This is a genomic window from Myxococcus sp. CA040A (genome assembly GCF_013336725.1).
Classification (GTDB): Bacteria; Myxococcota; Myxococcia; order Myxococcales; family Myxococcaceae; genus Myxococcus; species Myxococcus llanfairpwllgwyngyllgogerychwyrndrobwllllantysiliogogogochensis.
The window spans coordinates 570161-626671 of sequence record NZ_JABUMR010000006.1; the positions used below are offsets into that span (position 1 = coordinate 570161).

50 protein-coding genes (2 of these 50 only partly in view) are annotated in these 56511 nt (G+C 69.4%); 24 read left to right on the plus strand and 26 right to left on the minus strand.

Features of this window, described 5'->3' with window-relative positions; genetic code table 11:
- Positions 1–272: the beginning of a DUF885 domain-containing protein gene (locus tag HUA75_RS28525; protein WP_254627801.1), read on the minus strand. Its footprint begins 1417 nt before the window's first position; 272 of the gene's 1689 nt are visible here — the first part of the coding sequence; the start codon lies at positions 270–272; the stop codon falls past the left edge of the window.
- A gap of 337 nt (positions 273–609) precedes the next feature.
- Here HUA75_RS28525 and HUA75_RS28530 point away from each other — a divergent pair, with 337 nt between their 5' ends.
- The 9 genes from HUA75_RS28530 (at position 610) to HUA75_RS28570 (ending at position 13014) form a co-directional block, all read left to right on the plus strand.
- Positions 610–2214: a hypothetical protein gene (locus tag HUA75_RS28530; RefSeq protein ID WP_174488146.1), complete on the plus strand. Its 1605-nt coding sequence runs from the start codon at positions 610–612 to the stop codon at positions 2212–2214.
- Between the two features lie 348 nt (positions 2215–2562).
- On the plus strand, positions 2563–5283 hold the full coding sequence (locus HUA75_RS28535; protein ID WP_174488147.1) for an AsmA family protein: 2721 nt from the start codon (positions 2563–2565) through the stop codon (positions 5281–5283).
- 164 nt (positions 5284–5447) lie between these two features.
- Positions 5448–6023 carry a hypothetical protein gene (locus HUA75_RS28540; protein WP_174488148.1) on the plus strand — a complete coding sequence of 192 codons (576 nt, stop codon included), beginning with the start codon at positions 5448–5450 and terminating at the stop codon, positions 6021–6023.
- 158 nt (positions 6024–6181) lie between these two features.
- Positions 6182–7453: an FAD/NAD(P)-binding oxidoreductase gene (locus HUA75_RS28545; RefSeq protein WP_174488149.1), complete on the plus strand. Its 1272-nt coding sequence runs from the start codon at positions 6182–6184 to the stop codon at positions 7451–7453.
- A gap of 46 nt (positions 7454–7499) precedes the next feature.
- Positions 7500–8798 carry a sigma-54-dependent Fis family transcriptional regulator gene (locus HUA75_RS28550; protein ID WP_174488150.1) on the plus strand — a complete coding sequence of 433 codons (1299 nt, stop codon included), beginning with the start codon at positions 7500–7502 and terminating at the stop codon, positions 8796–8798.
- 169 nt (positions 8799–8967) lie between these two features.
- Positions 8968–9675: an MBL fold metallo-hydrolase gene (locus HUA75_RS28555; protein WP_174488151.1), complete on the plus strand. Its 708-nt coding sequence runs from the start codon at positions 8968–8970 to the stop codon at positions 9673–9675.
- Between the two features lie 132 nt (positions 9676–9807).
- Positions 9808–10401 carry a rhodanese-like domain-containing protein gene (locus HUA75_RS28560; RefSeq protein WP_141641701.1) on the plus strand — a complete coding sequence of 198 codons (594 nt, stop codon included), beginning with the start codon at positions 9808–9810 and terminating at the stop codon, positions 10399–10401.
- The gene (locus HUA75_RS28565; RefSeq protein WP_174488152.1) at positions 10398–11291 is read left to right on the plus strand and encodes a sulfite exporter TauE/SafE family protein; all 894 of its coding nucleotides are present in this window, start codon (positions 10398–10400) and stop codon (positions 11289–11291) included. The genes HUA75_RS28560 and HUA75_RS28565 overlap by 4 nt, the downstream gene beginning before the upstream one ends.
- 67 nt (positions 11292–11358) lie before the next feature.
- On the plus strand, positions 11359–13014 hold the full coding sequence (locus HUA75_RS28570) for a formate--tetrahydrofolate ligase (protein WP_174455935.1): 1656 nt from the start codon (positions 11359–11361) through the stop codon (positions 13012–13014).
- A gap of 57 nt (positions 13015–13071) precedes the next feature.
- Here the strand turns inward: HUA75_RS28570 and HUA75_RS28575 are convergent, their stop codons facing one another.
- The 5 genes from HUA75_RS28575 to HUA75_RS28595 all read right to left on the minus strand — a co-directional run bounded on the left by HUA75_RS28575 (position 13072) and on the right by HUA75_RS28595 (position 17469).
- On the minus strand, positions 13072–14232 hold the full coding sequence (locus HUA75_RS28575; RefSeq protein WP_246137065.1) for a methyl-accepting chemotaxis protein: 1161 nt from the start codon (positions 14230–14232) through the stop codon (positions 13072–13074).
- Between the two features lie 297 nt (positions 14233–14529).
- Complete coding sequence (locus tag HUA75_RS28580; protein WP_141641704.1) at positions 14530–15606, minus strand: trans-acting enoyl reductase family protein; 1077 nt, start codon at positions 15604–15606, stop codon at positions 14530–14532.
- Positions 15607–15701: 95 nt separating this feature from the next.
- Positions 15702–16196, minus strand: a complete 495-nt coding sequence (locus tag HUA75_RS28585) for a PTS sugar transporter subunit IIA (protein WP_174488153.1) — start codon at positions 16194–16196, stop codon at positions 15702–15704.
- Between the two features lie 339 nt (positions 16197–16535).
- On the minus strand, positions 16536–17030 hold the full coding sequence (locus HUA75_RS28590; protein ID WP_174488154.1) for a PTS sugar transporter subunit IIA: 495 nt from the start codon (positions 17028–17030) through the stop codon (positions 16536–16538).
- Positions 17031–17112: 82 nt separating this feature from the next.
- On the minus strand, positions 17113–17469 hold the full coding sequence (locus tag HUA75_RS28595) for a hypothetical protein (RefSeq protein WP_174488155.1): 357 nt from the start codon (positions 17467–17469) through the stop codon (positions 17113–17115).
- Between the two features lie 238 nt (positions 17470–17707).
- On the opposite strand from HUA75_RS28595, the gene HUA75_RS28600 reads away from it, so the two are divergent.
- Entirely contained in the window at positions 17708–18601 is an 894-nt protein-coding gene (locus tag HUA75_RS28600; protein WP_141641708.1) for a YncE family protein, read from the plus strand.
- A complete protein-coding gene (locus tag HUA75_RS28605) occupies positions 18601–19785 on the plus strand; it encodes a hypothetical protein (protein WP_174488156.1) in 1185 nt (394 codons plus the stop codon). Before HUA75_RS28600 ends, HUA75_RS28605 begins: the two co-directional genes overlap by 1 nt.
- On the opposite strand, the gene HUA75_RS28610 is transcribed toward HUA75_RS28605, so the two are convergent.
- Both HUA75_RS28610 and HUA75_RS28615 read right to left on the minus strand, forming a co-directional pair.
- Entirely contained in the window at positions 19782–20147 is a 366-nt protein-coding gene (locus HUA75_RS28610; RefSeq protein ID WP_174488157.1) for a hypothetical protein, read from the minus strand. The genes HUA75_RS28605 and HUA75_RS28610 overlap by 4 nt on opposite strands.
- A gap of 158 nt (positions 20148–20305) precedes the next feature.
- Entirely contained in the window at positions 20306–20671 is a 366-nt protein-coding gene (locus tag HUA75_RS28615) for a hypothetical protein (protein ID WP_174488158.1), read from the minus strand.
- 242 nt (positions 20672–20913) lie between these two features.
- On the opposite strand from HUA75_RS28615, the gene HUA75_RS28620 reads away from it, so the two are divergent.
- Positions 20914–22266, plus strand: a complete 1353-nt coding sequence (locus HUA75_RS28620; RefSeq protein WP_174488344.1) for a sigma-54 dependent transcriptional regulator — start codon at positions 20914–20916, stop codon at positions 22264–22266.
- Between the two features lie 48 nt (positions 22267–22314).
- On the opposite strand, the gene HUA75_RS28625 is transcribed toward HUA75_RS28620, so the two are convergent.
- The 3 genes from HUA75_RS28625 to HUA75_RS28635 all read right to left on the minus strand — a co-directional run bounded on the left by HUA75_RS28625 (position 22315) and on the right by HUA75_RS28635 (position 28313).
- Entirely contained in the window at positions 22315–23052 is a 738-nt protein-coding gene (locus tag HUA75_RS28625; RefSeq protein WP_254627802.1) for a hypothetical protein, read from the minus strand.
- A 59-nt stretch (positions 23053–23111) separates the two neighbouring features.
- The gene (locus HUA75_RS28630; RefSeq protein WP_174488159.1) at positions 23112–24410 is read right to left on the minus strand and encodes a DUF4150 domain-containing protein; all 1299 of its coding nucleotides are present in this window, start codon (positions 24408–24410) and stop codon (positions 23112–23114) included.
- Positions 24411–24533: 123 nt separating this feature from the next.
- Positions 24534–28313, minus strand: a complete 3780-nt coding sequence (locus HUA75_RS28635; protein WP_174488160.1) for a DUF4157 domain-containing protein — start codon at positions 28311–28313, stop codon at positions 24534–24536.
- Positions 28314–28459: 146 nt separating this feature from the next.
- On the opposite strand from HUA75_RS28635, the gene HUA75_RS28640 reads away from it, so the two are divergent.
- Both HUA75_RS28640 and HUA75_RS28645 read left to right on the plus strand, forming a co-directional pair.
- The gene (locus HUA75_RS28640) at positions 28460–30190 is read left to right on the plus strand and encodes a hypothetical protein (protein ID WP_174488161.1); all 1731 of its coding nucleotides are present in this window, start codon (positions 28460–28462) and stop codon (positions 30188–30190) included.
- 171 nt (positions 30191–30361) lie between these two features.
- On the plus strand, positions 30362–30826 hold the full coding sequence (locus HUA75_RS28645; RefSeq protein ID WP_141641715.1) for a hemerythrin domain-containing protein: 465 nt from the start codon (positions 30362–30364) through the stop codon (positions 30824–30826).
- Between the two features lie 62 nt (positions 30827–30888).
- On the opposite strand, the gene HUA75_RS28650 is transcribed toward HUA75_RS28645, so the two are convergent.
- From HUA75_RS28650 to HUA75_RS28685, 8 genes are all read right to left on the minus strand, one after another.
- Positions 30889–32733, minus strand: a complete 1845-nt coding sequence (locus tag HUA75_RS28650) for an ATP-binding protein (protein ID WP_174488162.1) — start codon at positions 32731–32733, stop codon at positions 30889–30891.
- Positions 32730–33893, minus strand: a complete 1164-nt coding sequence (locus HUA75_RS28655; protein WP_141641717.1) for a sensor protein KdpD — start codon at positions 33891–33893, stop codon at positions 32730–32732. Before HUA75_RS28655 ends, HUA75_RS28650 begins: the two co-directional genes overlap by 4 nt.
- An 82-nt stretch (positions 33894–33975) precedes the next feature.
- Positions 33976–34599, minus strand: a complete 624-nt coding sequence (kdpC, locus tag HUA75_RS28660) for a potassium-transporting ATPase subunit KdpC (RefSeq protein WP_174488163.1) — start codon at positions 34597–34599, stop codon at positions 33976–33978.
- A gap of 20 nt (positions 34600–34619) precedes the next feature.
- Positions 34620–36680, minus strand: a complete 2061-nt coding sequence (gene kdpB / locus HUA75_RS28665) for a potassium-transporting ATPase subunit KdpB (protein ID WP_141641719.1) — start codon at positions 36678–36680, stop codon at positions 34620–34622.
- Between the two features lie 3 nt (positions 36681–36683).
- Positions 36684–38402: a potassium-transporting ATPase subunit KdpA gene (kdpA, locus tag HUA75_RS28670; RefSeq protein WP_174488164.1), complete on the minus strand. Its 1719-nt coding sequence runs from the start codon at positions 38400–38402 to the stop codon at positions 36684–36686.
- A 10-nt stretch (positions 38403–38412) separates the two neighbouring features.
- On the minus strand, positions 38413–38502 hold the full coding sequence (gene kdpF / locus HUA75_RS28675) for a K(+)-transporting ATPase subunit F (protein WP_141641721.1): 90 nt from the start codon (positions 38500–38502) through the stop codon (positions 38413–38415).
- 106 nt (positions 38503–38608) lie between these two features.
- Entirely contained in the window at positions 38609–39745 is a 1137-nt protein-coding gene (locus HUA75_RS28680) for a porin (protein WP_174488165.1), read from the minus strand.
- 395 nt (positions 39746–40140) lie between these two features.
- Positions 40141–41628 carry a hypothetical protein gene (locus tag HUA75_RS28685; RefSeq protein ID WP_174488166.1) on the minus strand — a complete coding sequence of 496 codons (1488 nt, stop codon included), beginning with the start codon at positions 41626–41628 and terminating at the stop codon, positions 40141–40143.
- A gap of 105 nt (positions 41629–41733) precedes the next feature.
- Between HUA75_RS28685 and HUA75_RS28690 the strand changes: the two genes are divergently transcribed.
- Together HUA75_RS28690 and HUA75_RS28695 are read left to right on the plus strand one after the other, a co-directional pair.
- Positions 41734–42093, plus strand: a complete 360-nt coding sequence (locus HUA75_RS28690; RefSeq protein WP_174477204.1) for a helix-turn-helix transcriptional regulator — start codon at positions 41734–41736, stop codon at positions 42091–42093.
- Entirely contained in the window at positions 42090–42995 is a 906-nt protein-coding gene (locus HUA75_RS28695; RefSeq protein WP_174488167.1) for an SRPBCC family protein, read from the plus strand. Before HUA75_RS28690 ends, HUA75_RS28695 begins: the two co-directional genes overlap by 4 nt.
- On the opposite strand, the gene HUA75_RS28700 is transcribed toward HUA75_RS28695, so the two are convergent.
- Positions 42976–43989 (minus strand): serine hydrolase domain-containing protein, encoded by a 1014-nt coding sequence (locus HUA75_RS28700; protein WP_371746213.1) that lies wholly within the window; start codon positions 43987–43989, stop codon positions 42976–42978. The two genes, HUA75_RS28695 and HUA75_RS28700, sit on opposite strands and share 20 nt — an antisense overlap.
- A gap of 186 nt (positions 43990–44175) precedes the next feature.
- Here HUA75_RS28700 and HUA75_RS28705 point away from each other — a divergent pair, with 186 nt between their 5' ends.
- Positions 44176–45021, plus strand: a complete 846-nt coding sequence (locus HUA75_RS28705) for a class I SAM-dependent methyltransferase (protein WP_174488169.1) — start codon at positions 44176–44178, stop codon at positions 45019–45021.
- A gap of 33 nt (positions 45022–45054) precedes the next feature.
- Here the strand turns inward: HUA75_RS28705 and HUA75_RS28710 are convergent, their stop codons facing one another.
- A complete protein-coding gene (locus HUA75_RS28710) occupies positions 45055–47664 on the minus strand; it encodes a right-handed parallel beta-helix repeat-containing protein (RefSeq protein WP_174488170.1) in 2610 nt (869 codons plus the stop codon).
- 221 nt (positions 47665–47885) lie between these two features.
- On the opposite strand from HUA75_RS28710, the gene HUA75_RS28715 reads away from it, so the two are divergent.
- The 4 genes from HUA75_RS28715 to HUA75_RS28730 all read left to right on the plus strand — a co-directional run bounded on the left by HUA75_RS28715 (position 47886) and on the right by HUA75_RS28730 (position 50373).
- A complete protein-coding gene (locus tag HUA75_RS28715; protein ID WP_174488171.1) occupies positions 47886–48545 on the plus strand; it encodes a cytochrome b/b6 domain-containing protein in 660 nt (219 codons plus the stop codon).
- Entirely contained in the window at positions 48538–49257 is a 720-nt protein-coding gene (locus HUA75_RS28720; RefSeq protein ID WP_174488172.1) for a molybdopterin-dependent oxidoreductase, read from the plus strand. The genes HUA75_RS28715 and HUA75_RS28720 overlap by 8 nt, the downstream gene beginning before the upstream one ends.
- A 144-nt stretch (positions 49258–49401) precedes the next feature.
- Entirely contained in the window at positions 49402–49767 is a 366-nt protein-coding gene (locus HUA75_RS28725) for a hypothetical protein (protein WP_174460251.1), read from the plus strand.
- A 24-nt stretch (positions 49768–49791) separates the two neighbouring features.
- Entirely contained in the window at positions 49792–50373 is a 582-nt protein-coding gene (locus tag HUA75_RS28730; RefSeq protein WP_174460252.1) for a GNAT family N-acetyltransferase, read from the plus strand.
- 37 nt (positions 50374–50410) lie between these two features.
- Here the strand turns inward: HUA75_RS28730 and HUA75_RS28735 are convergent, their stop codons facing one another.
- Positions 50411–50851: a hypothetical protein gene (locus HUA75_RS28735; protein WP_174488173.1), complete on the minus strand. Its 441-nt coding sequence runs from the start codon at positions 50849–50851 to the stop codon at positions 50411–50413.
- Positions 50852–50875: 24 nt separating this feature from the next.
- Positions 50876–51661, minus strand: coding sequence for an alpha/beta fold hydrolase (locus HUA75_RS28740; protein WP_141646984.1), 786 nt, complete (start codon positions 51659–51661; stop codon positions 50876–50878).
- Between the two features lie 192 nt (positions 51662–51853).
- On the opposite strand from HUA75_RS28740, the gene HUA75_RS28745 reads away from it, so the two are divergent.
- Positions 51854–52588 carry an SAM-dependent methyltransferase gene (locus HUA75_RS28745; RefSeq protein WP_174455962.1) on the plus strand — a complete coding sequence of 245 codons (735 nt, stop codon included), beginning with the start codon at positions 51854–51856 and terminating at the stop codon, positions 52586–52588.
- Between the two features lie 19 nt (positions 52589–52607).
- Here the strand turns inward: HUA75_RS28745 and HUA75_RS28750 are convergent, their stop codons facing one another.
- From HUA75_RS28750 to HUA75_RS28760, 3 genes are all read right to left on the minus strand, one after another.
- Complete coding sequence (locus HUA75_RS28750; protein WP_174488174.1) at positions 52608–53285, minus strand: hypothetical protein; 678 nt, start codon at positions 53283–53285, stop codon at positions 52608–52610.
- A gap of 74 nt (positions 53286–53359) precedes the next feature.
- Positions 53360–54271 (minus strand): alpha/beta fold hydrolase, encoded by a 912-nt coding sequence (locus HUA75_RS28755; protein ID WP_174488175.1) that lies wholly within the window; start codon positions 54269–54271, stop codon positions 53360–53362.
- Positions 54268–55167 (minus strand): halocarboxylic acid dehydrogenase DehI family protein, encoded by a 900-nt coding sequence (locus HUA75_RS28760; protein ID WP_141646979.1) that lies wholly within the window; start codon positions 55165–55167, stop codon positions 54268–54270. Before HUA75_RS28760 ends, HUA75_RS28755 begins: the two co-directional genes overlap by 4 nt.
- Before the next feature lie 425 nt (positions 55168–55592).
- Here HUA75_RS28760 and HUA75_RS28765 point away from each other — a divergent pair, with 425 nt between their 5' ends.
- The gene (locus HUA75_RS28765; protein ID WP_217439477.1) at positions 55593–55910 is read left to right on the plus strand and encodes a hypothetical protein; all 318 of its coding nucleotides are present in this window, start codon (positions 55593–55595) and stop codon (positions 55908–55910) included.
- Positions 55907–56511, plus strand: partial view of a HAMP domain-containing sensor histidine kinase gene (locus HUA75_RS28770; RefSeq protein ID WP_174488176.1) — the 5' end (the start) only. 751 nt of this gene lie beyond the right edge of the window; 605 of the gene's 1356 nt are visible here — the first part of the coding sequence; its start codon is at positions 55907–55909; its stop codon lies beyond the right edge, outside the window. The genes HUA75_RS28765 and HUA75_RS28770 overlap by 4 nt, the downstream gene beginning before the upstream one ends.

A 56511-nucleotide genomic window follows, 5' to 3' on the forward strand; every position in this document is an offset into this window, starting at 1 on the left:
TCCGCGCGAATGGCGTTCTGCAGCACCACGCCGTCGACGGCGTCGTCACCGGAGAGCGCGGAGCAGTTCACCTGCTCCAGTCGGGTGAGCCAGCCCCGCAGCGCCTCCGCCTTGCGTTGCAGCGCTTCCTTGGAGACGTCCTGCAGGTGCGCGTCGTGCGCGTGGAAACCCAGCCGCGTCGCGCGCACGGGGTTGGCCGCGGAGAACCAGTCCAGATACTCGCGGATGAAGTGCGAGTAGGAAGCGGTGGCGGCGCGAGAGGGCGTTGGCAAGGAGGAGGAGGACTCCGACCCGTCCTTCGAGCGCGACGCGCACGCGGAGAGACTGGCCAGCAAAATGACTGCGACACGAATGCGCATGAGGGCTCTCTTCAAGGATGACGGGCCGAAGTCTCGGCACTCGTGTGGGCAAGGGGTAGGCGGAAACAAGCGCGCTCGCAAGACGCCGTCGTGCGCTCAACCCGTCGGGTCGCCCCGGAGGACACCCTTGACGTGCGCTGACTCACCGTTGCGCGAATGCCCCCGTGGGTCCGTCCTGAGTCGGACGCTCATGACACGCGCACAACGCCTGCTTGCTCACCGATGACGACGTGACGCAGGCTGGGACGACATGACTCCGCGCGCCTGTGTCCTGTGGTCCCTGGTGTGGCTGTCCAGTGCGTGTGCCTCGCGTGGGCACCTCCCGAGCACCCCACCTCCTCCAGCGGAGTACGGAACTCCGCACCCCTTCCTCCTCCAGGCCGCCGCGCCCGATGGCCGGTGGCTGCTCGCGTGTCAGGCGCGCGAGGACACCAACAAGGATGGAACCATCGCGGTCAGGGTGGGCAGCCATGGAGATCTCGGCGGCGACGAGGCTCGGCTGTATCTGTTCCGGGAGCCTGGAGCGGGCCTCGCCGTCGACGACGTGCTCGCCGTGGACTCCCTGGCACGACACATCGTCCTGGTGCGCGAGGGCGCGCTCCGACTCCTCGACACCGTGACGGGCACGGAGCAGGTGCTCGCGCCCTGGACCGCCGACGACGTGGGCACGAACGCGTCCCAGCCGCCCGTGCGCGCCAGCTTCTCGCGCGACGGCCAGCGCCTGCTCTATCTGAAGACCGAGGCTGGGAAGAAGGTCGCGGTGCTGCGGGACGTCGCGCGTGGCGAGGAGCGCGTGCTGGACGCGGGCCCGGGGTTGCTCGGACAGGCGAGGCTGCATGAGAACGGACTCTGGGCCGTCTTCGACGTGGTGGCGCAGGACACCGACGAGGACGGCACGCTGACCTGGCCTCATCAACAGACGTCCCTCGCTCCGGCGCGATGCCGGGGACCGGTCAGCTCCGCCTCCCAGGGCGAGCGGAAGGGCGACAGTCCCGTGCGCCGCTTCCTGCGCGTGGACGGCGGCACGCTCATCGAGGGCAGGGACATCCTCCAGCCGCTGGGTGATGGCCTGCTTCGCACCCTGCCGCATGGCGCCATCGCCTTCGAGGACGCGCGGGGCAACCAGCAGACGTGGGTGCCCGAGAGCTGCCGGGCCCGGCTGTACGCCGTGGACGAGCCCCGTAGACTGCTCGTCGTCGGCTGCAAGACGAGGGACCCGTTGGGGACGACGCTGGAGCTGCACGGCCCCGAGCTGCACCTGTCCCTGGAGCGCGAGGTGTCGCCGTACGCACCGGTGAGGAGGTCCTCCAACGAAGAGCGTCCTCGACTGCTGCCCACCTTCGTCCTCACCAGCAAGGACACCGAGCGCACCTACGCCGTCTTCATCCTGGACATGGAGCGCCACACGCTCGTGCCCCCTCCCATCCCCGCCAGCACCTGGGTTCATGCCCAGGGTTCCCATGCGCTGCTGCGGGAGGACCCCACGGGAGACGGCGGAGAGCGTAGGAGGCCTCGACTGTGGCTGTGGAACGCGGACACCGGCGAGAAGCGTCTGGTCGGCGAGGCCAGTGGAGACTTCCAGGAGAGGGCGGGAGAGCGAGTGCTCTACATGGGATGGCTGATGGACCTGGGCACCGGCCAGGTGCTGGGTCCCGTCACCGAAGCGCCCCTGGCCATCGACACGCGGGGCGGAGCGCTGCGCTACACGCATGCCGCCCCCGCGTGGGCCGACCCCAAGCCCGAGAAGACCGTGCCCCTGGGCCCCGTGAAGTGGGAGCCCGCGGTGAATCCCTCCGTGAAACCCACGAGCCCACCCGGGAATACCTCCGCCGCTCCCTCTCCGAGCGGCCCCTGAGCCGCGCGTTTTCCGGGGGTTGATAGCGACCACGGAGGTGAAAGCCCCTTCCCTCTCGCCTGCTCCGTGCGCACATGGAGCGTGTCGGGTGGCTGGAGGCGCCAGAGGGCCGGCTGGCGCCTCCGTTTCTCGCCCCTGGGACGGCCGGACGACCCCACCGCGCGGGTCGCGTGCATTTCCACGCCCCTCGCCCGTCCCGGGATGCGATGAGGTCTTCCGCCGCATGCAGGGGGGTTCTTGCGCCTGACGCGTGCGGCAAGGTCCTGGCTGGGCTAAGCGTCTCACCGCGGTCCTGGCCCCGCGCCGGGCCGAGCCCCGGGGCCCGCTCGCTGGAGGAGGTACCAAGCAATGTCTGACGTCGTGAAGAAGAAGCGCCGCTGGCCCTACGTGCTCGGAGGAGTCTTCGCGCTCCTCGTCGTCGTCGTGCTCGGGGTCCTCTGGCGGCTCGACGCCATCCTGCTGAAGACAGCGCGCGAGCAGGCCGCCACGTATTCGCAGAAGCTGGGTCGCCCGATTGAAATCGGGGACATCTCCACCCAGCTCTTCCCCACCGTGGGCGTGGAGGTGGAGAACGTCTCCATCGGCGCCGCCGAGGGTGAGGAGCTGCCGCTCGCGCAGATGGCCTCGCTGGACATCAGCGTCGCGGCCGGCCCCCTGTTGTCCTCGCGTGGCAAGGACATCCAGGTGAAGAACGCCGAGCTGTCCGGCCTCACCGTCAACGTGGTGCGGCTGGCCGACGGCACCACCAACGTGCAGCGCCTGCTGCAGCGGTTGGAAGAGCAGAGCCCGAAGGAAGAAGAGAAGCCGCCCGAGGACGAGTCGCAGCCCACGGACCTCTCCGGCGTCCATGTCGAGCGCGCCGCGCTCACCGACGGCACCATCCGCTTCGTGGACCGCTCGGGGGGACAGGCCGCGCGGGAGCTGGCGGTGAAGGATTTGGACATCGAGGTGAAGGACCTGCGCGCCGGCAAGCCGCTGGTGGTGGACCTGGCCGCCGCGGTGCTCGCGGACAAGCAGAACCTCCAGCTGTCGCTGCACGCCGCGCCGCTGCCGCCCACGCTGATTCCCACGCCGGAGCGCGTGACGCTCAAGGCGCAGAAAATCGACCTGTCTCCGCTGGGTCCCTTCCTGCCTCCCGACGTGGGCCTCCAGGCTGGCACGGTGGACGCGGACTGGAAGGCGGAGCTGGGCGGCGCGGTGCCCGGGGGCAAGGGCCCCACGCGGCTCGTGGGTGTCATCTCCGCGCTGGGCCTGCGCTTCGCGGGCTCCGAGGGTGGCAAGGCGCTGGACGTGGTGCTCGACACGGACGTCGCGGGTGACATCGCCACCGGCGACCTGTCGCTCGACAAGCTGAAGCTGGACCTGGGCCCCGCGAACATCACCGGCAAGGGCCAGGTGAAGGGCCTGCTGTCGGAGAAGCCGTCGGTGCAGGGCTTCGAGCTGGTGGGCCGCAACCTGGACCCCGCCGTGCTCGCCGAGTACTACCCGCCGCTGAAGAAGCAGTTGAACGGCATGATTGCCGGCCCCATCGGCCTGGAGGTGCGCGGCAGTGGCACGCAGGACGCGCAGGCCATCAACGTGGACGTGGACCTGACGCCAGTGCGCCTGCGCGTGCCGGCGCAGCTCACGAAGAACGCGGGCGGCGCCATGAAGCTCACCGCGCGCCTGGCGGGTGCGGCGGCCAGCGGCGGTGCGCTGAAGTTCGACGCGAACGCGGACCTGTCTGGCGTGGACCTGCGGCCCGGCCTGCTGGTGGACAAGTCGCCCGGCCAGCGGATGGACTTCGCCGTGGCCGGCACCTACGCGCCCGGCAAGGGCGGCGTCGGCATGAAGGTGGAGGTGCCGAAGATGACCGCGCACGTCCTGGAGGACACGGTGACGGGCAGCGCGTCCTTCGCGCTCGCGGGTCAGGGCAAGAAGCAGACGACGACGTTCTCCGCGGATGTGAAGGCGAACAAGCTGGACGCGGACGCGCTGCTGTTCGACGAGAAGGAGCTGGCGGCGCGCAACGGCGGCACGGTGCCGGCGCCGGAGTCAGCGGAGCTTCCTCCCGAGGACCCGGCGCGCTTCAACGGCTACCGGGGTGACATCCGCTTCGCGGTGGGAGCGCTGCGCTACAGCGAGATGGACCTGAGCAACGTGACGGGCGTCATCAAGATGACGGACGACCTCATCTCCGTGGAGAAGTTCTCCTCGGGTGTCTTCGGCGGCAAGGTGGCGGCGGACGGGACGACGATTCGTCTGGGCCCCGCCGCCGCGCAGCGGCCCTTCGAGGCGAAGGTGAAGGTGGACGGCGTGCAGGTGGCGCAGGCGCTGGCCCAGGCCACGCCGCAGAAGGTGATGACGGGGACGTTCAACGGGAACGTGGACGTGAAGGGCATCGGCTACACGCCGGAGAAGCTCAAGGAGACGCTGCTGGGCGGCATCAGCGGCAACATCCTGGGCGGCACGCTGCTGGGCAAGGACCTGGTGGCCTCCGTCTCCGAGCCGCTCGCCAAGGCCCTGCCCTTCGCCTCCAAGGCGCTCAAGAGCGGCGAGGTGACGTCGCTGAGTGAGAACCTGCCCTTCGGCGTTCAAATCAAGAACGGCGTCGCGCAGCTGTCCAAGCCCATCACCTGGACGCGGCCGGAAGCCGCGATGAGCTTCGACGGTGGCATCAAGCTGGACGGCACGCTGGACCTCATCGGCTCGGTGGCGCTGACGCCGTCGACGGTGAAGACGCTGACCCTGGGCAAGGTGACGCCGCCCTCGGATATCCCCGTGGGCCTGAAGCTGACGGGCCCGGCGTGGAAGCCCGAAGTGACGGGTGTGGACGTGAAGCCGGCGGTGACGACGCTCGCGAAGCTGGCGGCCTCGTCACTCGCGGGCAACCTCATTGGCGGCAAGCGCGGCGAGCAGGTGCAGCAGGTCATCGAAGGCGGCGAGGAGAAGCTGCGCGCCGACGCCGAGGCCAAACGAAAGGAACTGGAGGCCAAGGCCGCCGAGGAGAAGTCGCGGCTGGAGGCCGAGGCGAAGAAGCGCGCCGAGGATGAGGCGAAGAAGCGCCTGCGCGGCATCTTCGGCAAGTAGTCCCGTCGCGTGCGGGCCAGGGAGTTCCCCTGGCTCGCGTCCGGGATTGCCTGTCTGGTTGTACGTTGGTCCGATGACAGTGTTTGCAATGAGCCCGGCCTGAAGCCGGTCCGTTGTCTCAAGTGCCGGGCCTGGAGACGCTCCCTGTCAACAAGGGAGGTCTCATGTCTGGTTTCTCGTCGAAGTCGTGGGTCATTCTCGTGGCGGTGGGGCTCGCGGGGTGTGGCGCGCCGGAGTCGTCGCCCGCGGTACCGGAAGAGGTGGGTCAGGCGGAGCAGCGGTTGCTGACGCTCGTCACCTGTCCCGTTGGAGCCACCCACGTCACGTATTCGCCGCCGCTGCGGACCCAGCCTCAGGACGTCGTCTTCACGTCCACTGGGCAGGCGAGCAATTGCTACTCCCTGCTGGGCTCCAGCGTGACGTCCGCGACGTCGTTTGTCTCATTCCTCATGAAGGGCTACTCCTGCACGGACCTGCTCGACATCAGCTCTGGAACCACGCTGCTCACCTGGAACACCGGTGAGAGTTCGACGGTGCGGCAGACGCAGACCACCACGGCCGTCAATGGCAACGCCATCGTCGTCACGCAGACCGGAACGGTCCTCTCCGGCAAGTTCGTGGGAGCCACCTTCGTGCGCACCGTCACCCTGCTCGCGACCGACCTCGCCGCCTGTGACTCTCCCGAGGGACTCACGAGCATCTCCGGGCCGATGACCATCACCCTCCTCGGACTTCTCTGAGGCACATCCCCAGGCCCTGTTTCATGAAACGGCCTGAAACGATGTGAAACGGCTCTCGTCCCCGAGCGACACCCGTGTCGCCCTCGGGGACGATGGTGGCACGCGCCCTGCTAATGCCCCCTGTCGACGTCCCACGTCAGACAGGAAGCGAGCGCGCGATGAACCCGAGCGAGGACTGCGGCTGCACGGACCCGGCGACCACGCCCATGCCCCACGTGGCACCCGTGAGCGAGCGCCACCGAATCCTCATCATCGGCGGAGGCACGGCCGGCATCTGCGTGGCGGCGCGCCTGGCTCGCCTGGGCCAGAAGGGCGTCGCGATTCTGGAGCCCTCCGAGCGGCACTACTACCAGCCGCTCTGGACGCTGGTGGGCGCGGGTGAAGCGCGCATCGAGGACACCGTGCGCGATGAGGCCGACTTCATCCCCCGGGGCGTGAAGTGGCTGAAGGACGCCGCCGAGGAAGTCGACCCCGTCCGCCGCGAAGTGCGCACCCGGGGCGGGCTGCGCGTGGGCTACGACTTCCTCGTCGTCGCGCCCGGCATCCAGCTCGACTGGGACAAGGTGGCAGGCCTTCGCGACGCGCTGGAGACCGAACACGTCAGCAGCAACTACGACGTGAAGCTCGCCCCCAAGACGTGGCGCATGCTCCAGCGCTTCCATGGAGGCACCGCCCTCTTCACCCACCCGGCCACACCCGTGAAGTGCGCGGGCGCGCCGCAGAAAATCATGTACCTGGCCGCCGACCACTTCCGCCGCACGGGGGTGATGGAGCGCTCGGAGGTGGTGTTCGGCTCGGGCGCCAAAACCATCTTCGGCGTGCAGGCCTATGCCCGCGTGCTGGAAGACGTGGTGAAGCGCTACGGCATCCACACCCACTTCGAACACAACCTGGTCGCCGTGGACGGCGCCCGCCGCGAGGCCACCTTCGAGACGACGCGAGACGGACAGAAGAACCGCGTCACCCTTCGCTACGACCTGCTCCACGTCACCCCGCCCCAGAGCGCGCCGGACTTCATCAAGAACAGCCCGCTGTCATCGCGCGACGGCGCGTGTGTCGGCTGGGTGCGCGCGGACAAGCACACGCTCCAGCACCCGGGCTTCCCCAACGTCTTCGCGCTCGGAGACGCCTCCGACCTGCCCACCAGCCGCACGGGCGCGGCCATCCGCAAGCAGGCACCCGTGCTCGTCGAGAACCTCCGGGCCGTCATGGCCGGGCGCGTCCCCACCGCGCGTTATGACGGCTACGCGTCCTGTCCCCTCACCACGGGCTACGGCAAGCTGCTGCTCGCCGAGTTCGACTACGACGGCAAGCCCACGCCCAGCTTCCCCCTCATCGACACGCTCCAGGAGCGGCGGGACATGTGGCTGATGAAGAAGTACGGCCTGCCCCAGTTGTACTGGAAGTTGATGATGCGCGGCCGGGCCTGAGCCGGGCCAGGTGCGAGCCGCCGCGCACCGGGCTATGCAGCGACAGATGCCCACGTCCCGAACCCCGCGCTCCTCCCAGCTCGCCCTGTCCGCGCTCGATGCGCTCGCGGGCGCCGTGCTGCTCGTGGACGCGAGTCGGCGCGTGGTGGGCCTGACCTCCGCGCTGGAGGCGCAGCTCGGCGCCCCGGTGCGCGAGGGGACTTTGCTCTCGGAGGTGCTCGTCCCGCAGGGCGGCGTCGAGCGACTGGAGACCGTGCTCACCACGGGGCGGGAGACGACGGCGCGGCTGCGCGCGGGGGCGGAGACGCAGGCGGTGCGAGTGCGCGCGGTGGCATTGGAGCGGGAGGGCTGGGCGCTCACCGTCACTCGAGAGCCCACCGCGCGAAGCGCCGAGGGCGCCGAGGTGTTCCACGGCCTGTGGACCCAGGACGCCGAGCTGCGACGGGTCTTCCGCATCGTCGAGAAGGTGGCGCGCGCGGAGTCGAGCGTGCTGGTGCGCGGCGAGTCCGGCACGGGCAAGGAGAACATCGCCCACGCGCTGCATGCGCTGTCCGCGCGTGGCAAGGGGCCCTTCCGCGCCATCAACTGCGCGGCGCTGCCGCCGAACCTGCTGGAGAGCGAGCTGTTCGGCCACGTGCGCGGGGCCTTCACCGGCGCGGTGCGCGACAGTCCGGGTCACTTCCGGCTGGCCCATGGGGGCTCGCTGTTCCTGGACGAAGTGGCGGAGCTGCCGCTGGACCTCCAGGCGAAGATGTTGCGCGTGCTGGAGACGCGCACCGTCATCCCCGTGGGAGGTCGGGCGCCGGTGCCGGTGGACGTGCGCATCATCGCCGCCACGCACCGGGCCCTGCGACGTGAGGTGGAGGCGGGCCGCTTCCGCGCGGACCTGATGTACCGCCTGCGCGTGGTGCCCATCTTCCTGCCCACGCTCCGGGAGCGACGCGGGGACATCCTCCCGCTCGCCCTGCGCTTCCTGGGCGAGCTGCACCAGCGCGGGACGCGGCGCGTGGAGCGAATCGCCCCGGGCGCGCGCCGACTGCTGGAAGCCCACACCTGGCCCGGCAACGTGCGCGAGCTGCGCAACGTCATGGAGTACGCCTACGTCATCGGCGAGGGCGCGGTGCTGCGCGAGGTGGACCTGCCCCCGGAGTTCTCCGAAGGGAGGACTGCTTCATCCCCCGGTGTCGCCCTCTCGCCGACGGCGGGTGTCCTGCTCGACGAACAGAAGGTGCGAGCGGCCCTGGCCCGAGCAGGCGGCAACCGCTCCGAGGCCGCACGCCTGCTCGGTGTCAGTCGCGTGACACTGTGGCGCCGCCTGCGCGCCCTGGGCGAAGCCGGGCACTGAACCTGTTCCACTGGGGCGACAACTGTTTCACCAGGGTGTTTCAGGTGTTTCCCCAGGGACGGCGCCCCCTCCGAAATGGGCCCGGGTCCTGCTCGGAGAAGGGGCACTGGCACGGCACTCGCAATATCGTCGGGGGCGCATGGCGGTCATCTCTTCAGGGAAACGGGCGATGCTCTTCCGACAGCTCTTCGACGCGGAGTCCTCGACCTATACGTACCTGCTGGCGGACCCGGCGACGCGAGAGGCCGTGCTTATCGACCCGGTGCTGGAGCAGGTGGAGCGGGACCTGCGGCTGCTGACGGAGCTCGGGCTGAAGCTGACGGTGGTGATGGAGACCCACGTCCACGCGGACCACATCACCTCGGCGGGACTCCTGCGTGCGCGCACGGGTGCCCAGGTGATGGCCTCCCCCCGAGGAGCGCCCTGTGTGGACCGACAACTGGTGCATGGCGACCAGGTGCGCGTGGGCGGGTTGGAGCTGCGCGTGCTGGAGACCCCCGGGCACACGGATGACAGCCTCAGCTTCCTGTGTGACGGGCGGCTCTTCACGGGCGACGCGCTGCTCGTTCGCGGCACGGGCCGCACCGACTTCCAGAACGGCGACTCGGGGCAGCTCTACGACTCCATCACCCGCGAGCTCTTCACGCTGCCCGATGCGACGGAGCTGTATCCCGGCCACGACTACGCGGGCTTCACCGCGTCCTCCGTGGGCGAGGAGAAGCGACACAACCCGCGACTGGCGGGCAAGTCTCGCGAGGACTTCATCACCTTCATGAACGAGCGGCGGATTCCACCCCCGCGCAAGCTGGACGTGGCCGTCCCTGCCAACCGCGCCTGCGGTCTGGACCCCAAGCCCCTGTCACCGTCCTCCGCATGACGTGACGTGCCCTCGGGCACGGGCGTCCGCGCCGTCATCCCAGAACCCTGGTGTCCGACCCCGAGAAACGGGACGGCGCCCTATTGCCCGCGTCCTTCCCTCATCGGGAGGACGAGAGAAGGAGTCACCGTCTTGAGTCACCTCTTCGACAGCGCCCATCCCCAGCCCGCCGGATACCGCGACGTGGACGTACGACAGCTCGCGGCGGAGCGCCCCTCGGGGCTGCACCTGGTCGACGTGCGCGAGCCGTCCGAGCTGGATGGGATTCTGGGACACCTCGATGGCGTGCGTGCGGCACCGCTGGCCACGGTGCGCGAGGCGGCGGCCTTGTGGCCCAGGGACACGGAGGTGCTGCTCATCTGTCGCTCGGGAGCGCGGTCGGCGCGTGCCGCCACGCAGTTGGTGGAGCTGGGCTTCACGCGGGTGATGAACCTGCGCGGGGGAATGCTCGCGTGGAACACGGAGGCGCTGCCCGTGGTGCGGCTGCCCTCCAGTGCGACGCCGACCCTGGCGGAGGTCCGCGACACCTTGCGAGCCCGGCTCCCCGGTGTCTCCGACGTGGAGGCGCTGCCCCGAGAGCCTTCGCGCGCGGAGCTTGGCGCCGTGCTGGACGCGCTCCAGGCCACGACTCCCTCGGGGCTGGTGGACACCGCGAGCTTCGAGCGGACGCTGCGCGAGGTCCGGGACCTGCTCGCCGTCGCGCGGTCTGGGGGCGCTTCGCGATGATGTTGTACGTGGGCCTCGCGGGCGCGTTGCTCGTGGGCGTGTTGTTGGGGTTGTTGGGTGGCGGGGGTTCCATCCTCACGGTGCCCTTGCTGGTGTACGTGCTGGGTGTGGAGCCCCGCACGGCCATCGCCATGTCGCTGGTGGTGGTGGGGGTCACCAGCGCGAGCGGAGCGCTCTTTCATGCACGGGCAGGTCGGGTGCGGTGGCGCACGGCCTTCGTGTTTGGCGCGGGCGGGATGGTGGGCGCGTTCCTGGGGGGGAAGCTCAATCCCCTCTTCTCCGCGAGCACGCTGATGTTGTTCTTCGCGGGGGTCATGGTGGCCGCGGCCGTCGCCATGCTGCTGCGCACGGAGGCCACGCGGGTGTCCACCGAAGTCACTCCGCGCGCTCCAAGCCGCGTGGGGCGGATACTCCTTCAAGGCCTGGGCGTGGGAATCCTGTCCGGCCTCGTGGGCGCGGGCGGAGGGTTCCTCATCGTCCCCGCGCTCGCGCTGGTGGGCCTGTCCACGCCGCTGGCCACCGCCACCTCGCTGGTGGTCATCGCGCTCCAGTGCGCCGCGGGCCTCGTGGGACATCTGGGTCATGTGGAGTTGCCGTGGAAGCTCACGGGCGAGGTCCTCGCGGTGGCGCTGGCGGGGAGCCTGCTTGGAGGAAAGCTCGCGGGACACGTGGCGCCGGGCTCGCTGCGCAAGGGCTTCGCGGTCTTCGTGCTCGCCACGGCCACCTTCTTGCTGTGGGCCCAGCTTCCCCTCGGACTGCGCGCGTGGATGGGACAGGGGCTGGCCAGCGCCGGCGCCTGGCCCTGGGTGGCGGTGGCCACGGGCGTGGGCCTCCCCATTGTCCTGTGGCGGCTGCGTGTCGTCCGACAACGCGCGACAAGAGGACACTGACCACAGGCGCGCGTCCCGTACACTTCCCCCGTTGACCCGTGACGCCGTCGCATCGAGAGTCCTCGGCATGAAGCTGAGACCCATCGCAGAAGTGGGCGCCGAGCTGGGCCTGGCTCCCGACGACGTGCATCCCTGGGGAACGAATCGCGCCAAGGTGTCACTCGACGCGCTCGGCAAGCAGGGCGACCGGCAGGGACGGCTCGTGCTCGTCTCCGCCATCAACCCCACGCCTCCTGGCGAGGGGAAGACCACCATGTCCGTGGCCCTGGCCATGGGCCTGCGCCGTCGCGGACGCAAGGCCGTCGCCGCGCTGCGAGAGCCGTCCCTCGGTCCCGTCTTCGGCGTGAAGGGCGGAGGCACCGGCGGCGGACAGTCCAGCCTGGAGCCCGCGGCGGACATCAACCTGCACTTCACCGGTGACCTGCACGCGATTACCAGCGCCAACAACCTGCTCGCCGCGCTGGTCGACAACGCCGTGTATTACGGCCAGCCGGTGGCCATCGACTCCACGCGGGTGCGGTGGCGGCGCGCGATGGACATGAACGACCGGTTCCTGCGCAACGTCATCATCGGCCTGGGCGGCAAGGCTCACGGCGTCCCGCGAGAGGCCGCGTTCGACATCACCGCCGCCAGCGAGGTGATGGCCATCCTCGCGCTGTCGGAGAACCTCAAGGATTTGGAGGAGCGCCTGGGCCGCGTCGTGGTGGGCCACTCGCCGGACGGCAAGCCCGTGCGCGCGCGCGATGTGGACGCGGCGGCGGCCATGGTGGCGGTGCTGAAGGACGCGCTGATGCCCAACCTGGTGCAGACGCGCGAGGGCGGCCCCGCGCTGGTGCACGCCGGCCCCTTCGGCAACATCGCCCACGGCTGCAGCTCCGTGGTGGGTACGCGGATGGGCCTGGCCTACGCGGACGAGGTCGTGACGGAGGCGGGCTTCGGCTTCGATTTGGGCGCGGAGAAGTTCCTCGACATCAAGTGCCGCAACACCGGCCTGTGGCCTCGGGGCGTCGTGCTGGTGGTGACGCTGCGCGCGCTGAAGTACCACGGAGGCGCACCGCTCGCGCGCGTGGCCGAGCCGGACAGCGCCGCCCTGGCGCGTGGCTTCGCGCATCTGGAGAAGCACCTGGAATCGGTGCGCGCCTTCGGCCTGCCGGCCGTGCTGTGCGTCAACCGCTTCCCGCAGGACACGGAGTCGGAGCTCGACGAACTGCGCGCCTTCGGCAAGGAGCGCGGCGTGGAGATGGCCGTGTGCGAGGGCTTCACGCGCGGCGGCGAGGGCGCGCTGGAGCTGGCGGACCGGGTGCTCGCGATGCTGGACGCGACGGACGCGGCGCCGCCCACTCCGCGCTTCCTCTACGAGTTGAAGCAGTCGCCCGAGGAGAAGGTCCGCGCCATTGCCCGCACGGTGTACGGCGCGGAGGACGTGGCCTTCACGGCGTCGGCGCGCAAGGATTTGGAGATGGTGCGCGAGCTGGGAGGCTCGGAGCTGCCGGTGTGCATGGCGAAGACGCACCTGTCGCTGTCGGATGACGCGACGAAGCAGGGCCGGCCGCGCGGCTTCACGCTCACGGTGCGCGAGGTGCGCCTGTCCGCGGGCGCGGGCTTCATGGTGGCGCTCACGGGCGACATCCTCACCATGCCGGGCCTGCCTCGCGAGCCGGCGGCGAAGCGCATCACCGTCCACGACGACGGCCGCATCACCGGGTTGATGCAGGGCGAGTAGCCGTCGCCCGGTGCATCGACGAGCACGGGCGGCCCGGACGTCGGGCCGCTCCCGCGCTCACACGCGGAACGACGTGGACAACTCCTGGAGCCGGCCGAGCGTGGCGTTGATCTGCGTCACCGCTTCCTCGGCCGTCATGGTGGAAGTCACCACGTCCGCCATCATCGAGGACAACTGCGTCATCACCTCGGTCATCTGCGCGATGCCCGCGTTCTGCTGGGTGACGGAGGCGACAATCTGGCGCGCCGCCTGACTGCTCTCCTGCACCACCGTGGTGATTTCCTTCAGCGAGTCGGCCGAGGCCAGCACCTGCTCGATGTTCTCCTCCATCTTCTCGCTGTCGCCCTCCGCGATGGAGGTCGTCTGGCGGATGGCCTGATTGATTTCGAGCAGAATCTTGCCGATGCGCTGCGTGCTCTGGAGGGACTGGCCGCTGAGCGCGCGCATCTCCCGCGCCACCACCGCGAAGCCCCGGCCCTCTTCGCCCGCGCGCGCGGCTTCAATCGCCGCGTTGAGCGCCAGCACGTTGGACTGGTCCGCCAGGTCCTTCACGCTGCTGATGATTTCCCCGGCATGCACGGCCTGGTCGCTCAGGTGCGCGATGCTGCCCACGAGCGTGCCCACCCGCTGACGAATCTGCTGCATGCCCTCCGCGCTCTGCTCAATCGACTGCTGACCGGACGAGCTGAACGCGTCCGCCTGCGCCGCCACCTTCAGCACCATCTCCGCGCGGCTGGCCGCCATGCTGGAGGTCTGCGCGATTTCGGCGATGGTGGTGCTCGCCTCGGTGAGGCTGCGGGACTGGTTGGTGAGGAAGTTCACCTGGTCCTGGCTCGCCTGCGTCAGTTGCGCGGCCGCCGAGGACAGCTCCATCACCACGGACCGCAGCGTGGCGGGCACCTCGCGCAGCCGGTTGACCATCACCTGGAGGCTGCGGCCCAGGTCACCCACTTCGTCCTGCCCGGCCGTGTCGATGGGCTGCGTCAAATCCCCCTCTTGGGCGATTTTCTGCGCCACCGCCGACAGCCGCGCCATGGGCACCGCCACTTCCCGGTGCAGCCAGAAGGACAGCGCCACCATCAACGCCAGACACACCAGCGACAGCGCCCCCACCAGCCACGAGTCCCCGCCCGCCAGCACCACCGTGAAGATGACCGCCAGGAACACCGCGGCGACAGCCGGAGACAGCATCACTTTCTGCTTCAGCTTCAAACGCACCGAGCCCCCTCCCTCTCCGCGACCACGGAGCCCTCCGGCGTCATGCCGCCGTCCCACCCGGCCAGGCTCCGGCAGTTGAAGCGCGGCTCCCTGGGGAGCCTGCTGCGCCAGCTCATGTCGCCATCCTTCCGAGGAGCCCCGAGGACCCCCTGAAGCTCGGACGGACCGGTGATCCGCCGAAGCGCAGGATAGCCAACTGAACACTTGCTGCTAAGCCTCCCCCCGAAGGTCATCCCACAGTGTCACCCGAGGGGTTTCCACCAGTCTGGGTGGAAATAGACCCCTGCACTGGAAGGATCATCCCAGGGAGTCGAGGCGGCGGCAGCCATCGACGCGGAGGACGAAGTCGGCGCCGAAGGCACCGGCGGGGGTGAGGGCGCCGGGAGAGGGCTGGGCGAGCAGCTCTTCCACGGCGTGGATGGAGGCGCGGGCGGTGAAGGCGTAGCCCTCTGGTACTTCCAGCCAGGCCTGGGCGGAGCGGCCATCCGGGGCGCGGGCCTGGGCCCAGACCTGGGAGCGGCTGGACAGGCGCATGTCGGCGTCGGGGCCCTTCACGCGGGACTCGACGAGCTTCATCAGTCCGTCGCGCACGAGGCCGACCTTCAGAACCTGGCGGAGGACGGGATAGGTCCACCGCAGGGCGCGAGCGGAGGACGAGGGGAAGGCCATGTACGTGGTGATGTTGGGGATGCCGGTGGTGCGGTACGCGGTGGAGAGGTCGCCCCAGGGGATGGGCATCACGGTGCGCTCGCGGTCGATGAAGCGCTGGCGGCGGGCGCCCTGGCCCATGGGGAAGGGTTGGAGGACGCCGTCGCGGCGGACCTTGCCGCCCTCGGGGAGTTGGAGGAGGGCGGACTTGGTGGTGCCGGCGCTGGCCTGGGAGCCGGCGCAGATGGCGATGTCGAGTTCGGTGGCGCCGGGGACCTGTTCGGCGACGTAGCGGGCGAGGCAGTCGGTGGGGACGACATCGAAGCCGACGCCGGACATCAGCGAGACGCCGCGCTCCCTGGCTTCGGCGTCATGGCGGAAGGAGCCCTCGAAGACGGGAATCTCGCCGGTGATGTCCAGGTAGTGGGTGCGCGAGGCGAGGCAGGCCTGGCGCATGGGCTCGCTGGTGTGGACGAAGGGGCCGGCGGCGTGAAGCACCAGGGGCAGGCCCTCCATCGCGGCGGCGAGCTGGCGTGCGTCGTCCAGCGCGGCGGGACGGACCTCCAGGCCGAGCGCGTCGGCCAGCGGGGCCAGCTTCTCGCGGGAGCGGCCGGACAGCACGGGCCGGTGGCCCCGACGCACGGCCTCCTCGGCGATGAGGCGGCCGGTGTAGCCAGAGGCGCCATACAGCAACCAGCGGGGAGTCGAGCTCGAGGTCGTCGTCACGGCCGGCGACGCTACCAGGAGCACCGGGCGCGGGATGGCCCGGGTTCGGACTGTGCTCGCTATCTGTCAGCGACCGTGCGCGAGCCGCCCTGCCCTCACCGGGCCAGCGCGACTTCGGACCGGTGATTCACGTGCGCGTCCTCGACGCAGACGAGCAGCGCGCGCAGGGCCGAGGGTGACGGCGCTGTCAGGAGTGCCTCGCGCAGCCGCGCGTTGCGCAACAGCGCACCGATGCGCGCGAGCACGCTGAGGTGCAGGCCCGCCGTATCCGGCGGCGACACCATGCCCACGAAGACGTGCACGCGCCCTCCGTCGGCCTCGCCGAAGTCCACGCCCTGGGAATGCACTCCCACGCAGGTGACGATGCGCGACACGCCGGCGAGCCGACAGTGCGGCACCGCCACGCCCCCCACCATCGCCGTCGAACCCAGCTGCTCGCGCGCCAGCAGATGCGCCGCCAGCTCCTTCGGCGACACCCGCGCCCGAGCCGACATCAGCCCCGCCAACTCGTGCACCACCCCCACCCGCTCGCGCGCCTCCAACGACAGGCGGACAGCTTCTACGTCCAGGAAATCAGTCCACCTCAGCATGCCTCACCTCCTCGGGCGCCCGGCTGCCTCCCGAGTCGGCGCAGAGATGTGTCCACCGCCGCGATTCCGCATCCCTCCGCTGTCTTTCTTCGAGCCCACTACACACTTCTCTCCGGTTTTTCGGGCTCAGTCGTTTCGACCCCGCCCCTCTCGCCTTCTCAACCTCGTCGAAGGCAAATCCACGGACCACCGCGTCATCGAGCGAGAACGTCGAGCGCCGCGGGACACGCCCTCCGGAGCGGCCCGGTCCACGCCTCGTCGCCCTTGGACCGGCTCCGCCAGATGCTCCGTGCCCGACATCCGCCTCGCCCTCCAGGGCGGCCCATCCGCGCACGGCACTCAGCGCGCGAGAGACATCTCGTTGCGAAGCGGCAGGCACGCCTCCTCCGCGCGAACGAGCAACGCGCGCATCACTCCCGCCGAAGGCGCGGCCATCAACTCCGCGCGCAATTCGGGGTCATGCAGCAGCGTCGCGATGCGCGAGAGCACATTGAGATGCAGCCCCGCCGTGTCCGGTGGCGACACCATGCCCACGTAGATGCGCACCAGCCCATCCTCGGGCGCGCCGAACGCAAGCCCACCCCGGTGGATGCCCAGACACGTGACGATGCGCTCCACGCCCGCGTGGCGACAGTGCGGCACCGCCACGCCCCCCTCCATGACCGTCGACCCCAGCTGCTCCCGCGCCAGCAGATGCACCGCGAGCTCTCGCTGCGACACCCCGGCCCGGGCCGACATCAGCCCCGCCAGCTCGTGCACCACCGCCACCCTGTCTCTCGCCACGAGCGACGGGCGGATGGCCTCCACGTCCAGGAACTCGGTCCACCTCAACATGCCTTCCTCCCAGGGCGGCACATCACCGCCCGCACGGCGGAGCACCGAGGCTCCGTCACGAACTCGCCCGACTCGAGGACCCTCAAACCGCCACCGCCACGCGCTCGCGCCCGGACAGGACGATGCACGCGGCCAGCACCCGCGCCGTGAAGGCATCCCGCTCGTCATCGTCGAACGCCCGTGCGAGCAGCTCGGGGTCGTCATCCAGGAACAGCGTGGAGCCCAGCCGGTCATACACGTGCTCCAGCAGGCCTCGGCAGCAAGGGCACCGTCGAGCACCATCCAATGCATGTTCCGCACGCACTCGCGCCTCCACCAGCCGCTCCACTCCCAGCAGACGCACCGCCTTGAACGGTGCCTCACCGAGCGACGGACCGACCTCCGGCGTGGCCCGCGAGTGGAACAACGGCAGTGACTTCACGAATCGGGGCAGCCACATGGGTCCTCCGTGCCGGGCCTTCATGACCCGCGCACGCCCCTTCCCATCGCATCCGCCGTGCCGACCGCCCTCGCGCCAGACGCTCGGAATCCGGAGCCTTTTTCCAAGGGTCCCCGCCGTCACCGTGCAGACCGCAACCTGGAGCCCCGCGCGGCACAGCACGTTGCGACGCTCCCGCGTGTCCCGGGCCGCGCTCGCTCGCCTGCCCGCCCACCCGGTGTGGCAGCATGCGCGCCCCATGAAGCCCCTCTCCTCCGCACTCCTCTTCTGCGCGCTGCTCTGCGCCTGTGACGACTCCGACCCGGGCTCCCCGGACTCGGGCACCCAGGTGGAGCGCGGCCCTCGCGCGATTCCTCTCGAAGGCGACCCCAACGGCCTGTTCTGGGACGCCACCACGCAGACGCTCTACATCGCCGACGACCAGAACCACCGGCTCCTCAAGTACCGCGATGGAGAAGGCGTCTCGGTGGCGGCCACGCTTCCGGACGCGCCCGCCAACAGCCCCAACCTGGGCGAGGTCGTCCGGCTCCAGGACGGAACCCTCGTCACCGTGCGCTTCGGCTTCGGCAACGCGGGCGCGGTGTTGTTCGTGCGTCCGGATGGCACCCCGGGCACCGTGCCGGGACTCCCCGTCAACCGCCGCCGCATCGGCCTCACGGTGACGAAGGACGGACGACTGCTCGACAGCTACTTCGTGCGCAACAACAACGTGAACGTGGGCTCGGTGGCGCACGTCACGCTGGAGGGCACCGAGACGGAGCTGGTGGGCGCGCTCCAGAAGCCCGTGGGCGTGCTGGCCGTGGAGGACACGCTCTACATCGCAGACCAGATCGCCGGGAAGGTGTACCGCTCCCCACTGTCCAACCCGTCGTCGCTCACGACGCTCGCCACCATCGCCGAGCCGGACCTGCTGGCCCTCGGGCCTGGGGGCTCGCTGCTCACCGGCACGCGCCAGGGCTCGGTGCTGCGCATCTCCACCACGGACGGCTCGACGTCCGCGCTGGCCACGGGCTTCCAGCAGGTGCGCGGGCTCGCGTACGACGCCGTCAACCGCCGGCTCTTCGCCGCGGACCACGACGACGACGAGACCAACGGCACCACGCACTTCCTCCAAATCATCCCGGTCGACTGATGCGACACACTCCGTGGTGGTTGCTCTGGGCACTGGCCTCCACGCCGGCGCTCGCGGACGAGGCGTGGCTGCGACCGACGCTCGTGGGGGAGCTGGACTACCGCCAGCACGCCTCGGACGTGGAGGGCTTCGACGGCTTCACCCTCGCGCGCCTGCGGCTGGGCGCGGAGGCCCGTCCCCTCCCCTGGCTGGTGGCGCGCGGCGTGGCGGAGTGGGCCCAGGAGAAGCCCGCCCTCATCGACGCCTTCGTCGCGGTGACGGTGCTGCGCGACGTGCGCCTGTCGCTCGGCTACACGAAGACGCCGCTGTTCCCCAGCGCGCACGACGAGAACCTGCAGGCCCGCGCCATCCCCGAGCTGTCGGGCCTGGCGCAGTCCTTCTGGCCCCGAAGAGACCTGGGACTCGAGGCCCGGTGGTCACCGATGAACCTGCCCGTGGAAACCTGGGTGCGCGTGGGCAACGGCTCTCGCAGTCCCCTGGGCAATGACAACCAACTGCCCGCTCTGGATGCCCGGGTCGATGGTCGGTGGGGTCGCTCGGCGGGCGTGCCAGAGTCCTTCTGGGGCGTGCGCGTGGGCGCGGGGGCACATGTGGAGAGCGCCTATGACCGCGCGGGCATCGGCGGCATCGGCCCGCAGGGCTTCGTCTACTACCGGCCGCCTCCCGCGAGTGGGACGCGCACCGTGACGGAGGCGCACGCGCGCCTGGACGTGGGGCCGGTGCGAGTGGCCGCGGAGGCCGCCGCCGCATGGGAGCGGCGCTCGCGCGACACGGATGGAAACCCGGAGACGCCGCGCGAGGCCCTGCCCGAACTCAAGAGCCAGGGCGCCTCGCTGGAGGTGTCCTGGGTGGCCTGGGGCACGCCTCGCGACGACGGACCTTCCTGGCCCCGAGCGAACGAGGACTCCACCCAGGCACTCCAGGCGCTGCGCGAGGGGCAGCTCCCCCTGGGTGCGCTGGAAGTGGCCGCGCGCGTCGAGCGACTGTGGCTGGGCCGTGGCGCCTCCGACGTGCAATCCGGTGGCGGGACGAGCGGCGCCCTCGCCGTGCGCTGGTGGACCACGCCCTTCCTGGGGGTCGGCGTCGCGGGGTACGTCCAGCGCTACGACACGGCGCCGCTCGAGGAGCCGGACCGACGCACCTCCTGGCTCGTGCTGGCGCGCACGACGGTGAACTTCAACTAGCGCAGCGCGCGGCCGTGGAGTCGGGCCTGCTCCTGACAGGCGCCCTGACACTCGGGGAAGAGCAACAGGAAGCGGGCCTGCTCACGGCAGCGCGGCACCAACCCCGTGTGCATGGGGGTCGAGCAGAGGCGCTGGAAGCCCGCCCACGCATCGTCGAACACGGCGGCGCGCGCGTCGGGCTCCAGGGACAGCACCGCGCGGCGCTCCGAGGCCAACCAGCCGACCATGGCCGCCAGGGCGCCTCCCAGCGCGAGCACCCAGAGCAGGTCCTTCCACCACGGACGCGCCAGGGTGGCGGGCTCGCGCTCGACAGCGGAGTCAGGGGAGGACGACACGACGGACAGGTGCGGATTGGGACGCATGACGGCAACTCCAGGGGCAAGCCCCGTGCCGCGCGGCGTCGTCGGTCCTCCGAGGGGCCGTGTCCCTCGAAGTCCCGTGGCCGTTGCATTCGGCAAGCGTGCGCGTGGGAGGCCGTGCATCGCGCAAGGCCTCCACCGTCGAGTCCGCGACGGAGTGCTCAGCGCACGGCGTTGCGCAGCACGGGGGCGAGCTCCTGGCGGCAGGCCTCGTCACACTGCGGGAAGCGCTGGATGAACTCCGCCTGCTTCTGGCAGCGCCGGAGGAGGCGGGGCCCGGCATCGCCCAGGCACATGAGGTCGAAGCTGTCGCGCGTCTCCTCGAAGAGGGCTTCGCGCTGGGCGGGGGACATGGCGTTGATGGCGCGGTTCTCTCCGCCCTGGAGATAGGCCCACACGCCGGCGAGCACCAACAGCACGATGCCCAGTATCACTCCCTGGCGGACGCGCTTCTCGTTGCGGGTGGGGGGCCTGTCTCGGGTGAAGATGTTGTCGTCGCCACCCTCGTTGTTCCCATTCAAACCCATAGGCCCCTGTTCCACCGCAATCCGGGGACCAACGCCAGCATTGGTTGCTGGGGGTGTGTTGCAGCCTGCACGAAAGGGCGGGGCGCGGGTTGCGAACCGCACGACGGGAGCGAGTCGGGCGCCGTGGAAGTCCCCGTGAGGACTCACGTCGTGCAGGTCGCACGGCCGGGCTCGGGCGATGCAATTAGACTCCACGCATGGATGCACGGCTGGAGCAGGCCCCCGTTTCCGGGGAGCGCCCGATGCGGGTGCTGGTGGTGGATGACGAGCGCAACATCCGGCACACCTTGAGGGTGTGTCTGGAGGGGTTCGGCTGCGAGGTGCGGGAGGCGGCCACTCCGGAGGCGGCGCTGGCCGCGCTCGCCCAGGGGCCCACCGACCTGGCCTTCGTCGACCTGCGGCTGGGCACCTCGAGCGGATTGGATTTGCTGCCCCGGTTGCTCGCCGAGTCACCCAACCTGGACGTGGTGCTCATCACCGCGTACGCGACGTTCGACACGGCGGTGGAGGCGGTGCGGAGGGGGGCGCGCGACTACCTGCCCAAGCCCTTCACGCCGGCGCAGATACGGCATGTGCTGGACCGCTCGCGCGAGCACCGGGCGCTGTCGTCGCAGTTGGAGAGCCTGGAGGGGCAGTTGGCGCAGGCGGTGCCGGAAGCGACGCTGGAGACGACGTCGCCGGTGATGCATGCGGCGATTGGACTGGTCTCGCGCGCGGCGACGTCCGACGCGGCGGTGTTGCTGCGGGGAGAGAGCGGCACGGGCAAGGGCGTGCTCGCGAGGGCGCTGCATTCGATGAGTGCCCGGCGGCGGCGGCCCTTCGTCACGGTGAACTGTCCGACGCTGTCGGAGCAACTCCTGGCGAGTGAGTTGTTCGGCCACGTGCGCGGGGCATTCACGGGGGCTGTGAAAGACCAGCCGGGGCGGGTGGAGCAGGCGGAAGGGGGCACGCTGTTCCTGGATGAAATCGCGGAGATGAGCCCCGCGCTCCAGGCGCAGTTGTTGCGGTTCCTCCAGGAGAAGCAGTTCGAGCGACTGGGCGAGGGCCGCACGCGCAAGGCGGACGTGCGCGTGGTGGCGGCGACGAATCGCGACCTGGAGAAGGACGTGGCGGAGGGACGGTTCCGCGAGGACCTGCTCTACCGGCTCAACGTCATCGAGGTGAAGCTGCCATCGCTGCGGGAGCGGCCGGAGGACCTGTTGCCGCTGGCGAGGCGGTTCGTGGCGTTCTTCGCGAAGGCGGCGCAGCGGCCGACGACGCCGGAGTTGTCGCCCGCGACGGAGAAGATGCTGCTGGCGTATCCGTGGCCGGGCAACGTGCGTGAGCTTCGCAACGCGGTGGAGCGAGCGCTCATCGTGTGGCCGGCGGGGGTGCTGGAGCCGCAGGCGTTTCCGGAGCGAATCGCCGCGGCGGCGGGCTCGGTGGTGACGCTGGGCGGGCCGCACACGTTGGAGGAAGTGGAGCGCGAGCACACCCTGCGCGTGATGACCTCCGCGCCGACGCTGGACGAGGCGGCGAAGGTGCTCGGCATCGACGCGTCCACGCTGTGGCGCAAGCGCAAGAAGTACGAATCCGGCGGAAAGGGCGAGGGCTGAGCCGGTGGACCTCTACGAGGCGCCTGAACATGTGAACGGCGACCCTCCTTAATCGCCGGTCAACTCCCGCTTGTGGTCCTCGATGATTTCATTGAGGAGCAACTGCTGGACTTTGTCGCGCGCGCGCAAGCGAACACCCGTGCTTGGCGTCGACGCCGAGGGCGCATCGATAAGCAGGATTGCGCTGCGCTCCGGGTGTTCCAGTGGAATGACGTCTGACGAAGCCCCGAGTTGGGTGAAAGAGAACCCCATGCGAGTGAAGAAGTTGTAGACCTTGGCCGGAGTCTCGGGTTTCTTCCCAAGGCTGTAGTACTGCGTTTGCTTTTCTGGGTCGGTCGCGAAGACGAGCCTGGTTACAATTGTCGTCCGCAGCCAGTCTGAGAATGTCGGGAAGGGCTGCTTGGCTGAACCCTGGCCGCGCACCAAGTCCTCTTCGCGAATGCGGATGATCGCCGCGTCCAAGCCATCGGGCGTCGGGCGGGTGAGTTCGAAGAAGTCGTCCGGGTAGCGTTCCTCGGGGTGTTCCTCGCCGATGGTGAATTTGAGGTAGCGGCGAGCATCGGGGCGCTCTCGTTGAGGGTCCCCGAGGTCCTCGATCAGTGCCGAAATCGAGGTAGTGCCAGCCTTCAGTCTCAAGCGGCCCGTCGATGAGCCCATGGTTTCGAGAAACTCGCGATAGACGCGAGGCAACGCGTTGAGTCCTCCATGGGGTCTGGCCAGGGCAGTCATCTGCTCGACAGTGGCCGGCTCGAAGCCCTGGGTGCTCCCGGGATTCCATCGCTCCATGAGCGGGAGCAACTCCTTCATCGTCAAGGGCGGCGGGGCCTTGAGAAGCTCGGACCAGGTCATTTGCACCGCTGGCCCTCGATGTCGCAGCGAGCCATGAACAGCGTGTCCTGACACGTCTGACAGGAGAGCACTGTCTCCCCCGACTTGCGTCGCATTTTAGCGCGTTCCTCGAGGTGCTCCTCGCGCTTTCGCTCGTTGATAAGGGCTCTGCTCGGAGGCTTCCAAACCCCCTCACTGTTAGAGGGAGAGCAGTCGACGGGCCCGCGATAGAATACCTTGAAGTTGAAGCTCTCCGTGCCGGAGGGCGCGAAGTAGATCTCGGTCATCGAGTCGGCGACGTGACCGCTCTTCCCGATGAGTTTGGCGCCCGCACAGGTTCCTGGTTCGTTTCTGTATCCGGGTTCCTCTGCATCAATCCTTTTCTTTGTGTGCTCCCACTGTTCTTCCAGCTTGGTGGTGGCCTCGGCACCAACTCTGGCGCACCGTGGGTTGATGGCGATGAAGTCCTCTAGCGTTGCGGCCTCCTCAACAATCTTGCAGCCATGAACCTCGGCGATGGCCTTGAACCCAGGGGGCGTCTCGCCACCCGATATCGCGGCGAATCTCTCACCGTTGCGGCACACCATGACCCCGACCATGTACCCGCCAGACCCGCGACGATGTTTGCCAAGTTCATCGCGCTCCCTTTCGAGTGCGGTGATTTGCGCTCTTCGTGCATCCAGGGTCGATGGGTTGATTTTGGGGTTTTGACGCTGGATGCGCTCCAGTTCGGCAGCCCTCGAGGTGAGCCTCTTGTTTGCCTCCGCCCATGCGTCCTCGTGCTCCCTGAGGTTCTTGAGAATCTTGTTGGCGATGTCGAGGCTCCCTTCCGCACGCTCGATCACCGCGTGGCTGTCCGCATCCTTCTGGCAGAGGAGGCACAGCCCCTCGAAGTCATCCCCGTAGGCGAATCCCGTCCCCCCATTTGATATGAACGTGGTGTTGAACGAGTTGCCGTTGTGCAGGGTGACGTCGAGGTAGCGCACGACGCCCTTGCCCTCAATCTTCACGTCCACACTGCCGCTGCCCCAGGCCATCTTCCCCTTGGACTTGGAGGAGATGAGGCCACCCGCCGTGCCCGGCTCATCACCCGAGCTGGTGCTCAGCTCGGAGTCCGTGAGTGCAACCGGGTGGCCATTGATGGTGACGCTCGTGCTTCCATGGGTGAGCGTGGCGTCTTGGGCCGAGTTGACGAAGGGCGTGGGCACCGGGCCTCCCGGCGTCGGTACCTTGCAGACGTCAGGTGCGGCCGAGGTGTGCGTGTTGCCGCTCCCCTTGTGCAGGATGGAGCGACCGTTGGCGAAGACACGGCTCATGGTTCCTCCTTGGCCCTTCGAATCATCTCCACGATGCAGGCCCCCCACGCGCCCACCGTCGGCACTGCCATAGGCAAGTGTCCTGCGAGCGCCAGGCTGACGTCAACGTGGGGTGAACCTCACTCAACGCGGCGTCGCCACACGAGGATGCGCGCTGATTCGGAACCCCGCGGGCAACACACCGCTGGGAATCTCCGGAGACAACGAGACGCCCTCGATGAGCTCATAGGTCAGCAGCCACCGGTCCGTCTGCTGCTCCCGGACCACGACGCGGGCTCGGACGTTGTAGAGCGCAATCTGCTCCTCGGTCGGCGGACGGAAGCCCGAAATCCAGAGCAGCACCTCCGTGTTCAACTGATGGTCGGGACTCCCGTTGCGCACCTGCACCCGGGCATCCTCGACCTGTCTGCTCGAGCCACGTCCCGGATACGGCCGCGTCGCCGCATCCACCACGGCGGGTCCCGTCCGCGCATCGATGACAAGGTCATCCTCCCCCGTGTCGGGCGCGCCGCCAGCACCGGGCTGCGGCACCGGGACCGTTTCCGGTCCCGTGCCTCCACGAGGTGCCTCGGGCCGCGACGCCGTCGTTCCGCCACCAGGCCCCGGAGGATTCGGTGCCGTTGCGTCGCCGGGTTGCGTGCCCGTGCCGCGAGCCGCCTGCTCACGGCGCTGGCGCTCCCGGTCCGACGCCGTGACACCCCACTGCTGCGTGGTGTCCACCGGCGCTGACGGGTCCGTGCGCCGCACCTCCAGCAGATACGTGGCCAGGTCCAGCAGCCCTCCCGTCGCGGTGGGATTGCTCTGCGCCGCGAAGCGCTCCATGCCCGCCGCCGTCGCGCCACTGGCGATGATGCGGTCGCCTATCGTGCGCAGGTCCTCCGCCGTGAGCGGCCGGCCCGCGGGGATGCCCATGCGTTGCGACATTCGCGCGAAGGCCCCGAGACGCTCCTCACCCACGCGCTCGGCCAGCTCAATCATCGCATCCGCCAACGCCGGGTCCGGCATCGAGCGCCCACTGCCACCACCACCGCCGCCGCCACCACCGCTCCCGGGCTGACAGGCCACCTCGCTGGCGGAGATCTGCGTGGAGACAGTGATGGGGCGGAGGATGCCGCTCAGCCAGCCGGGAAGCTGGGCGTTGGTGAACGTGACAACGCTGCTCGCCAGCTCCGTGGGGAGACTCCCGAGCCACGGTATCGCGGTGACATGCGGCGCGACCTTCGTCTGGAACCAGCAGGACGCCACCACCTCCGCGAGCAGCCCCTCGCCCACCGCCTGCGCGAGAATCCACAGACAGCCCCAGCCGGGCGGAGACAGGCACTCGAGGAGCCGAAGCCCCCACCGCGCATAGCTCACCAGCCGGCCAATGTCGGCCACCATGCTCTGGAACGTGTCGAGCTGGTTCAGCACGGTGATGACACCGTTGATGACCGACTCGCCGAGCAACTGCTCCAGGTTATCCATCGCGGCCCGTTCGACCTGGTCCTTGATTTCATTCATCCGGCCAGCGAGCGCGTCCATCGCCTCCTCGGTGTCGACGCCCGTCCACTCCTGAATCTTGTCCTCCACGCCGCCGACGAGCGACTGGATGAGCTGGTCGAAGGTGCGGTCCACCAGGATGCGTCCCGCCACCTTCAAGAGCTGGAACGCGGCGTCGACGACGGCGCGGGTGAGGCCGTCGCCCGTAGCACGGGTAGAGCGCGCACTGAGTGCGCCCTGGATGTGGTCTCTCAGCCACTCGTAGGCGTTGGCGACCTTCTCGAAGAGCCAGCCGAAGTGGTAGCGGAAGAAGCCGAACGTGCGAGCACTCGCCCCCGTCCACATCTTCACGGCGCTGTTCGTGCCGCGCGTCTCCAGCTCGACCGCGGACAACGGTGTCGTCGTCCAGCCATCACGCAACAGTCGCTGGTGGGCACTCACCAGGTCCGTCGCGGCGTCGGCGTTCTGCTTGTCCGCGCGAGACACCTGCCGGTACTGCTGCGAGTAGCGCGTGAGCGCCTGCGTCCACTGCTGATACTGCGCGCGGAACGGGTCGCGCTGCGGCGGGCCTCGGCGCCGGATGGCCCGGCCGAAGTCCTTGCCGAACTTCTTCTTGAGCGCCTTGGGCGGAGCCCCGAGTACACGTGCGAGCCGGACGGGACGCAGCTTGGGTTGTCGCCCAGGCGTCCTGCGCCGGATGGGGAACTGGAACAGCGGATCTCTCAAGTACGTGATGATCTGCGGCGCCAGCGCCTGGACGCTCCGCGGGAGCCTGGGATTGGTGGGGATGCTGTCCGGCACCCAGGCGTAGACCCACGAGCCCGGGTTGCCCTCGAACTTCACGCGCAGCCGTCCTGGGACGGAGACGTAGCCCTGCTCCCGGAGGTAGCGCCGGACGGAGCGCTTCTCCAGGTCGAACTCCTTGATGATGAGGTCCTGGGACACCTGACTGGTGTTGCCAGGCTGGTACTCGGGGGGAATGGTGAGGTCCGCTTGAGCGAAGCGGCTGATGCTCGGGTTCCAGGTGGCCCCCGAGGGCTGCCGGTTGGCGTATTCGTTGGCGTGGGCCGCCGCCGCGCGGAAAGCCTCCTCGTAGCGGGTGAGCTGGGGCTCGGGGTCCGCGCCGAAGGCGGGCTTCATCTCGCCGAGGGTGATTTGCGTCGGCGCCTGGTCGACGCGGGTGATGGCCCCTCCGCGCGTCCGAGGGCCCTGTGGCGCACTGCCCACCGCGTGGTCGTACCCGCCAGGAGCCACCATATTGCCGGGCGCGCCCAACCACCTCGGGTCGTCGTGGGCGTTGAAGCGCACGGCCACGGTGTTGTTCCCGCCGGGCCCGGAGGCTCGGTAGAAGTCCGCCTCACCGCGCGTCCCAAGGCCACCCGCGCCGGTGCCACGCTCGGGCACGGGCGCCTCGCCGAATACACCGGAGGCATTCGCCATGGCGGGGATGAGCCGTCCGTGCGCGGTGGTGCCTGTCTCGTGGGCGGGCTCCCAATAAGGAGCACGCTGGATGCGCTGGGGGGCACCTCCCGCGCCCTCACCGCCGAGCGCTCTCGGCTGCGTCTGCTGGAGCACGTGCGCCAGCTCGTGGGCGAGGATGAAGGACGGCTCCGCGCGCTGGCCCGCACCCAGCCAGACATGGCTGCCGTAGGTGAAGGCGTAGGACTGGAGCGCCTCGTTGCGTCGGACCGACTCGCCATCGGCGTGGATGCGCACCGAGGACAGGTCATGTCCGAAGCGCTCCTCGAAGAAGCGCCGCACCCGCTGGGGCATGGGGCTGCCGCCCAGGGTGAGGCCCGCTTCGTCGCCACCGGACGGCGCGGCACCCGCCGGGGGTGGAGCAGGAGGCGGAGGGAGCGCGCTGTCCGACGGGGGCGTGCTCGGAGGAGCCAGCCCGTGCTCCCACTCGAGGGCCCCGCTCGCACGTTCGTCCGGTTCATTCGAGGGACCTTCGAGTGCCCCCTGTGGAGTGGCGGCAAGCGCGATGCCCGGAGCCGCCGCGACGCTGGCGGCAGGCGGGACAGGCGCGTTCGAGGGCGCGGAGGGAAGGGCCTCCGAGCCACCGGGCGATGCGCCGCGCAGGCCCAGGACCTCCATGGCGATGGCGTCGGCCTCGCGCTCGAAGGGGTCGTCTTCGGGGCCCACCGCTGCCTTGCGCTGGATGCCCCATCCCGTCGCGGTGGGCGGCCGTGACGGTGGGAAGAGAGGGATTGAGGCGAAGTCGAAGGTGGCGCCTCCACCCGACAAGGGCAGCGCGTCAGCGTCCTGCTCCGTGGCGCCTCCGCCCGCGAGCGCGCCGAGAAAGAGTTCGGACCGCGCGGAGGCTGGCTGGAAGTCGTGCGTGTTCTGCGTGGAGCGCGCGGGTGCGGGGGGCGGACGGGATGGAGCTGGCGTCTGGAGCGCCTTCGCTTTCGCCTGGGCCATCGTGCGTCCCCCGCTTCGATGACAGCTTTCAACACCCCGCTCGCGCCGCAGCGACATAAGCTAGCGCAACCGTGGAGCGGGGTGCCAACCGCCAGCGCCCAGGGGGGCGTGACTGGCGCGGGCACATCCCACCCGTGAGGTCTGCCATGCCGACCCAGGTCCCAGAGCCCACCGCGTTCTTCCGCCCGCCACGCACCTCGCCGGAGCTCGCCATCCTGGAGGCCGCGCGCGCACTGCGAGGCCGCTCGTCAGGCGAAATCACCGGTGTCCTCCTCACCGAGGACAACGAGGGCACGCCGAGTCCACAAGGCGCGCTGTCGGAAGTCGTGTTCGGCCCGGTGCGGGACTTCCGGTGCGCATGCGGGAAACTCGTAGGCCCGGAGCATGCGGGTGCGCGGTGCCCCCTCTGCCACGTCGAGTGCATTGCCTCCTCGGCGAGAGCGGAGCGGTGGGGATATGTCGCGGCCTCGGGGGGACTCGTCCACCGCGCGTTGGGGAGCCTGGTGGCTCGATGTCTGGGCTGGACGGAAGCGCATGTGTGGCAGGTCGCCTTCTTCCAGGCCTGTGTCGAGGAGGGCGAAGTGATTCCGTTGATGCCGGGAGGTGACCCGCGCATGGCGGACAGCGGACCAGAGATGCTCCGGCGACTGCTCTCGGAGAAGGGCGCGGGCGCCGACTGGCCGGCGGAGCTGGCGGCAGCGGGCTTCACGCCGCGCGAGCTGATTCTGGACGAGGTCCCCGTGACGCCGCCCGCACAGCGCCCCTTGAACCGGATGCCCGGTGGCGCGCGGATGCCGGGCCTCGACAGTGTGCGCTATCAGGAGCTGTTGGCGTCCAATGGACGGCTGCGTGCGATGCGCGAGGCTGGCCGCGAGGATGTGTACTCGGACTTCGAGCACCTCGCGCTCCAGACCGCGTTCGATGCCCTGTGTGTGCAGCTCGGCGCGGAGCCCGGAGCGCCACCACCTGAGGAGCGCTCGGTCCGGCCAGGGATGACGTTCTCTCGCGAGGCACGGTACTGGCTGCGGGATGACCGGATGGACGTGGAGCTGTTCCCGCCGCCGCCGTTCGAGGGTGAAGCGGAGACGCAGAGGCCGACGGGCTGCGCGTTCCTCGGTCAGGACGCCGCGCTCGTGTGCTTCCCTTCGGTCGCGGTCATCCTCGGGCTCGACGATGGACAGGTCCGAGCGACGCACGAGCTTCCTTCACCGGTGCGGCTCGTCGCAGTGTCGCCGGAGGGTGCGCATGCGCTGTTCACCTTCGATGGTGAGCTGCATGTGTTGGATTTGCGCGACGGGACGTGGGTGACGGATGCGCCGGGCATGTCGCTCGCCGCGGCGGTGGAGCGCGCGGGGAGCGTCTATCTCGTGAATGCACGGGTGGACTCGACGGTGGAGCTGGTCGAGGTGCGCAAGTACCTCCAGCGGCAGGCCACGTCGCCGGATGGGAAGCTGCTCTGGGCGGAGGACCGCTCGGGACGTGGCGGGGTGTACTCGGTGGACACGGGCCTGCGGTGGGTGGACCGAGGTGGCTGGCGGCTCGACACCCCCGTCCCGAAGCTGCAAGCGGATGGCACGGTGACACCGGCGCCCACGGAGGAGGACTTCACCGAGGACCTGGAGCACTTCGCCAAGGAGCACGGCGGCCGAACGGACTCCGCATTCACGTTGGGAGCGGATGGCCGGTGGCGCTTCCTGGACCTGGGGTTGCTCGTGGTGGATGGCGCACCCGTTCGCAGGCTCGCGTTCCAGGGCTCGGCGGGCGCCTTCGATATCACCGGCGAGCGACTGCTTATCGCCAGCGAGGACTCCCTGTTCATGCTCGAAGTGGGACAGGAGCCACGCATCCTCCGGCGACTTCCGCTGTCCAAGGTGTAGCCCCGCACGATTTCAAGCACTCGACGCCTTGTGCCCGGAGGAAGCGCTCCCCTGCCCACTCCCCCACGCGGGACATGGCGAGGGAGCTTGCGCGCCCATGCCTGTGATTGCCACGACCCGCATGCATGCGGACCGTTGAGCGGCGACCCCAACGACACAAGGAGCGCACCCGTGGACGTCATCGACCTCTTGATTCAACAGCACCGCGAAGTCGACGCCTTGTTCCAGGCGTTCCGCCGCGCCCCGGACGACACGAGCCGGAAGGAGCTCTGTATCCAGCTCGCGGAGGCGCTCATGCTGCACACCACCATCGAGGAGCGCTGGGTCTATCCGAAGGCCGCCCGCGTCGTGGGCGACGACAAAATCGAGCACGCGGAAGAAGACCACCAGGAGATGACGAAGCTCCTGGGCGAAATCGTCCGCATGCGCGACGACATGAACGCCGTGAAGGCCCGGGTCGACTCACTCGAGCGAGTGGTGAAGCGCCACATCGCCGACGAGGAGCAGAACATCCTCCCGCAGGTCGCCAAGAACGTCACCGAGAAGGAAATCGGCATGTCCTGCAAGGACCTCGTCCGCGAGGCCTCCAAGATTCGCCGCGAGGAGATGAAGGACTGGGGCGAAGCCTCCGTGTGACGAAGTCCTTCTGGTGAACGAGTTCCCGCCCGTGCCTCCGACAAGGAGCGCGGGCGGGAGTGTCACGTCGGCTCCACCGCCGCCGCTTGCTGAGGCAGCGTGAACCAGAACGTGCTCCCCCGTCCCGGAGCGCTCACCACGCCCAGCTCTCCGCCGTGCGCCTGGACGATTTCCTTCGCGATGGACAACCCCAACCCCGCGCCACCCACCGGTGCCCCGGGCGCGCGGTAGAACTTCTCGAAGATGCGGCCCTGCTGCTCCAGCGCGATGCCCTCGCCCGTATCCCGCACCTCGAAGCGCACGCGCGTCCCCTCGCGAGCCACTCGCACCTCCACCTCCCCCCCCGCCGGCGTGTGTTTCACCCCGTTGCCCACCAGGTTTCCCAACACCAGGCCCAGCCGGTCCGGGTCCACGTCCACTGACTCCACCTCCAGCCCGACCTGCCTCGACAGTCGCACCCCGCGCTCCGCCGCCGCCGAGCGCTGTGAGTCCAGCGCCGCCTCCACCAGCTCCTCCGCCGGCACCCGCCGCACCTCCAGCCGGAGCTGTCCCGCCTGGATGCGAGACAAGTCCAGCAGGTCATCGACGATGCCCTGCAAACGCTCGCAGTCCTCGCGCGCCGCGAACAGCAGGTCCGCCTGCTTCTCCGTCACCGCGCCCACCATGCCCTCCGCCACCAGGTGCACCGCCATGCGCAGCGACGTCAGCGGCGTGCGGAACTCATGCGCCACCGTGGCCACCAGGTCATTCTTCAGCTCGTCGAAGCGACGCAGCCGCGTCACGTCCTGGAGAATCACCGTGGCGCCCACCACCTCGCCCGTCTCCCCGTACACCGGACTGCCACGCGGCAGGAGCCACCGGTCTCCATCCGCCAGCTCCACCCTCACCGCCTCCTCGTAGCCGCGAGGCTGATACGCGCCCTTGCCACCCAGCACATGGCCGCGCACCCGCTCCAGCACCTCGCGCGCCTCCGGCACCACGCGGCCCAGCACATCCCCGCCGCCCTCCAGCGACAGCTTCAGCACGTCCTCCGCCGAGCGGTTGACGTTGAGCAACACCCCATCCGAGCCGAACACCACCACCGGGTCCGGCAGGCTGTCGATGGCCGCCTGCGAGGCGGACTGCGCCTGGAGCAGTTCGCCCAGGCTGCTCTGGCGATACTGCTGGAGCGCCTCCGCCATCGAGTTGAAGTCCTGCCCGAGCTGCGCGATTTCGTCCGTCCCCTCCACCACCGCGCGCACCGCGTAGTCACCCCGGCCCAGTCGCCGCACCGCCTGCGACAGCACCGACACGGGCCGCAGCGCGCGATGCGTGAGGGACGTGGAGGCGAACAACCCCACACCGAAGGCCGCCAGCACCGCCAGCACCATCAGCGTGTTCACCTGGTCGCTCTGCCGCCGCAGCTCCTCGCTCTTGTGCACCATCGCGTCCTGGTTGAGCGCCAGGATGGATGCCGCCGCCTCCTTCACTTCACGGAAGGCCGGCTCGATGCTCCGGAAGTACACGGCCTTCCGCTCCGCCTCCGAGGACAACGTGAGGAACGCGTCATACGCCACCTGGTAGCGCGACCAACCCGCGCGCAGCCTGCGCGTGGCCTCGGCCTCGCCAGGCTCGGTGACGTTGCCTTCTTGAAGGCGCAGCTCCGACTCCAACACCTGACGCTGCGCGGACTGCTGTGCCTCACCCCGCTCCAGCTCTCCCGCGACGATGAACAGGGCGGCGCTGTCCATCCGCTCCAGTTGCTCGGTCATCCGCTGCGTCGCCAGCACGCTGCGGTAGTTGTCCTGGAGGATGCGCTGCCCTGAGCGCCCCAGCCGGGCCAACGTGACGACGGCGACCACGCCCACCAGGGCCAGGGCCAGGGCCAGGGGAGCCTGGGCCAGCAGCAACCGCAGCCTCAGCGTCATGAACGCTTCTCCTCGGGCGCGGGGTCGAAGGCCACGACATGGATGTCGAAGCCCTCGCCTTCGCGCAGCAGCCGCACGTCCGCCGCGCGCCCCAAGGCCCGCCTCCACCAGGGCTGATGCGAGCGGCCCACCATGATGTGGCCCACACCGTGCGAGCGCGCGAAGTCGAGAATCGCCTCCACCGGGTCCTTCGAGCGCAGCCGCACCACCTCCGCGCCCAGCTCCTTCGCCTTCTCGATGTTCGCCAGCAGGTGCCGCTGCGCCTCCGCGTCGATGAGGTGCGGGGCCTCGCGCGGCGTCTCCACGTACACCACGAACCAGTCCGTGTTCAGCCGCCCCGCCATGCGCGAGCCTCGCCGCAGCAGGGTGGCCGCGCGCGGCGGGTAGCTCGACAGCGCCACCAGCACCCGGCCCCAGGACGCGCCCTTCTGCTGTCCCTCGTCTCCCGCGCGCGACGGCAGCCCGGCGGTGGCGCGGTCCAGGCTCTCCGCCACCTCTCGCAGCGCCAGCTCGCGCAGCGTGGACAGGTTCTCTCCCTTGAAGAAGCTCTCCAGGGCACGTGGCACCTTGTCCTCCGCGTAGATCTTCCCCGCCTTCAGCCGCTCGTGGAGGTCCTCCACCGCCAGGTCCAGGTTCACCACCTGGTCGGCGCCCTTGAGGAAGCTGTCGGGGAGCGTCTCGCGCACGATGACGCCGGTGGTGCGCTCCACCAGGTCATTGAGGCTCTCCAGGTGCTGCACGTTGAAGGCGCCGATGACGTTGATGCCCGCGTCGAGCAGCTCCTGCACGTCCTGGTAGCGCTTGCGGTGTCGACACACCGGCAGGTTGGTGTGGGCCAGCTCATCCACCACCGCGACCTGGGGCCTGCGCGCCAGCACCGCGTCCAGGTCCATCTCCTCCACCGTGACGTCGCGGTAGGTGTGCTCCTTGCGTGGCACCACCTCCAGCCCCTCCACCAGGGCCTCCGTCTCCTTGCGACCGTGGGTCTCCACGAAGCCGAGCACCACGTCCACGCCCCGGCGCTTGAGCGCGTGCGCCTCCTCCAGCATGCGGTACGTCTTCCCCACGCCAGCCGCGAAGCCGATGTAGAGCTTGAGCCGACCGCGCCGGCCCCGCTCCACCAGCTCCAGGAAGTCCTCCGCACGCGAACGTCGCGTCATCGTCACCCTCGGACCTCCACAGCGGAGGCGCGAGCGACAATGCCCGCGCCTCCGCACGAATGCATGGGGAGAATGGACTCCGTCACTCGGGAGTCACCGCGCCCATCGGCTGCGCGGGCTCCGAGGCGAGCCGACCGAACTGCCGGTCCAGCGCCAGGTTCAGCAGCAGCACGTTGACGCGCGGCTCGCCCAGCACGCCGAGCGTCCGTCCCTCGACGTGCGAGTTCACCACCGCGAGCACGCGCTCCGGTGCCACGCCTCGCGCCTTCGCCACGCGCGGCGCCTGCCAGCGCACCGCCTCCGGCGAAAGGTGCGGGTCCAGGCCGGACGCCGACGTGGTGACCAGCTCACCGGGCACAAGCCCTGGCGTGTCCGGGTTCTCCTGGCGCAGGCGCTCGACCTCCGCCGTCACCCGGTCCCGGAGCTTCTGGGACGTCGGCCCCAGATTGCTGCCCGAGGACGCCGCCGCGTCGTAGCCCGCCCCCGCCGCCGACGGGCGCGGCTGGAAGTAGCCGCCTCGGGTGAAGCCCTGACCAATCAGCGCGCTGCCCACCACGCGGCCCTGCTCGTCCTTCACGAGCGAGCCCTGGGCCTGGGAGGGGAACAACAGCTGCGCCACGCCGGTGACGGCGAGCGGATACAGCACCCCCGTGAGCACCAGGGTGACGACACAGGCGCGCAGGGCGGTGACAAGAGTGGAGACCATGATGAGGAGCCCTTTCACTTTCAGGACAGGCCCACGGCCGTGAGCAACACGTCCAGGGCCTTGATGCCGACAAAGGGAACGATGACGCCGCCGACTCCGTAGACGAGCAGGCTGCGCCGCAGCAGGGCCGCCGCGCCCAGCGGGCGGTAACGCACACCGCGCAGCGCCAGGGGAATCAGCGCGATGATGATGAGCGCGTTGAAGATGACCGCCGCCAGAATCGCGCTGTACGGCGACGACAGGCCCATCACGTTGAGCGGAGCAATCTGGGGAAACACCCCCATGAACAGCGCCGGGAGGATGGCGAAGTACTTCGCCACGTCGTTGGCGATGGAGAACGTCGTCAGCGTCCCGCGCGTCATCAAGAGCTGCTTGCCCACCTCCACCACCTCCAGCAGCTTGGTGGGGTTGGAGTCGAGGTCCACCATGTTCCCCGCCTCCTTCGCCGCCTGCGTGCCGGTGTTCATCGCCACGCCGACGTCGGCCTGGGCGAGCGCGGGCGCGTCGTTGGTGCCGTCGCCCGTCATCGCCACCAGCTTGCCCTTGCCCTGCTCGGTGCGGATGAGCGCCAGCTTCGCCTCGGGCGTCGCCTCCGCGAGGAAGTCATCCACGCCCGCCTCACGAGCAATCGCCGCCGCGGTGCGCGGGTTGTCGCCGGTAATCATCACCGTGCGGATGCCCATGGCCCGGAAGCGGTCGAAGCGCTCCTTGATGCCGCCCTTCACCACGTCCTTCAGGTGGATGATGCCGAGCAGCCGCGAGCCATCCGCCACCGCCAGCGGCGTACCGCCCGCGTCACCGATGCGGCCCGCCGCCACGGTCAGCTCCGCCGGCACCGCGCCGCCCTGGGCCTGCACGTGCTTGACGATGGCATCCACCGCGCCCTTGCGGATGCTCCGCGGGTGCGGGTCCACCAGGTCACACCCGCTCATGCGCGTCTGCGCGGTGAACGGGACGAACGTCGCGTGGTGCGCCAGCAGCTCGCGCGGACGCATCTTGTACGTGTCCTTCACCAGCGTGACGATGGAGCGCCCCTCGGGCGTCTCGTCCGCCAGGCTCGCCAACTGCGCCGCCTCCGCCAGGTCCTCCATGCGGACACCCGGCATGGGCAGCAGCTCCGTGGCCATGCGGTTGCCCAGCGTAATCGTGCCCGTCTTGTCGAGCAGCAGCGTGTCCACGTCTCCCGCCGCCTCGACGGCGCGGCCGCTCATGGCCAGCACGTTCTTGCGCAAGAGCCGGTCCATGCCCGCGATGCCGATGGCGCTCAACAGGCCGCCAATCGTCGTGGGGATGAGACACACCAGCAGCGCTACGACGGCCGTACCCGACAGCGGCACACCGGAGTAGAGCGCCAGCGGCACCAGCGACACACACGCCAGCAGGAACACCACCGTCAGGCCCACCAGCAGGATGTGCAGCGCTATCTCGTTCGGCGTCTTCTGCCGGGCCGCGCCCTCCACCAGTCCAATCATCCGGTCCAGGAAGGACTCACCCGGGTTGACGGCGATGCGCACGACAATCCGGTCCGACAACACCTTGGTGCCACCCGTCACCGCCGAGCGGTCTCCACCGGACTCGCGAATCACCGGCGCGGACTCGCCGGTAATCGCGGACTCGTCCACGCTGGCGATGCCCTCCACCACTTCACCGTCACCCGGGATGAGGTCACCCGCCTCGCAGACGACGAGGTCGCCCTTGCGCAGGTTCGGCGCGGGCACACGCTCCTCGCGCCCATCCACCAGTCGCCGCGCGGTGGTGTCCTTGCGCATCTTTCGCAGCGCGCCGGCCTGGGCCTTGCCGCGCCCTTCCGCCACGGCCTCCGCGAAGTTCGCGAACAACACGGTGAACCACAGCCACACCGCCACCCAGACGGTGAACCACAAGGGCGCGCCGTCGGTGCGCGGCGAAACGAGGTCCTTCACCACCAGCACCGTGGTGAGCAGGCTGCCCGCCCACACCACGAACATGACGGGGTTGCGCGCCACGTCGCGCGGGTGGAGCTTCTTCAGGCTGTCGAGCAGCGCGGGTTTGAGGAGAGACACGTCGAACAGCGACGCCGGTTTCGAGGATGCGGAGCTCATGGCTCAGTAGACCTTTCCGGCCCCGGCGAGGAAGTGCTCGACGATGGGGCTCAGGGAGAGCGCGGGGAAGAAGGTGAGCGCGCCGACGATGACCACGATGCTCACCAGCAGGCCGGTGAACAGGGCGCCGTTCGTCGGGAAGGTGCCCGGACCCGCCGGCACCACCTTCTTGCCCACCATGGAGCCGGCGATGGCCAGCGCGGGGACAATCATCAGGAAGCGCCCGCCGAGCATGGCCAGCCCCAGGGCGATGTTCCAGAAGGGCGTGTTGGCGTTGAGGCCCGCGAACGCGCTGCCGTTGTTCGCCGTGGCGCTGGTGAACGCGTAGAGGATTTCCGTCAGGCCGTGCGGTCCCGCGTTGTTCAGCGAGGACACGCCCTGCGGAATCACCGCCGCCACCGCGGACATCCCCAGGATGAACAGCGGGAAGATGAGCACGTAGAGCATCGCGAGCTTCATCTCCTTCGCCTCAATCTTCTTGCCCAGGTACTCGGGCGTGCGACCCACCATCAGGCCGGCGATGAAGACGGAGAGCACCACCATGATGAGGATGCCGTAGAGGCCCGCCCCCACTCCGCCGAAGATGACCTCGCCCAGCTGCATGTTGACCAGCGGCACCAGACCGCCCAGCGGATTGAAGCTGTCGTGCATGGAGTTGACGGCGCCGCACGACGCGTCCGTGGTGACGGTGGCGAAGAGGGCGGACGCGGTGATGCCGTAGCGCACCTCCTTGCCCTCCAGGTTGCCCACCTGCGCCACCTGCGCGGAGGCCACGGCGGCGTTGGGCTGGGACTCGGCGGCGTACGCGGCGGTGACACCCGCGAGGAAGAGGACGGACATGGCCGCGAAGAGGGCCCAGCCCTGCTTCGTGTCTCCTGTCATCTTCCCGTACGTGTACGTGAGGGCCGAGGGGATGGCGAAGATGAGCAGCATCTGCACCAGGTTGGTGAGCGGCGTCGGGTTCTCGAAGGGGTGCGCGCTGTTGGCGTTGAAGAAGCCACCGCCGTTGGTGCCCAGCATCTTGATGACCTCCTGCGAGGCCACCGGACCCATGGCGAGCGTCTGCTTCGCGCCCTCCAGCGTGGTCAGCTCGTGGTACGGCGCGAAGTTCTGCAACATGCCCTGCGAGACGAAGAACAGCGCCACGACGAAGCACAGCGGCAGCAGCACATAGAGCGTGCCGCGCACCACATCCACCCAGAAGTTGCCCAGCGTCTTGGCTCCTTCCGGCCCCGGGCGGCGCGTGAAGCCGCGCGCCAGCGCCAACGCCACGCCGAGCCCCGCCGCCGCGGAGACGAAGTTCTGCCACGCCAGCCCCACCATCTGCGTGAGGTAGCTCATGGTGGACTCACCGGCGTACGACTGCCAGTTGGTGTTGGCGACGAAGCTGGCCGCCGTGTTGAACGACAGCTCCGGGCCCACCGCGCCCAGGCCTTGCGGGTTGAGCGGCAGCACGTGCTGCGCGCGCTGGAGCCCGTAGAGGATGAGCATGCCGACGACGCTGAAGGCCAGGAGCGCGCCGCAGTACTCCACCCACGTCTGCTCGCGCCGCGCGCTGGCGCCCGTCAGGCGCAAGAGGACGCGCTCCACGGGACCGAGCACGCGCGGCAACGGCTGCGTCTGCCCTTCGAAGACACGGAAGAGATAGGTGCCCAGCGGCTTCGTCAGCGTGAGCAGGAGGGCGAAGAACAACATAATCTGCAACCAACCAATGAGGGTCATGGCGGAGTCCCTAGAAGCGCTCGGGACGGAGCAGGGCGTAGACGAGGTAGGCGGTGAGCAGCACGGCGAGCACGGCGCCAGCGGCGTATTCGAAAGTCATCGGGAGGACCTCACAGGCGCTCGCAGCCGTGGGCATAGGCCCACGCGAGCGCGAAGAAACCGACGGTGACGAGGAGGAGGACGACATCCATGGAGAGACTCCAGGCTCAGAACCAGGCGGTGGCTCCGAGGACGATGAGCGTCTCGGAGTCCTTGGGAATGGGGGTGCCTTCGTCGGTGGTGGCGCGGCTTGCGAAGACGTCCGCCGTCGAGCGGTCATGCCGCGCCTCCAGCTTGAGCGTGAGCTGCTCGGCGGGCTTCACCTCCAGGGTGAGCGTGCCCCCCGACAGCGTCTGCTCCACGCCCGTCACGAGCCCGTCGGCGTCGCGATACGCTTCCACGCGCGCGGCCAACGCCACGGGCTCGGCGAGCTGGACTCGGGCGTTGAGTCCCGCCGCGTACCAGACCGCGCGGTCCGCGCCGGGAATCCGCTGGGTGCCGGCGTCCACGGTGGCCGCGAGCTTGAACGACTCCGTCACCGCGTACGTCGCCACCGCGTCCGCGAAGAGCCGCAGGCCGTCGCTGCCCTCGGTGCCTTCGTTTCCGATGAAGGTGTTGAAGGACGCGGACAGGCGCTTGCCCGCGTAGGCCACCTGGGTGCCCAGCGCGAGGCCCCGGTTGTTGTCGCCAATGGTCTGCCAGCCATTGAGGAGCTGGAGCTGCACGCTCCACGCGTCATCCAGCGCGTACGTGCCCTTGAGGCCCGTCTGGTAGTAGGGCGACAGCTCGCCCATCCACGAGCGCGTGTACGTCCAGTTGAGCTGTGACTGGAAGGACTCCAGCCCGATGTGGCTCGGATAGAGCCCGGCCTCCAACGTCAGCGGGCCGGTGGCGAAGGACAGCGAGGCCTGCTGCACGTAGCGCCACAAGTCGGGCCCGGAGGCGACGCCCTCGGGCTCGGCCGCGTGGACCACCTCCGCTCCCGTGCCGAAGCCGAGGAGCACCTTGAAGCCCACCGGCGCCGGGGCCACGCTCACGCCGATGGAGGCCAGGTTGATGGCCACTTCGCTGTCGCGCTTCGCGGACGTGCCGGTGCCGGGGATGAAGTTCGCCGCGTTCGCGGGCCGGTTGAAGTTGTGGCCGAAGTACACGTCGACGCCTCCCTCGGGCTTCATGCGGGAGAAGAAGCCAGGGGCCTCCGCTTCGGCCCGGGTATCCGTGGGTCCTTGAAGAGGTGGCGAGGAGGCGTCGGCCTGCTGGAGCAGCAGGGAGAGCAGCAGCGGAGGAGCGTCGAGAGTCCACATGGGCGTGCTCCCTCTTGAGCACCGCCCGTACCAACCCCCTCCCCCGAGGACCCTAGGTGTTCCGAGGGGTTGCGGACATGCCCCGTGGTGCAGGATTGCAACCTGCACGACAGGCCGCCAGGCATCGTGCAGCTTGAGGCTCCGCAGACAGCGACAAGGCCGGGCGCACTGACACCTGGAAGCACCGCGCGTTTCGCCCGAAGCCGGGGAAGGCTTCTCGCATCCCGCGCGATGTACGGCGCGGATGGCTCCACGTGTTCGCGCTGGCTGAGAGTCAGACCTTTCGTGGAGGACGGCACGCCACCGAGGGCTTCACCGTGGATTCACGCCGTGAGCAGACCCTGCTGCTCGTCGCCGCGAACTTCAGGCTCTGAGCGTGCGCGGGAGTTCTCTGCTCACTCCCGGATGACCCGTGCGTAGGCGGCAAGCGCCTCGCGCAGCGGCGCCCCGCCCTGCTCCTCGGCTCCGTCTCGCAATTCAATCCGGAGCCCCTGGGAGCTGAACCTCGCGGCGGCAAGGAGGACGGGCGCGAACTCCCGCGCACGCTGTCCCGTGACGGTGGCCCGGATGGGAACCTCCGCGCCTCGGGTCACCTCGAGCCTCCAGAACCCATCTTCCCCAGAGGCCTTGAAGTACTCCAACTGGGAAGCCAGACGGGAGTGGGCACACCGGATGAAGAGGTCCGTCGAGGCATAGGGGATGGTCAGCCACGTCAGGTGGGGCAGGGCCGTCAGCGCATCGGCCAGGCCGCTCTCAAATGAGCTCTTCAACTCCAGCCGCCTCACGGAACTGTTCGCGGACAGCAAGCTCACCAGCTCGCCTGGAACATTCAGCAGACTCGTTACACGGCGCAACGCGGGGTGCCGGAGCATGCGCCCCCACTGCGCGACGTCATTGCCGTCGCTGTGGTGCTCCGGATTCCAGTTGAGTTCCTCCACCGTGTTCCAACCGGGCTCCGGCTTGGGAAAGGACTTGGGGAAGTGGTCCCCCTTTATCGGGCGGACCGCGACGGGAAAACCCCGCTCGAAGCGGGTGTAGCCTCGCTCGACGTAAGGTCCCAACGGCGCCTGCCACCGCTCCCGGTTCGCCACGAGCAGTCGAGCGATGCGCTCCTCATCCGGCGCCTTCGCATACTGGAGCATGATGAACTCCCCCAGTGGGTCGCCCTGCTCGAGCAACTGGTCGGCCAACACCTGCCGGGCGGAGTCATCCTCCGGCGTCTCATAGACGCGGGCGAACAGCGCCTCCCGAGTCGCCGCGTCGAGGCGTGCACGCTCCACCCGCTCCTCGATGACCTCCTTCAGCGCGTCACACCGCGCCAGGGTCTCCGCATCGAGCACGGGAGGAACCCAACGAACTCCCAGCCGGATGACGAGGTCGAACCGCTCGACCTCCTCCCCTTGCGTTGAAGGGAGCCGGGCCTTCAGCTCGCGCAGGGGCTCCACGTCATAGGGCGCCCCCACGTACATGAAGAGGCTGCAAAGCAGCTTCAGCTCGCCTGGAGTCTCCGCTCCCGGAAGACGGACGAGGGTGAGCAGGAGCGGAATGATGCGCGGGTCCGCGGGCCACCATCGTCGCAGCCGGTCGAGGTCCGTGGAGAACGCACAGCGCGAAAGACTCGCCGCGCGTTCCCGCAGCCATCCCAGCGCTCGGGGAAGGTCCGTGGGATGCCTGCGGACCTCCTCGAGGACCCAGCGGACAGGCACCTCGAAGAAAGGGAGCCCCGTGGCGAGGTGGTCCGAGAGCCGCTGGATGAGCGCGATGACGGGCTCGGCTCGGCACTCCTTCCACGCCTCCAACAGGAGCGTGAGGGCCGCATCGTCCTCCCGCCGAGCGAGCGCCTCCTCCGTGCGTCCCAGCAACTCCTTCAGCAGGTGGCTCACCCGGACAGGATAGCCGAGGCCACCGCAACCCAGCGTCGATTCGGGCTCAATCCATACTTAAGTATCTGCTTGACCATCCAGCGACCCTCGCCAATACTCAAGTCCATGCTTAACCATGGCGCCGTCGACCGCATCTTCCATGCCCTGGGCGATTCCAATCGGCGCGCCATCGTCGAGCGGCTGAGTCGGGGCACCCTGTCGGTCAGCGACCTGGCGAAGCCGCTCGACATCACGCTCGCCGCCGTCGTGCAGCACCTCCAGGTGCTCGAGGAGAGCGGGCTGGTGCGTACCGAGAAAATCGGACGCGTCCGCTCCTGTCAGCTCGAACCTGGTGGACTGCGCGTGGCCGAGGACTGGCTGTCGAACCGACGCGGACTCTGGGAGCGCCGCTTCGACCGACTCGGCGAGCTGCTCGATGGGCCCGAGCGCCCGAACCCCACCCCTCGAAAGAAGGCCAAGACATGAAGACCCCTCCCGTCGTGCATGGCTCGTTCACCATCGAGCGCACCTACAAGGCTTCACCCGCTCGCGTCTTCGCCGCGTGGTCGGACGTGGAGACGAAGGCTCAGTGGTTCATCGGTCCGCCGGACCGCTGGACGCTCGTGAAGCGCGAGCTGGATTTTCGCGTGGGCGGCCAGGAACTGCTGCATGGGCAGTTCGGCGGCAAGCACTCCACCGTCTTCACCGCGCGCTATCACGACATCATCCCGAACGAGCGAATGGTCTACGCCTACGACATGAGCGTGGGCGACAAGCACCTCTCCGTGTCCCTGGCCACGGTGGAGCTCCACGCCACGAAGACCGGGGGGACGCGAATGGTCTTCACCGAGCAGGCCGCGTTCCTCGACGGGGAAGACGGCACCCGCTCTCGCGAGGAGGGCACGGCGGCGCACTTCGACCGGCTGGCGCTCATCCTGGAGTCCTCGCGCGACCTCATCTCGTCCCGGCTCATCGATGCGCCCCGTGAGCAGGTCTATGCGGCGTTCAGCGACCCGGAGCAACTGACGCTGTGGTGGGGGCCGCAAGGCTCGACGAACACGTTCGAGCAGTTCGAGCTGCGCCCCGGCGGCAAGTGGCGCTTCACGATGCAGAGCGCGGAGGGAGCGCGCTACGCGATGGACAAGGAGTTCATCGAGGTGGTGCCGGCCGAGCGCATCGTCATCCAGCACCACCAGCAGACGCATCACTTCGAGATGCGGATGGACTTCGCGGACGAAGGGGCGCGGACGCGGCTCACCTGGCGCATGCGGTTCGAGTCGAAGGACGAGGTCGAGAAGGTGCGCGGGTTCGTGGAGGCCGCGAACGAGCAGAACTTCGACCGGCTCGCGGCCCACCTCGCCTCGCGGGTCAGAGCCGCGCGGCCATGATTCGGGCCCACAGCTCCTCGTCGAAGTCGGACAACGTCTCCGCCGAGCGAGTCCCCGCCTGAGCACCCAGCCGCGTCACCACGAGGCCCAGTGAGCGGCTGACGTAGACCTTCTGGTCGTCCTTGCCCAGTCCGGCGAAGACGTCCTGTGGCGCGCTGGGGATGAGCGGGCCGTCGATGCGCGCGCTCAGCGGCGGTATCAGGGTGAAGGCCTTGCCATTGAGCCAGAACAGGTGGCCATAGGCGGGGTTGAGCGTCTGCGAGGAATTGGTCGCGGTGTTGAGGTACGCCGAGGAGACGACCCGGGTTCCCGCCCACGCGCCGTCCGCGAGCAGCAGCAGTCCGAAGCGCGCCAGGTCACGCGCGCTCATCGTCAAGCCCCACAGGGGCAGGCCCTTGCTGTCGACATCGGAGCGCTGCTCCCACTGGCTGCGCGTCGCGCCCAGCGTGTTGAACAACCAGGCGCGGGAGAGCGCGTCGATGCCCAGGCCCGTGCGCCGCTCCAGAATCATGCGCAGCCGGTGATAGGCGTCGTTGTTGTACAGCCACGTCGTTCCGGGGGCCGCCTGAAGTCCGAGGGACGTGTTCAGGCCGCTCGTCATGGTCAGCAGGTGGCGCACGGTGATGCGGGCCTCGGCCAGCGCGCCCGTGTTGGACCAGCCGGCGCCGAGAATGGGAGTGACGCGCTCGTCGAGCGAGAGCAGTTGCTTGTCCACCGCGATGCCGACGAGCACGGAGACGACGCTCTTCTGCGCGGAGGCGATGTCGCGCATGAAGTTCGAGTTCGCCAGCCAGTAGCGCTCGGCGAGCAGCTTCCCATCCTGGAGGATGACGATGGCCCGGGTGTCTCGGGAGCCCGCGAAGTCGAGCGCGGCGTTGAGCTTCGCCACGTCCCACCCCGCGCTGGCTGGACTCACCGTGGGCCAGCTCGCGTCATCCGTGGGAAAGACGAGGGGGGCCGTCAGACCGTGTGGGACGTCCCGGGGGGACGCCACGGTGGCTTCAGGTTGAGAGGTGGGTGTCTCGGCGGCCCCTTCTTCTGGAGCAGGAGGAGCACAGGCGAGGACGGCACAGACGAGAGCGAGGAACAGGGCGCGCAGGGGCATGGGAGTAGCAACACGCGTCAGCTCCGGAAGTTGCGGAAGGTGGCGGGGATGCGGCGAACGTGGGTTTATTTCGGCATGTCCTCGCCCTCCCCCGCCGAGTCCTACCTGCTGGACTTCCATCGTCGCCTCGCCGGGGTGACTTCGCGTGAGTTCGGAGGTGCTCCGGTGCTGCGCGACGGTGAGGTGTTCCCGTCCACCTATGCGCTCCTGGAGGCGGCGGTGCCGAAGGAGGATGGGCCCCGGGTGGTGCTCGACCTGGCGTGTGGTGATGGGTATCTGCTGGAGCTGCTCGCGCGGAGGAACCAGCCCGGGCTCGCGCTGGTGGGGCTCGACATGAGTGAGCACGAACTCGCGGTGGCGCGGGCGCGGCTGAACGGCGCGGCGACGTTGCATCAGGGGCGAGCGCAGTCACTGCCGCTCGCGGAGGCGAGTGTCGACGTGGTGCTGAGCCACCTGGCGCTGATGTTGATGGACGACGTGGAGACGGTGCTCGCGGAGATGCAGCGGGTGCTGAAGCCGACGGGGCGGGTATCCGTCGTCGTCGGTGGCGACCTGGTGCGAGGCGAGGCGTTCGAGGTGTATCTGGGGTTGCTCAAGCCCCTGCTGGCCGCGGAGGCGCGGGTCCCCGTGCCGCTGGGGGATGCGCGGGTGCGCTCCGTGGAAGGACTGACGGGGCTGTTCGGCGGCTTCACGCACGTGGACATCCGCCGGCTCGAGGTCCAGGGCGATGCGACTCCGGAGCACGCGTGGGAGTCGCTCAGCACGACCTATGACGCGGACCGGCTCTCCACGGCGGCGCGAGCCTCGCTCAAGCACGCCTTTGTCCAGGCCGTGGAGCCCTTGCGTCGCACCGACGGCACCATCCCCATGCGGTGGGGCATGCGGCAGGTGACGGCCACGGGGCGGCGTCGCACGGAGTGAGCCGCGCGCAGATGCCGCGTTCACGACATGGCTTCACCGGACGGTGTGGGCTTGCGTCCCGCTCGCGCCGTCGCCCGTGGCCGTGAGCGTCAGCGCTCCTGCCTGTGTCGCCCGGAAGTAGAACGTCGCCTCCTGCTGCGGCCCCTCCAGCGCCAGTGCCCAGCCCGTTCCCGAAGTGGCCAGTGCCTGGGTGCAAGTCGCGTCGGAGTAGAGCACCGCTCCCGGCGCCGCCGTGCCCGCCACCTCCAGCACCAGTGACGGCGCCGTCAGCGCGGACAGGTTGCCCCGCGCGTCCTGGCTCTGCACCACCAGTTCCTCCGAGCACTGCCCCACCCCTGTCTCCCGGTCAGGTGTGAGGAACTCCAGCCGAGACGCCGTCCCCGCCACCACGTCCACGTCGAACGTCACCTCGGGCTCTGTCTCTCGCGCGTACCCCGGCCCGCTGACGTGGTTCTGGCTGATGAGGTTGGCACCTCCCAGGTCGGAGATGCCCGCCTGATAGGGATAGCCGTTCGTCACCACCGGCCCATCATGCGTCACCGTGTTCCGCGTCACCCGGAGCCGCGTCGACACAGACAAGGGTCCACCGTCCTCCTCCGCCTGGGACAGGTTGATGCCGACGTCGTTGTCCACCAGCGTGTTCTCGAAGATGACGACGTCCTCACACAGCGCCATGTCGTAGTAGGCCCCGCCCGCGACGAGGATGCCCGAGCCCGTCGTCTCTCCTCCCGAGTACGCATTCCCCGTCACCCGGTTCCCCGTCGCCCGCCCCGTCGCACCATCGCTGAACTGGATTCCATTTCTCGCGATGAAGGGCACCGGGCCCCCGCCGTCCACCCGGTTGTCCTCCACGTTCAGCTCCACTCGCCCCGTGCCGGAGATGCCCGCCTTCTGGTAGCGCGCCACCCGGTTGCGCAGCACCTCCACCCTCGTCACCGTCTCGGCGTCACGCGCGTTCCGCACCTCGATGGCCACGCCCTCCTGGCAGCCGCCCTCGCCCTCCTTCTGGTTCACGTCAAGCACCTCGCTGTCGACGATGGAGCCACTCGCCCCTTCGAACAGGATGCCCCGCAGCCGCGCGGCGCCACCGTCACACGCCAGCTCCGACAGGCCCCGCGCCGCCACCGTCACGGCTCGCACGTGCGCCGTCGTCCCCAGGCTGCTCAGCACCGCACCTCGGAAGCGCCGTCCCCGTGGGTCCACCGCCGTGAGCACATGCCCCGCTCCGTCGAACGTGTATCCATCGGGAATCCACACCGTCTGCTCCGTGGTGCAGTCCGCCGCCAGCGTCACGTTCGATGCCTCCAGCGTCGCGGCGCACGGCGGGAACTCGCCGCACAGCAAGTCCCCCCACTCCACCGCGAACTCCCGCGTCGCGCTCAGGCCCGAAAGGTTCGTGACGGTCAGCGTGATGGTCGGAGGCGTGTCCACGGGAATGCAGGACAGCACCACCCAGTCCACCGAACCCGAGTCCCTCTCACGCACCGCGTTCCCCAGCAGGCCCGTGTTCGTCGTCCACGCGAAGGTCAGCGGCTCTCCCTGGGGGTCCGCCGCCATCGCCGTCAGCCGCACCGGCCTCCCCGCCGACACGTCCGTCTCCGACTGCGAGGCGCCGATGATGCTCGGCGGCAGCGGGTCCGTCACACACAAGTCCAACGAGCGCTCACGATGCGCCCCGAAGCCATCACTCGCTCGCAACGTCAGCCGACAGTTGTCACACGCGGACTGAGGCGCGGCGCTCGGCGTGAAGCGAGTCGCTGCCGCCGCCGCGTTCTCAAAAGTCCCTTCACACGTCGCGGTCCAGGCGAAGGTCAGGGCGTCTCCGTCGTCATCCACGCCCACCGCCTGGAGCGTCACCGGAATCCCCACGCGCGACTGGGACACGGGCTGGGCTCCCAGCTCCGTCAGGACAGGCGCGTGATTGAGCGAGGCCGTGTGCACCAGGTCCCCGCCGCCCGCCAGCTCCACGTCCACCGAGAAGCGCAGCGTGCTCACCGCGCCTCGCGCGCTCGTCACCGCGAGCGTGAGGTTCACCGCGCCACGCCGCAGCGGCGCCGTCCACTCCGCGTCGACAGCCGTCGCATCATCGAAGGTGCCGGAGGTCGCGCTCCACGCATACGTCAGCACCTCCGACGCATCGACGGCATGCGCCAGCGCACGGAGCTTCAGCACGGCTCCTGGAGACACCGATGCCCGCGAGCCCACCACCGCATCGATGACGGGCGCCGTGAGGGGCGCCTCCGAGTCCGTCGCGCGAGGCACCAGCACGACGAGCGCGTCGTGGTGTTTCAACAACTCCACGCCCGGGACGTCCACCTGTCCCAGCACAGCGCCCGTCGCATCGAGCACCCGCGCCCCCACCGAGGTTCCCGCACCCGATGGCAGGCTCCGCAGCAGTCCCTGCCACAGCGGTGCCTCGGAGCTGCTCAGGGCCGCGGTGACGACAGCACCCCGAGCCGGCGTCGCGGCCACCTCCACGCGAGCCACGGAGTCGAGCGGCAGTGAGCGCGGCAGCACGGTGACCACCCGCAGCGAGCCCGCGGGCTCCACCTGCACGCCCAGCGGCTCCTCCTGATGACACCCCGTGGCCAGCACCAGCGCGCTGGCAAGCAGGGCCAGTCGCATCGCGTTCGCTCGGTTCATGGTGACGTCCTCTCGGCGATGTCCGGTGTCTTACGATACCGGCAAGCGGCCATGCGCCCAAGCAACCGGCCGAGCCAACCCAGAGGCTCGCCTGCTCGCGCCACCCCGCAAGGCAGCGCCGCGTCGAGCGGACGACATCGGGTGAGCAGCGCGGTTCGGAAGCGGGCAGTGCGTCAGGAGCGTCGGCGCGGCGTTGACGCACGGTGTTCTCCTGCCGCGTCGTGCGAGCCCCTGAATCACGTCGCCCACAGCCCTGGCCCATCCGCGTGGCCCACTGGGTCAACGTGCCACTGCTCGTCATCATGGCGGGCAGCGGGCTGCAGATTCTCGCGGCCTATCCCATGCTCGGCACGCAGGGGCGGCCCTATGGCTGGTATCCCTTCCAGGGCACACCACCTCCCGAGTGGGCCCGAATCGGCGACTGGCTCGCGGGTGCACGAGGCTGGCACTTCGCCTTCGGAGGCTTCCTCGCGCTCAACGGCTTCGTGTACCTGCTCTATCTGGCCCTCAGCGGCGAGTGGCGGCGGCGCCTCTTCTTCCCGCGTCGCGACACGCGCAACGCCGTGAGCACGCTCGCGTTCTATCTGCGTCTGCGCAAACAGCCTCCCGACCAGGGGCTGTACAACGGCCTGCAACGGCTGGCGTACACCGGCGCGCTGATACTCGGCATCCTCGCCGTGCTCTCGGGGCTCGCGCTCTACAAGCCCGTGCAGCTCGGTGCGCTGGCCACGCTGCTCGGCGGCTATGACTCCGCGCGCGCCATCCATCTGCTCGTGCTCGCCTCGTTCGTGCTCTTCACCGTGGGGCACGTGGTCATGGTGTTGCTGCATCCGCGCTCACTCGGGGAGATGGTGACAGGCGGGAGGAAGCCGGATGCCTAGGCTCCTCGTTCCGTCGCGACGTCCGCTGCTCCTCACGCGTCGCTCGGCCCTGCTCGGGGCGGCGGCGCTCACCACGTCCGCCTGTGACAGCGCGCGTCCTCGCGAGGGTTTCCTCGGCGCCATGGAGCGCATCAATCAGCGGCTCCAGGCAGCCCTCTTCGACGCGGACAGGCTCGCGCCGGAGCTGCCTCCCGAAGAGGCCACGCCGCCCGGTGACTTCCCCCAGTACTTCGTCTCCGAGTCCATGCCGCTCGCGCCTCAAGGCTGGGCGCTCAGGGTGGGCGGGCTCGTCGAGCGGCCCGCGCTGCTGTCACTCGAGGACCTGCAGCGGCTGCCGCGCACGGAGTACCGCATCCGGCACCACTGCGTGGAGGGCTGGAGCGCGGTGGCGTCGTGGCATGGCGTGCGCGTGAGTGACGTCGCCAGGTACGTGGGCGCGGACCCGAGGGCTGGCTACGTGGAGCTGCGCTCGTTCGATGCGGGCTACTGGTCCTCGTGGGACAGGCCGAGCGCCTTCCACGCACAGACGATTCTCGCCTACGGGATGAACGGGCAGCCGCTGTCACCGGCGCACGGCGCGCCGCTGCGCCTCTACTCGGCGGTGAAGCTCGGCTACAAGATGGTGAAGTACCTCACCGAGGTGAACTTCCTCCCCGAGCCCACCGGCGGCTACTGGGAGGAGCGCGGCTACGAGTGGTACGCGGGCGTGTAGCCCCACCCCTTCAAGCAATGTCGGCCCCGCCTGCTATCCAGGCCGTCTCTTGCGGCGGTCCTCCTCGGCTATTACCCTGAACTGAGTAGAAACTGAGTATTAATGACCTCAGTACACAGCAACCCCAAGAGAACGGAGCCCGTCGTGCCCCAGACCGAACGTCTCCAGGCGTCCCTGCCGTCCTTCTCGATGAAGGAACTCACCCGCCTGAGCAAGGAGCTGGGGGTCGACAAGAGCACCGTGGTCCAGGAGGCCCTCTCCCTCTTCACGAAGGCCGCCCTGGAAGCCAGGCGAGGGTCCCGGCTCGCGTTCCTCCCACGGACGCCCCAGGGCACCGTGCGGGAGTTCAGCACGCCCCTGCTCACGCACATGGAGCAGGCCTCACAGAAGGACCCCGTCGAGATTGTCCTTCCGGATGCGGACTTCGACCGGGTGGTGAAGCGACTCGAGAAGCCCGCGAAGCCCACCGCCGCGCTCCGCGCACTTGTTCGCAAGCAACGCCGTCGCTAACCCGCGTGGACTTGCCTGGGATTCATGCCACCACCCTCCTCGTCCGACATCGTCCTTCCCGCCCCCATCACTCAAGCGGTGACCCGGAGCGACACGGGCAGTGGCTTCACGTGTGAGCACGAAGCCCTGAATCGCTTCTTCCGTGAGTCCGCCCGGCAGAACCAGGAGCGAGACATCAGTCGGACCTGGGTCCTTCGGCGCACCGCGTCCGACGACCCCGCTCTACCGCTGGTCCTGGGCTACTACACGCTCTCGCTGACCACCCTCAAACGGGAGACGCTTCCGCCCGACCTGGGCAAGAGACTGCCGCACTACCCGCTCCCGGCGGTCCTCATCGCGCGCCTCGCACGGGACTCTCGCGTGAGAGGCCGGGGCCATGGCGAAGACCTCCTCGGAGACGCCCACCTTCGCGCGCTCACCATCAACGCCCAGAGTGGCGCCGTGGCGGTCATCGTGGACGCCAAGGACGCCCACGCTCGCGACTTCTACAAGAGGTTCGGCTACGAGCCGCTGCTCGCCGAGAGCGAGCCTCCGACCTCGCCCTGGCCCCTGCGGCTCTTCCTGCCCATGGCCGAAATCCGCGCCGCGTATTCCGAGGCGTCCTGACACACCCGCGCGAGGGGGCCAATCACAGGCCCCACCCTCACGCCTTGCTGCCGACGAAGCCTCCACCAAACGGAGACGGCCCGCGCTGACGCAGGGCCTCGCGCTCGGCCTTCAGCGCGGCCAGGGCCTCGTCGCGCGTGGCGTAGTGATTCACCGCCGCGCCGTTGATGGCCCCGCTGGTGAGCACGAACATCTGCGTCATGTCGTCCCCACCAAACCGGTACGAGCGATGCGTGAAACGCTCCAGCACCTCACGCCGCTCCTTGCCGAACACTCGCCCCGCCGTGAACTTCACCACCAACCCGTCCAGGTTGATGAGCAGGTCCACCTTGCCAGACCCCGCGTAGCGCGACAGGTGCACCTCCACCTCCCGCCGCCAACGCAGGACGTCCTCCTCATTCACCAGGACGCAGTCGGTGAAGTAGGCCGTCACGACGTCGTTCTGCGCGTCGTACTCGAAGGACATGTTCCAGGCCATCGTGCTGCCTCCTCGAAGCCGGAATCAGGCGGGCGCGGAGCCCGCCAGGAAGGCGGACAACACCGCCGCGGTCTCCTGGGGGCTCTCCACCTGCGGATAGTGTCCAGGGCCCGGAATGTGAGCCATGCGCGCGCGCTTGATGGGCTCCACCACCGCCTGCCGCAAGAAGGCCGGCGGCAGGAAGGCGTCGTCCGTCGACACCACCAACGTCGGCGCCACGATTTTCGACAGCCGGTCCGCGAAGCCACCCTGCGTCCACGCGTCGAACGCCTGCTCAATCGACGCCGCGCTCACCACCCCCGAGTCCTTCAACAGCGACTCCAGCGACTCCGGCGACAGCTTCTTGCAGGCCAGTCCCAGAATCATCTTCTGCTTCTCGCGGTCTCCCGCCGACGTCCGGAACAACCCCGCGGCATCCGGCGGCAACGGCAGCCCCGACGCGGGCACCGAGTTGAGCAAGAGCAACGCCTCCACCCGCTCCGGCACATGCGACGCAATCCACTGCGCCAACTGCCCACCCATGCTGTGCCCCACCACCGAGAAGCGCTGGGCACCCACCGCGTCCACCACCGCCAGCACGTCCTTCGCCAGCCCCTCCAACGAATGCCCACCCGCCGGCTTCCCCGACTGACCCGTGCCGCGCGCGTCCGGAACCACCAGCCGCAGCCCCGTCAGGTCCAGCCGCTCCACCATCGAGTCCCACACCGCACCCGACACCATCCACCCATGCACCAACACCACCGTGCGCGGTCCTTCGCCGATGACGCGATAGTGAAGCGAGGTCCCGTCAGATGCGGAAATCGTGCTCATGTCGTCTCCTCAGACGAAAAGGATAAAGCAGTATTGAAGAAATGTGCAGAAGCGAAAGCAAGCCATGACACTCAGGAGAGTTCCAGGGGGCGCATGTAGGCGTTCGCGGTGGGTATGAGTCGGGTTGGCGGGGAGCGGAGGTGGTGGGTTGTCTCACGGGCGGCGTTCCGCTCTGGCAGAGTCCGCCGCCTCATGGCGGACGAACGGGATGGGACGGGCGGCGCGCGGCACGAAGCTCGGCGCACGGTGCACTGCGAGGACGCGCTGACGTGGCTGGCGGCCCAGCCGGTGCTCGCGGGGTGCTCGGCGGTGGCGTCGCTGCCGGACGCGTCCGAGTTCCCCTCGCTGTCCCTGCCCGAGTGGAAGGCGTGGTTCATCCGCGCGGCGGCGCTGGTGATGACGCGCGTGCCCGACGACGGTGTCGCCATCTTCTATCAAACGGACGTGAAGGACGAAGGCCTCTGGGTCGACAAGGGCTACCTCGTCTCACGCGCCGCCGAGGAGACGGGCCTGGGCCTGCTCTGGCACAAGGTCGTCTGTCGCCGCGCCCCCGGGACGGTGACGTACGGCCGGCCCGCGTACTCCCACTTCCTGTGCTTCTCGCGCGGCGTGCGCCCGGACCTGGCGAAGTCCACCGCGGATGTCCTCGCGGACGCGGGCGAAGTCACCTGGACACGCGGCATGGGTGTGGACGCGTGCCAGCTCGCCTGCCGCTTCATCCTGGAGAACACGTCCACGCGCACCGTGGTGGACCCCTTCTGTGGCCACGGCACCGCGCTGGCCGTGGCCAACGCCATGGGCCTGGACGCGGTGGGTGTGGAGCTCAGTCGCAAGCGCGCGCGCAAGGCCCGCAACCTGCGCGCGGAGTGGCGCGAGGGGAAGCTCGTGCTGGTGGCGAGCGACTACCTCGCGCAGCCCTTGTCCTAGTCCACGGTCCGCGTCGCCCCTACTTCACCGAGGACGATGCCCGCACCGCGGGGGTGCCCACGTCGGAAGCCGCGAGGGCCGAGGGTGACGGCAGCGCCGCCAGCTCCCTCTCCACGGCGGGCTCCAGCTCCGCGAGGAACGCTCCGAAGAGGCGCTCCTCCAGGGCCAGCGCTTCGTCCAGCGAGGCGCCCACGGCGGTGAGGCGCGCCACGCACGCGTCCTCGATGGTGCGGCGGTGGCTCTGCTCCTCGGTGACGACGCGCCCCAGCTCCTCACGGACGCTCGTGTTGCGCGAGGCCGCCTTGTAGAGCGGGTAGAGCACCATGGCGCGGCGCTCGATGGCCGTCGTGGTGAGCAGGTAGTGCAGGTACACGTCGGGCTGGCCGGTGTGCGCGGTGGCCCAGGTGGCCAGCTCGTGGTCCAGCCCCTGGAAGTAGCGGCCCGCCGCCTCCGGACAGAGGAAGGTGGTGATTTCACTCCCGGCCACCTCGGCAGACAGGCGCTTGAAGGCGAACGCGTGGCGCGTCTCGTCGGACAGATGTCCGAGCACTTCCAGCGAAGGATGACGGTCCGCCACCGTGCGCGAAATCTTCCGCGCCCCGATGAACTCCATGAGGGACAGGGTGTGCAGCCAGCGAGCCTCGAGCTCGGGAGCCTGGGCCAACTGACGAAGCACGGCCTGGATTCGGTCACGCATACCGCGCCTCTAGCGCGAGGACGGCCCGGGAGCGAGCACCAAGACGCGGCCCCGGCACCGACACACTGCGCCCCTCATGCAGGCGCGGGCACGGGCGCCTCCGAGCCCCAGAGCTCCTCCGCCACCGAGCGCGTCGTCGAGTGACTCACCGGCGCCGCCCCTTCCAGGAAGCGGAACAGCTCCATCGCCACCGCGTGCGGCGCGTCCCACATGACGAAGTGCCCCGCGTTCGGGACCTTCATCCACCGCGCACCAGGGATGTCCCACGCCAGTCGCTCGCCATACTTCGCGGGCAGGATGGCGTCCTTCTCCCCCCACAACACCAGCACCGGCACGGCCAGGTGCCCCAGCTTCGACGCCAGCTCCAGCGTCTGGTTGGTGTTCAGCGCCACCGCGTCGCGTGACAGCGACACCATCCCCACCTCCGTCGCGTACGGCGCCAGCAGCCCCTCCAGCATTTCCGCGGTCTGCGGCGTCGCGAAGCCCTTGCGCTTGAGCGCCTGCGTCAAGAAGCGCGTCAGGCGCTCCGGCGTCAGCCTGCGCGCCATCGCGGGCGTGCCCAGCTGCGCCATCAACCCCTTGGGCCACGCGTCGTAACAGACGCTGTCCATCAGACACAGCCGCCCCACCCGCTGGGGAAAGCGCACCGCGAGCTGCTGCGCCACGCCGCCGCCCACGTCGTGCCCCACCACCGTCGCGTCCACCACGCCCAGGCGGTCCATCCACGCCTCCAGCGCCTCCGCCTGCCGCGATATCGAACGGTCGAACCTGTCGCGCCGGTCGGAGAACCCGTAGCCCAGCAGGTCCGGCGCCAGCACGCGGTACGACTCGGCCAGCCCCGGCGCAATCCCGCTCCACAGGTAGCTCCAGTTCGGAATGCCGTGCAGCAACACCACCGGCGGCCCCGAGCCCCAGTCCACGTAGCTCACGAACCGGCTGCCCAGCTCCATCACCTCTTGTCGCCCCTGCCACTCGCGCCAGTTCATCGCAGCTCCTCCGCCGCCACCCAGTCCGGCACCAGCCGGGACGCTCCCGGCATCGGCTGACGCAGCATGTCCGGCACGTCCTGCACCAGCCGCGACAGGTTCAACAGCAAGGCCGGCGAGCGGCGCTCCAGCGCCTGCGTCACCTTCAGCACCGCCTCCGCGTTCTCCCCCAATGCCGACACCCGCTCGCGACTCAACGCCACCGGGTACGGCAGCGCCCGCGCCCGCCGTCGCGCGGATTCCAACAGTCGCTCCGATGCGCGCTGGAAGTCCTCGTCCTTCATGCGCGGCTTCAGCCGTCGCCACGCGGTCTCCAGATACGAGGGCCAGCAGCCCAGCGCGCGGTACTCACCCGGCACTCCCGGCGGCCCCACCGTCTTCACGATGTCCGCGAACAACGTCCGCAGCACAGCGTCGCCCGGCTTCTCCGCCACCCAGTCCATCGCCGCCATGCGCGAGGGGACGCCGCGCTCCAGCCGCTCCGACGTCCCCAGGGCGCCCTGCTGTCCCACGGGCTGCCCCTCCAGCGCCATCCGCACCGCGGACACCATCAACATCACCCGAGGCTGCATCGTCTCGAACAGCTCCAGGGCCCCGCGCGCGTGGAAGCGCTGGCTGGGCCCCAGCCTTGTCGTGCCCCACGCGCCCAGCGCCTCCCACTGCACCGTCGAGTCCAGGACCTCCTGCCACAGGCCCAGCGCGGACTCCTCGAAGGCGCGCGTCTCCACGTTCGGCCCCAGCGCTTCCCACATCGCCACGAAGAAGCGCGGGTATGCGGCCCACGTGCGCAAGGACACGTCCACGCCCGTCACGCGCATCGTCCGCCGCAGCTCATGGTAGACGCGCTCGACACCGCCCTCCGCCCCGTGCTCGCTCACCTGTCTCACCCTGGCCATGCCGGCACCCCCGGCAACGGTGGGAACGGTGGGGCGCGGTGGACACCTCCCTCAGCGCACCCGGCCGCCTGGAAGGCCCCGCTCCCAGGGCAGTCGCCTCGCGGACATCACGTCGGCTCTCCACCACCTCGCCACCCTCCGGGGCGGTGTCGCCGGACACTAAAGAACACTCGCGGCCCCGGCGGTTTGACTCCGTCCTTGACGGCTCGCTTTGCTTCCGTTCGCGCGACGAAGGAGTCGTGCCTGCCTGGTTCGCGGGGGGCAACCAGCATGTGGCTTCGACACGTGTCGCATCGAAAGCCATTTCGAAGCAGCCCCCCAGGTGCGCGGCGAGAGGCGGACGCCCCGCGTGAGGCGTCTGGCCCCGCGCGCCACCACCACCACCGCAGCGAGGGACGCCAGCGGGCGCCCGGGGGAGAGACGACATGAGCAGCGACAACGACACCTGGGGACCCCGGCTGGTCAGCGTCCCCCTGGTCGGCGCGGTGAGCGACTACCTGCAGCGCATCCAGGACCTGGGCGCCGTGGAAGGCCCCGGGGGCGCGGTGGGACTCAACCCCGCGCTGGAGCCGGTGATGGAGGCGCTGCACCACCTGCTGGCCGGTGGAGAGGTGGAGGTCCGCGTCACGCGGCGCGGACACTCCCGGCTCGTCCAGGAGCTGCGTCAGCGCGTCGAGGACGCCACGCGCGAGGTGAACGAGCTCCAACGAGTGGCGGGCTGCACCCTGTCCACCACCGTATGAAGACACGCTTCGCCGGCGGCGCCGCCGTCACGGCCTCGTTCCGGCGCTGGACGCGTGCCCAGGACACCTCGGAGGTGCTCGCCGCCGCGGGCGTGGGGGCCTGGTGGGCGCTCACCACCGTCGTGCTGGCGGTGCTCGCCGCCGTCGCGTGGGCGCCGGGCGCGAGCACCCTCTTCGGCATCTCCTTCGTCGACGGGCTGCTGTGCGCGGCGCCCATGCTCGTCAGTGGCCTGCTCTTCTCCGCGGTCCACCGGAAGCGGCGCCATATCGAGACGTGGGGCTGGCTGTGGCTGCTGCTCGGCGTGACGTCGCTGCACTTCTTCCTCGCCGCGCTGATGGCGATGTCGGAGCTGCAGGGCGCCACCGTCATCACCTCCCTCTTCCTCTTCACCACCGCGTTCCACGGCCGGCTGCACCGCGTGACGCCCCGGCAGCCCTTCCTCGCCCTGGGCACTGCGCTGGCGCTGGTGGCCGCGCTGCCCTTGCTCGAGAGCCCAGAGCACCTGGTGTTGTTCGGCGTCATCGGCCCCGCCGCCCTCACCGCGGAGCTGTACCTGGGCACCTTCGCCGTGCAGCACGACCAGGCCCGCGCGGAGGCCGA

Excerpts from the sequence above, each read along its gene's own strand:
- HUA75_RS28640 (WP_174488161.1), top strand. The coding sequence starts at position 28,460 with ATGCCGACCCAGGTCCCAGAGCCCACCGCGTTCTTCCGCCCGCCACGC.
- HUA75_RS28760 (WP_141646979.1), bottom strand. The coding sequence starts at position 55,167 with ATGGCCAGGGTGAGACAGGTGAGCGAGCACGGGGCGGAGGGCGGTGTC.
- HUA75_RS28755 (WP_174488175.1), bottom strand. The coding sequence starts at position 54,271 with ATGAACTGGCGCGAGTGGCAGGGGCGACAAGAGGTGATGGAGCTGGGC.
- kdpA (WP_174488164.1), bottom strand. The coding sequence starts at position 38,402 with ATGACCCTCATTGGTTGGTTGCAGATTATGTTGTTCTTCGCCCTCCTG.
- HUA75_RS28625 (WP_254627802.1), bottom strand. The coding sequence starts at position 23,052 with ATGGAGCGATGGAATCCCGGGAGCACCCAGGGCTTCGAGCCGGCCACT.
- HUA75_RS28750 (WP_174488174.1), bottom strand. The coding sequence starts at position 53,285 with ATGCGTGACCGAATCCAGGCCGTGCTTCGTCAGTTGGCCCAGGCTCCC.
- HUA75_RS28705 (WP_174488169.1), top strand. The coding sequence starts at position 44,176 with ATGTCCTCGCCCTCCCCCGCCGAGTCCTACCTGCTGGACTTCCATCGT.
- HUA75_RS28615 (WP_174488158.1), bottom strand. The coding sequence starts at position 20,671 with ATGGGTTTGAATGGGAACAACGAGGGTGGCGACGACAACATCTTCACC.
- kdpC (WP_174488163.1), bottom strand. The coding sequence starts at position 34,599 with ATGGTCTCCACTCTTGTCACCGCCCTGCGCGCCTGTGTCGTCACCCTG.
- HUA75_RS28530 (WP_174488146.1), top strand. The coding sequence starts at position 610 with ATGACTCCGCGCGCCTGTGTCCTGTGGTCCCTGGTGTGGCTGTCCAGT.
- kdpB (WP_141641719.1), bottom strand. The coding sequence starts at position 36,680 with ATGAGCTCCGCATCCTCGAAACCGGCGTCGCTGTTCGACGTGTCTCTC.
- HUA75_RS28585 (WP_174488153.1), bottom strand. The coding sequence starts at position 16,196 with ATGCTGAGGTGGACTGATTTCCTGGACGTAGAAGCTGTCCGCCTGTCG.
- HUA75_RS28710 (WP_174488170.1), bottom strand. The coding sequence starts at position 47,664 with ATGAACCGAGCGAACGCGATGCGACTGGCCCTGCTTGCCAGCGCGCTG.
- kdpF (WP_141641721.1), bottom strand. The coding sequence starts at position 38,502 with ATGACTTTCGAATACGCCGCTGGCGCCGTGCTCGCCGTGCTGCTCACC.
- HUA75_RS28605 (WP_174488156.1), top strand. The coding sequence starts at position 18,601 with ATGCGACACACTCCGTGGTGGTTGCTCTGGGCACTGGCCTCCACGCCG.
- HUA75_RS28595 (WP_174488155.1), bottom strand. The coding sequence starts at position 17,469 with ATGTGGCTGCCCCGATTCGTGAAGTCACTGCCGTTGTTCCACTCGCGG.
- HUA75_RS28680 (WP_174488165.1), bottom strand. The coding sequence starts at position 39,745 with ATGTGGACTCTCGACGCTCCTCCGCTGCTGCTCTCCCTGCTGCTCCAG.
- HUA75_RS28610 (WP_174488157.1), bottom strand. The coding sequence starts at position 20,147 with ATGCGTCCCAATCCGCACCTGTCCGTCGTGTCGTCCTCCCCTGACTCC.
- HUA75_RS28630 (WP_174488159.1), bottom strand. The coding sequence starts at position 24,410 with ATGAGCCGTGTCTTCGCCAACGGTCGCTCCATCCTGCACAAGGGGAGC.
- HUA75_RS28570 (WP_174455935.1), top strand. The coding sequence starts at position 11,359 with ATGAAGCTGAGACCCATCGCAGAAGTGGGCGCCGAGCTGGGCCTGGCT.
- HUA75_RS28550 (WP_174488150.1), top strand. The coding sequence starts at position 7,500 with ATGCCCACGTCCCGAACCCCGCGCTCCTCCCAGCTCGCCCTGTCCGCG.
- HUA75_RS28745 (WP_174455962.1), top strand. The coding sequence starts at position 51,854 with ATGGCGGACGAACGGGATGGGACGGGCGGCGCGCGGCACGAAGCTCGG.
- HUA75_RS28545 (WP_174488149.1), top strand. The coding sequence starts at position 6,182 with ATGAACCCGAGCGAGGACTGCGGCTGCACGGACCCGGCGACCACGCCC.
- HUA75_RS28600 (WP_141641708.1), top strand. The coding sequence starts at position 17,708 with ATGAAGCCCCTCTCCTCCGCACTCCTCTTCTGCGCGCTGCTCTGCGCC.
- HUA75_RS28695 (WP_174488167.1), top strand. The coding sequence starts at position 42,090 with ATGAAGACCCCTCCCGTCGTGCATGGCTCGTTCACCATCGAGCGCACC.
- HUA75_RS28650 (WP_174488162.1), bottom strand. The coding sequence starts at position 32,733 with ATGACGCTGAGGCTGCGGTTGCTGCTGGCCCAGGCTCCCCTGGCCCTG.
- HUA75_RS28720 (WP_174488172.1), top strand. The coding sequence starts at position 48,538 with ATGCCTAGGCTCCTCGTTCCGTCGCGACGTCCGCTGCTCCTCACGCGT.
- HUA75_RS28535 (WP_174488147.1), top strand. The coding sequence starts at position 2,563 with ATGTCTGACGTCGTGAAGAAGAAGCGCCGCTGGCCCTACGTGCTCGGA.
- HUA75_RS28540 (WP_174488148.1), top strand. The coding sequence starts at position 5,448 with ATGTCTGGTTTCTCGTCGAAGTCGTGGGTCATTCTCGTGGCGGTGGGG.
- HUA75_RS28590 (WP_174488154.1), bottom strand. The coding sequence starts at position 17,030 with ATGTTGAGGTGGACCGAGTTCCTGGACGTGGAGGCCATCCGCCCGTCG.
- HUA75_RS28635 (WP_174488160.1), bottom strand. The coding sequence starts at position 28,313 with ATGGCCCAGGCGAAAGCGAAGGCGCTCCAGACGCCAGCTCCATCCCGT.
- HUA75_RS28620 (WP_174488344.1), top strand. The coding sequence starts at position 20,914 with ATGCGGGTGCTGGTGGTGGATGACGAGCGCAACATCCGGCACACCTTG.
- HUA75_RS28655 (WP_141641717.1), bottom strand. The coding sequence starts at position 33,893 with ATGACGCGACGTTCGCGTGCGGAGGACTTCCTGGAGCTGGTGGAGCGG.
- HUA75_RS28730 (WP_174460252.1), top strand. The coding sequence starts at position 49,792 with ATGCCACCACCCTCCTCGTCCGACATCGTCCTTCCCGCCCCCATCACT.
- HUA75_RS28555 (WP_174488151.1), top strand. The coding sequence starts at position 8,968 with ATGCTCTTCCGACAGCTCTTCGACGCGGAGTCCTCGACCTATACGTAC.
- HUA75_RS28565 (WP_174488152.1), top strand. The coding sequence starts at position 10,398 with ATGATGTTGTACGTGGGCCTCGCGGGCGCGTTGCTCGTGGGCGTGTTG.
- HUA75_RS28765 (WP_217439477.1), top strand. The coding sequence starts at position 55,593 with ATGAGCAGCGACAACGACACCTGGGGACCCCGGCTGGTCAGCGTCCCC.
- HUA75_RS28740 (WP_141646984.1), bottom strand. The coding sequence starts at position 51,661 with ATGAGCACGATTTCCGCATCTGACGGGACCTCGCTTCACTATCGCGTC.
- HUA75_RS28690 (WP_174477204.1), top strand. The coding sequence starts at position 41,734 with ATGCTTAACCATGGCGCCGTCGACCGCATCTTCCATGCCCTGGGCGAT.
- HUA75_RS28735 (WP_174488173.1), bottom strand. The coding sequence starts at position 50,851 with ATGGCCTGGAACATGTCCTTCGAGTACGACGCGCAGAACGACGTCGTG.